Genomic DNA, 56,423 nt, shown 5'->3' with positions numbered 1-56,423 from the left:
TGGGCTGCCAGCAGCTCCAGCACGCCGAGCGTCCGCTCGAGCAATCCGCTGGGGCCCGCTTCCTGCTCGGCGGCGGCTGGATCGTCGGTTTCGAGTCGCTTTGCCATGGGCTTATCCGGAGGTGAGGGCCACACGCCGGCCCGTCCGCGCTGCCTCGCTCACCGCAAGTGTCGCCCGTAACGTCCTCGTCGCGTCGGCCGCATCGATCAGAGGCGTGGTTTCGCCCCGCGCAACCTCGCACAGGTGACGCAACTGTTCGACGTATGGGCTGCCGCGCGTGACCGCAAGCGCATCCTGGGAGAGCGCGGCGAACCAGCTCTTCTCCCCCCGATAACGCCAGAGTTCGAGGCGCGGCAAAGTCAGCGACCCCAGCGTGCCGCTGATGAAATGCGAGTTCACCGGCGCCGGCTGCGGCGGGTAAGGCGGCAGTTCGCCCGAGCTGAGATCCCAGCTCCAGGGTGTGACCGCCGTATCCGACAGGCTGATCGTCACCAGCGCGCCATTGGTGAGTTGCAGGAGGACGGCCGCGGTATCCTCGACAGGAAAGCCGCGCACCGCGTTCGAGGTCACCGCCTGCACGGTTTCGATCTCGCCGCAGATGAAGCGGATCAGGTCGATCTCATGGATGAGGTTGATCAGGATTGGCCCGCCGCCAGGCTCGCGCCGCCAGGCCATCTCGAAATAAGGCTCCGGCTTGAAGAAGGTGTAGAGCACCGAGACATTGGTCAGCCGCCCGAGTTCGCCTGCCCCCACGAGTTCGCGGGCGCGGGCGATGATGGGGTTATGGCGCCGGTGGTGGCCGACAAGCACCGGCACGCCGGCCTTCGCGGAGGCCGCGGCAAGCGCTTCCCCTTCCTCGACCGTGCTCGCGACCGGCTTCTCGACCAGAACCGGCACCCCGGCGGCGATCGCATCGAGCGAGATCGGCAGATGGGTGTTGTTCGGCGTCGCGACGATCAGCGCATCGGGGCGTGCCTGCACCAGGAGCTGGCGGTGATCCGGGAACCAGGCAAGCCCCCTTTCCTCGCAGAAGCGCCGGCCAGCTTCCGTCGGGTCGGCGACCCCGGTCAGGCGGCAGAAATCCGTCTTGAGGATCACCTCGGCATGCATGCGCCCGATCGCGCCCGCACCGACGAGGCCAATTGAGAATTGCGGCATCGGTCTCTCCACTCCGCCGCATATGTCCTCCGCACCGGCTCCAGCGTCAAGCATTTTCAGAACTGGATTCCAGTTTTGAAAATAACACTGGAACTGGATTCCAATTATGTTACACGGACGGAGTTCGGTCCGCCTCGATGCGCGACTGGAGCCAATCAGAAAAACCGGATGCTGTGGGAGGACGATGTGAAGGACGATCAAACAAAGGGGCCGGTCATCGGTCGGCGCGGCCTGATCATGGGCGCGTCGTCCCTGGGCGCGACGGGCCTGGTCTCAGGCAAACTCGGCATGCCCTATATCGGCAACGCCGCCGCCGCCGAGCCGATCAAGATCGGCATGATCTGGGCCAAGACCGGCACGATCGTCGATCAGTCCGAATATCTCGCACAAGGCAGCCTGCTCGCCCTGGAGCAGCGCAACAACATGCTGCTCGGCCGGCCAGCCGAGATCGTCTGGCTCGATGAGCCCAACCCGCAAGGCGCACAGCAGAATGCGGAGCGCCTCGTCGGCGAGCACAAGGTCGTCGGCATCGTCGGAGGTGCGCTGAGCTCCTTTGCGCTCGCTATCTCGGCTGTCGCGAAGAAGGCGAAGATCCCCTACATCGCGGCCAATGCGGCGACAGGCGATCTCACCGGCAAGTCCTGCAACAAATACACCTTCCGCCTGCAGCCGCCGGTCGATGTCCATGCCCGCGTGCTCGCGCCCTACTGCGCCGATATCGGCAAGAAATGGTATCTGCTCACTGCGGCCTACGCTTTCGGCCAGGATATCAAACGCGCCTTCTCCGAATACGCCGCAGCCAATGGCTGCACGCTTGTCGGCGCCGATGAGGTGCCCGTCGGCACGCCGGACTACAGCTCCTTCATCCTCAAGATTCGCGCCGCCAAGCCGGATGTGGTGATCGGCGGCATTGCCGCAAGCGACCTGACCACGTTCCTGAAGCAGTGGAACGAGCTCGGCATGCGCGGCCGCATTCCCTTCGCCGAGATTTCTGTCGGCAATACCGATCTCTGGGGCGTCGGCCCCGAGGCCGCCGACGGGCTCTATACCCTGACCTGGTACTACAAGAACCCGAACAACCCGCCCGAAGAGCAGGCGATGGCGGCCGATTACGAGAAGAAATACAAGCGCCCGGCCGCCGACAAGACCTGGATGGGCTGGATGGGCATGAAGAACCTGCTCGACGCCATCGAACGCGCCAACTCGACCGAGCCCGCCAAGATCGTCGAGGCCCTGGAGGCATGGAGCGTCAAGCGCGGCGACATCGATTTCGGCTATCGCGCCTTCGACCACCAGATGGTCAGCCGCCTCCTGGTGGCCAGCATCAAGCCGAAGATCACCGACAAATGGGACTATTTCGACGTAAAGGCCGAGTTGCCGGCAACGCCGTCCGGTGTCGCGCGGGCCTTCGGCAACCAGGCCGAGAGCATCTGCAAGATGGATTCGCTCTGATCTGAGGAACCGATCGGTTCTACAAACGCGGCCCGGGCCTCGCCCGGGCCGGTCCCTGACGCGCGGCCTGGAGCGTTTTCGAGCGAAGTGGCCGCCGGTTCGCGTGAAGAAAACACAAAGAGCTAGAGCAATTTAACGATCCAATTGGATCGTTAAATTGCTCTAGCGCCGCTCTCCGCAGGATCCGTGCGCCATGCTCGATATGATCTTATCCCAGGCCGTCAATGGCCTGGTGCTGGGTTTCCTCTATGTGCTGATCGCGGTTGGGCTCTCGATCATCTTCGGGCTGCTCGGCATCGTGAATTTCGCCCATGGCGCCTTCTTCGCGATCGGCGCCTATCTCGCCCTCGTGCTCAACCGCGAATTCGGCTGGTGGGCGGCCCTTCTCGCCCCGCTGCTCACCGGAGCGCTCGGGGTGCTGGTCGAGATCGTGCTGATCCGGCGCCTCTACGGCAAGGAGCCCTTGCTCGGGCTGATCCTGACCTTCGCGCTGGCGCTGTTGTTCGAGTCGGTGCTGCGCATGATCTTCGGCGGCGCTCCGCTGCCCTTCGCCGCGCCGCGCTTCCTCTCGGGCTTCGTCGAATATGGCCCGATCCTGATCACCAAATACCGCATGTTCGTACTGGCCGTGACGGTGGCCGCGCTGATCGGGTTCTGGGCCTTCCTGACCTACACGCCATTCGGCCGGATCATCCGCGCCGGCTCGCGCGATGCCGAGATGGTCGGCCTTCTCGGCATCAACCTGCCCGTGGTGTTCAGCTTCGTCTTCGGCATCGGCTGCCTGCTGGCAGGTCTTGCGGGCATGCTGGCTGCGCCCCTCTGGACGGTGAACCCGACCATGGCGGCAGGCGCCATCATGCCGGCTTTCGTCATCGTGACGATCGGCGGCCTGGGCTCCTATGCGGGTGCGATCATCGCCGGTCTCCTCGTCGGCCTGACCACGGCCATGACCATCCAGTTCCAGCCTGAATGGTCGGGAGCGGCCATGTATGTCCTGATGGCGGCCATCCTGCTCGTGCGCCCTCGCGGCCTGTTCGGCGAAAAATGGGAGCGCTTCGAGTGAAGACCCAACAGCTTCTCCGCCACCCTGCTCTCTGGGCGGCGCTCGTCCTCTCCGGTCTCACCGTGCTCTGGCTCATGCTGGGGGCGCCCGTCGGCCTGATCACCCAGATCGCGATCTACACGCTCTACGGAATGGGCGTGAACCTGCTCGTCGGCTATACCGGCCTCGTGCCGTTCGGCGCCTCGGTCTTCTTCGGCTGCGCCAGCTATGCGCTCGCCTTCTTCGTGCTTGGCCGCGTCGCGACCGATGTCGTGGCGCTTGTCCTTGCGGTGCTGTTCTCGCTGGCGCTGGCGCTCGTCCTCGGCGCGCTGATCTTGCGTCGCAAGGGGCTTTATTTCTCGCTGTTGACGCTGGCCTGTTCGCAGATCGCCTTCGAGGTCGCGTTCAAATGGACAGCCGTCACCGGTGGCGAGAACGGCTTGCAGGGCGTCGAACGCCCGAGCTTCGTCTCGGATCTCGGCTTCCATTTCTTCGCCGTCGCGAGCGTCGTCGTCGCCATCGCGCTGTTGTGGCAGATCGCGCATTCGCCCTTCGGCCGCGCGCTGCAGGCCGTGCGCGACAATGAGCAGCGCGCCCGCAGCCTTGGCTACAATGTCTATCTGCTGCGGCTCGGCTCCTTCCTCCTGATGGCCGGCTTCGTCGGCTATGCCGGAGCTCTCCTCACGCTGCTGCTGCAGGGCGTCTACGCCAATAATCTGAGCTGGCAGCATGCCGGCGACGCCCTGCTGATGACCGTACTTGGCGGAGTGCACCATTTCCTCGGCCCGCTCTGGGGTGCGATCACCTTCATCATCATGGAGAACCGGCTTTCGGCCATCACCGAGAACTGGTGGCTGATCTTCGCGCCGATCCTGATCCTGTTCGCGCTGCTGTCGCCTGAGGGCATCCAGGGGCTGGTGCAACGGGCGCTGCGTCGCGAGCGCTGGACGCTGACGCGCAACACGATCCCGCCCCGCCCCGCCGTGATCGCGCCCTATGCAAGCGCAGCCCAGGCGATCGATCCGGACCGGCCGATCCTGGAGACGAAGAAGCTGAACAAGCGCTTCGGCAGCCTCGTCACCGCCCACGATATCGATTTCGAAGTGCGGCCCTTCGTGCTGCATTCGATCATCGGTCCCAACGGAGCCGGCAAGACGACCTTCTACAACATGCTGACCGGCGTGCTGCCGCCGAGCGGCGGCAAGGTCTTCTTCGAAGGCCGGGACATCACCAGGCTATCGATACATGCCCGCGCCCGGCTCGGCATCAGCCGCTCCTTCCAGATCCTGTCGGTTTTTCCCAATCTCAGCGTGTTCGAGAATGTCCGCATCGCCGTGCAGGCCCAGAAGATCGGCGCGCGCGGATTGCTGAACGACGCCCATGGCATCGACGCGATCAATGCGCGCAGCTGGTCGCTGCTGGATGCGGTCGGGCTCGCCGACAAGGCCGCCGCCCCTTGCGCGGACCTTCCCCATGGCGCCAAACGCCTGCTCGAGATCGCGGTGACGCTGGCGATCGAGTCCAAGTTGCTGCTGCTCGACGAGCCGCTGGCTGGCCTCGCCGAAGCCGACCGCATCATCGTTGCCGATCTCATCCGCCGGCTCGCAAAGAACCATGCGGTGCTGCTGATCGAGCACGACATCGACCGCGTGCTGGCGATCTCGGACCGCATCTCCGTGCTGCATCAGGGCCGGATCATCGCGGACGGCAAGCCGACCGAGGTGGCCAACAACCCGGAGGTCATCTCCGCCTATCTCGGCGCGGCCAGAAGCGCAGACCAGGCGGCGCCGGCCATCGAGCGCCGGGTCGGCGCGGCGACCGAAGCGCTGCTCGCGGCGCGCGATATCGCGGTCGGCTATGGCGGCAGCACCGTCCTCTCCGGCGTTAGCCTGGAGGTTCGCAAGGGCGAGGCCGTCGCGCTGCTCGGCCGCAACGGCGTCGGCAAGACAACGGCGTTGCGCGCGCTCACCGGCAGCCTGCCGCTCGATGCAGGGACGATCTCCTTCGCGGGAACGCAATTGGCGAAGCTGCGCCCCTTCGAGATCAACCGGCTCGGCATCTCGCTCGTACCGGAAGGGCGACGCCTCTTCCCCAACCTCACCGTCGTTGAGAACCTGCAGCTCGCAACGCGGCCAGGCGGAATGAATCTGGAGGAGATCTTCCAGCTCTTCCCCCGATTGCGCACGCGCCAGGGGGCCAAGGCCGAGAACCTGTCTGGCGGCGAACGGCAGATGGTCGCGATCGCCCGCGCCCTGATGGTGCCGAGCAAGCTCATCCTGCTCGACGAACCTTTTGAGGGACTGGCGCCGGCCGTCGTCAATGAAGTGATGGATGCGCTGGTGAAGCTGCGCGGACGGGTCGCGATGGTGATCGTCGAGCACCACGCCGAAACCGTGCTGCCGATCGTCGACCGCGCCTATGTCCTGGTCAACGGCCAGGTTGCCTTCGCCGGCGATGCCACCACGCTTGAAAAGGACCACGCCCTCCAGGCCCGCCTGCTCGGCGTCGTCCATGGCGAGAATCAGAATCCGCCAGCCCATGCGGCTGTCGTCTGAACACGGAGATCATGACCGCGATGGATTTCAACATCACCGGCGCAACGCGCCTCAATCTCATCATCGGCGATCCGATCGCCCAGGTGAAATCCCCGGCCGGCATGACGACGGCCTTCGCCGCGCGCGATCATGACGCCGTGGTGGCGCCCGTGCGGGTCTCGCCCGAGGACCTGAAGGATTTCCTGACGGTTGCGACCCGGCTGAAGAACCTCGACGGCATCATCGTGACCGTGCCGCATAAATTCGCCTGCCACGCGCATTGCAGCAGCGCGTCCGAGCGCGGCGATTTCCTCGGCGCGGTCAACATCATGCGCCGCCGCGAGGATGGTGGCTGGCATGGCGAGATGGTCGATGGGCTCGGTTTCGTCGGCGCGGTGAAGACTGCGGGCTACGATCCGTCCGGCAAGCGCGCACTCTTGATCGGCGCCGGTGGCGCGGGCTCCGCGATCGCGCTCGCCCTCGTCGATGCCGGTGTCCGCGAACTCGCCATCCATGACGCCGACACCACACGTCGCGACCGGTTGATCGAGCGGCTCAACGCCAGGAACAAGGCGAAGATCATCGCCGGCTCGCCTGACCCGACAGGCTTCGACCTCGTCGCCAATGCGACGCCCGCCGGGATGAAGCCGGGCGACGCTTTGCCGGTCGATGTCGCCAAGCTCTCGCCTTCCACCTTCGTCGGCTGCGTCGTCACCGTGCCGGCCGTGTCGCCGCTGATCGAGGCCGCCCGGAAGCTCGGTTGTCGGACCTCGACGGGAACCGAGATGTATCAGGCGCTGCAGACCGCGATGGTCGAATTCCTGCTCGCCGGCGAGAGGCTCGGCTGAGGAGGCCATCCATGTTTACGAGCATCGACGCCATTCCCGACAATGCCAGCTACGACATCATCGTCGTTGGCGCCGGCGGCGGCGGGCTGGCTGCTGCCGTCTTCGCGGCTATCGCCGGCAAATCCGTCCTCGTCGTCGAGCGGACGGAGTATGTCGGCGGCACCACCGCGCTTTCGGCGGCGACGACCTGGATCCCGAATTCGCTGCATGCGAGCAAGGTTGCGACCGATGACAGCTTCGAGAAGGCGGCCACCTTCCTGACCGGCGTCGTCGGCAACCGTTCCTCCGCAAGCCTGCGCGAAGCCTTTCTGAAGAGCGGCCCGGACGCGGTCGCGGCGCTGGAGGCGAAAACCGATGTCAGGTTCCGCCCCTACGCCACTCATCCGGACTATGAACAGCAGGTCGAGGGCGCGACGATGCGCGGACGGGCGCTCGAGCCCCTGCCCTTCGACGGCCGCGAGCTTGGCGACGACCTCGCCCGCATCCGCCCGCCGATCCCTGAATTCACCCTCTTCGGCGGCATGATGGTTGACCGCACGGATATCGGCCATCTGCTCGGTCTCAAGACATCCTGGAAATCCTTTCGGCACGCCGCCGCGATCCTGGGACGCTATGGCCTGGACCGGCTGAAGAGCCCGCGCGGCACACGACTCGTCATGGGCAATGCGCTGATCGGGCGGCTGCTGCTCTCCTTGAAGAAGCGTGGCGGCACGGTCCTGCTTGGAACCTCGGTCTCGCAATTCCTCTCCGGCCCGGATGGCGTTGCAGGCGTTGTGCTCGCGCAAGCCGGACAAACGCGAACGGTCGAGGCGCGCCATGGCGTGGTGCTCGCGGCAGGCGGCTTCAACCGGCACAAAACGCGCCGCGCGGAGCTGCTGGCTTCGCCCGCTCCCGATTTCAGCCCCGCCGCGCCCGGCCACACCGGCGAGATGCAGGACCTGGCGCTCGAGCTCGGCGCACGCCTCGGCGAAGGCAATCTCGACAATGCCTATTGGGCGCCGGTCTCGCTGCGGATGCGTCCCGACGGTTCGACAGCCGTCTTCCCGCATTTCGTGCTCGATCGCAGCAAGCCAGGCACCGTCTGCGTCGATCAGCACGGGCGCCGCTTCGTCAATGAATCGACCTCCTACCACCTCTTCGTCCGAGCAATGTTCGAGGCCAATCGCAATGCGCCGACGATCCCCTGCTTCATCATCACCGACGCCGTCGGCCTGAAGAGCTACGGGCTGGGCCAGGTCCGGATGGGCGCGAAGAGCCTCAAGCCCTATCTCGATGACGGCTATCTCATCGAAGGCGAGACGGTGGCCGCCCTCGCCGAAAAACTCAGCATGGAGCCGGCTATCCTCGAAACGACCATCGCCAACATGAACGGCTACGCCAGGACCGGGATCGACCCCGAATTCGGCCGCGGCGCCACCGCCTATCACCGCGCCAATGGCGATGCCTCGAAGGGCCCCAATCCGACGCTTGGGCCGATCGCGACAGCGCCCTTCTATGCGGTGAAGCTCGTGCCCGGCGATATCGGCGCGGCGACCGGCCTCGTCATCGACGAATGGGCTCGCGTGCTCGATGGCGAGAACCGGCCGATCGGCGGGCTTTATGCCTGCGGCAATGAAGCGAATTCGATCATGGGCGGTACCTATCCAGGTCCCGGCATCACGATCGGCCCCGCGCTCACCTTCGCCTACCGTGCGATCCAGCATGCGTTGGGCCAGCGCGACGCCGCAAAGGAACCGGCCTCGCATCGAGCCGAAGTCGCCTGATGAGCGGGCCCGACGAACTCTCCTGCGACCTCCTCGTCATTGGTTCGGGAGCCGGCGGATTGTCGGCGGCAGTCACGGCCGCCTGGCTCGGGCTCGACGTGATCGTCATCGAGAAGGAGGCCCAGTTCGGCGGCACCACCGCCTGGTCCGGCGGCTGGATGTGGATTCCGCGCAATCCGCACGCCCGGGCCGCCGGCATCGATGAGGATATCGAGGTGCCGCGCCGCTATCTGCGCAGCGAACTCGGCGACGGCTATGACGAAGACTTCGTCGCCATGCTGCTGGAGCAAGGACCGCGCATGGTCACTTTCTTCGAGCGCGAGACCAGCCTCGCCTTCATCGATGGCAACCGGATTCCGGATTTTCATGATCGCTCGGACGGTTCGGCGACGGGCGGCCGCTCGCTTTGCGCAGCGCCGATCGATGGGCGGATGCTGGGCCCTCGGATCAAGGATCTGCGTCCGCCGCTGGCCGAGGTCGCCCCCTTCGGCATGAGCATCGCCTCCGGAGCCGATTTGCAGCATTTCCTCAAGGCGACCCGCTCCCTGCCCTCCTTCCTCCATGTCCTGCGACGGCTCGGGCGGCAGGCCCTCGACCTGCTGCGCTATGGCCGCGGCATGCATCTGGTCAATGGCAACGCGCTCGTCGCCCGCCTGCTGAAATCAGCCGATGAGCTCGGCGTGCGCTTGATGGCCGGGACCCCGGCGGGCAACTTGATCCGCGAGGGAGACAAGGTCGTCGGCGTGGTCGCAACCACGGCTGGGCGGCCTCTCGCGATCCGCGCGAGGCGCGGCGTGGTGCTGGCGGCCGGCGGCTTCCCGCATGACACGGCGCGCAAGGCGGCGCTGTTTCCTCATGCGCCCACGGGACAGGAGCATTGGTCGGCCGCCCCGCTCGCCAATAGCGGCGACGGCATCCGGCTCGGCGAAGCGGCCGGTGGCCATGTTCAGGCCGGCCTCTCCGATGCCGGAGCCTGGGCGCCGGTCTCGCTCGTCCCGAAGGCCGATGGCGATGTCGGGCGCTTTCCCCATCTGATCGAGCGGGCCAAGCCCGGCCTCATCATGGTCCGCCGCGACGGGCGACGCTTCGTCAACGAAGCGGATTCCTATCACGACGTGATGAAGGCACTCTTTTCCGCGACGCCTCCTGGCGAGGCGGCCGAGGCCTGGTTGATCTGCGACCACGCCTTCCTGCGGCGCTACGGGCTTGGGCGCGTGCGACCGCGCCCCTTTCCGACCGGGCCCTGGCTCCGGAACGGCTATCTGCGCAAGGGACGTAGCCTTGACGCGCTCGCCCGCGCCTGCGGCATCGATCCGGCCGGGCTTGAGGCGACATTGGCCTCCTACAATCACGACGCCGAGCAGGGTCGCGACCCGCAATTCGGGCGCGGCGAAAGCCCCTATAACCGCATCCAGGGCGAGGCCTCGCATCAGCCCAATCCGTGCGTTGCGCCGATCGCGTCTGCGCCGTTCTACGCGGTGAGGATCGTGCCCGGGAGTCTGGGCACCTTCGCCGGCTTGAAGACGGATGCCCGCGCACATGTGCTCGACGCTACGGACCGACCGATTCCGGGCCTCTATGCCGTGGGCAACGACATGTCGAGCATGATGGCCGGGCGCTATCCCGCCGGCGGCATCACGCTCGGCCCGGCCATGACCTTCGGCTTCGTCGCAGCCCATGATGCTGCCGGCGTCCCGCTCGCCAACAACCGTTCCTGACTCCAGCGAAAGAGGCTTCCCATGCGCTACGAGATCGCAACCCTCACCGTAAAGCTCGGCAAGGCGGCCAGCGTCGTCGCCGGCATCGACGCCTATGTGAAGGCGCCCGAAGCCAAGGGAACGCTGCTCGGCTGCTGGACGAGCGAGATCGGCGCGCTCAACGAGATTTTCGTGCTGCGCGGCTTTGCGGACGACGCCGAACTCCAAGCCGAGCGCCTGCGCGCGCTCGACACGACGAACCCGTTCAGTGCCGGCGACGACATCGCCAGGCTGCAATTCGACAGCTACGCGCCCTTCCCCTTCCTGCCGCCGGTCCAGCCGGCCAAGCTCGGCAAGGTCTATGAGATCAGGACCTATAAGCTGAAGCATGGCGGCGTGCCGGCGACCATCGCCGCCTGGGAAGCCGCTGTGCCCGAGCGCGTAAAGCTTTCGCCGCTGGTCATCGCCATGCACGCGCTCGACGGGCCGCCGCGCTTTACCCATATCTGGCCATTCGCAAGTCTGGATGCGCGCGCCTCCGTTCGCGCCGATTCCGTCGCGAAGGGCATCTGGCCGCCGAAGGGCGGGCCGGAGTGGCTGACCGGCGAGATGCACTCGACGATCGCGCTACCCACAGCCATCTCCCCCCTGTCCTGACCGGCAACCTTGCAAGGACGGAAGCGCTATGATGCCGACACTTTCGCTCGCCTATCTCACGAGCATCCCGCTTGCTCCGCCGGACACCGTCTCGCTTGCCGCCGAACTCGGCTATGACGCAGTCGGCTTGCGCGCCTTGCCGGCAGCTCCCGGCGGCGATTTCAGCCGCCTCATCGAGGAGCCGGCGCTCCTGGCGGAAACGAAGCGGCGCATCGCGGATACCGGCGTTTCCGTCTTCGATGTCGAGATCGTCCGGCTCGCGGCCGACTTCAAGGTCGCGGCTTTCCGGCCCTTCCTGGATCTCTGCGGTGAACTCGGAGCCCGCGCGATCCTCGTCGCCGGAGACGATCCAGATGAGGCGAGGCTGACGGCCTCCTTCGCCAGCTTTTGCGCGGCGGCAGCACCCTATGGCCTGACCGGCGACCTGGAATTCATGCCCTGGACCAAGGTGCCCGATGCCCGCACCGCATTGCGGATCGTCACCAAGGCGGGCGAGGCCAATGGCCGCGTGCTGGTCGATGCTTTGCACGCCGGCCGCTCGCAGACGACGCTCGCCGATATCGCGGCGATCCCGGCCGAGCGCTTGAGCTATGCCCAGATCTGTGACGCGCCCGGCGCAATTCCGAAAACGGATGAAGGCCTGATCCACACCGCCCGCTGCGCGCGATTGCTGCCGGGTGAAGGCGGCATCGACCTCGTCGGCATCTTCTCCCAGCTGCCGCAGGAACTGCCGGTCAGCGTCGAGGTGCCGCATCTCGAACGCATGGCCGCGCTCGGCCATCGCGAATGGGCCCGCCAGGCGCTCGAGGCGACGAAAGCGATACTCGCTCAGCGCGATCAAGCCGTGGCGCGCGGTGCGAGCCTGCGCGAGGGAGCCAGCACATGAACGCAATCGACCTGCGCGGCAAGACAGCGCTCCTGACCGGCGGCTGCGGCGGCATCGGCCTTGCCGTGAACGAACGCATGCGCGCCTCGGGCGCGACGGTCGTAACCTGGGACCTGGCGGAGGCCGCCGACGACCGGGTCGACGTCACCGACGAGGAGGCTGTCGATGCCGCAATGGAGCGGTTTCTTGCCCGTCACGGCCATCTCGACATCCTGGTGAATTGTGCCGGCATCACCGGCCCGAACCAGCCCATCGAGCGCTACAGCCTGACGGATTGGCGCCGCACGCTCGACGTGAACCTGACCAGCACCTTCCTGTGCTGCCGCGCCGCCGTGTCGGCGATGCGGCAGCGGAATGCCGGGCGGATCGTCAACCTCGCCTCCATCGCAGGGAAGGAAGGCAATGCGATGATGACGGCCTATTCGGCGGCGAAGGGCGCGGTCATCGCACTCACCAAGGCGCTGGCCAAGGAACTGGCCGATACGGAGGTGCGCGTGAACTGTATCGCTCCAGCCGTGATCGCGACGGATCTGATCAAACAGATGTCGGCGGAGACCTATGCGACGGTCGTCGCCAAGATCCCGCTCGGCCGCCCGGGCCGTCCCGACGAGGTCGCAGCCCTGATCGCATGGCTGGCATCGGACGAATGCTCGTTCTCGACAGGAGCCTGTTTCGATCTCTCAGGCGGTCGAGCCACCTACTAAAGGTTTCCAGTGGTTGTCCGGCGGCGGACCCCAATCGTTCAGGACGCAGCTGTAGACGGCGCCCTCGTCGAAGGGATAGCGCGCCTCCATCTCGGGCGTCAGCGTCAGGCCGAGGCCCGGCGCGGTGGGGCGCAGCAGGCGGCCGTTTTCGATCCGCCCCTGATCGCCGATCATCTCGCGGCCGAGCGGGAAATCGAGCATGGGGAATTCCACCAGCCCGCCGCCCCCAGCAAAGGCGGCATGGTAGTTCGCCATGATCGCGGCTGCTCCGCCCCAGGCGTGCACGACGACGTCGATCTTGAGCGCGTCGGCGACCGCAAAGATCTCCATCACCGTGCTGACGCCGCCGATCACGGAGGCGTCGGGCTGGACGAAGGCATAGGCGCCGGCGCGCATGCGCTCGATCATCTCTTTCGGCGTCGTGATGATCTCGCCGCCGCAGACAGGCACGTCGATGCGCCGGCGCAGCTCGCGGAACGCCTCGGGATTGTCGGGGCCGACTGCCTCTTCGAGGAACAGCATGCGCTGGTCCGTCCTGGCGTGCACGGCCTCGACGAAGGCGACGGCATCGTCCACGGGCTGTGGTGGATCAGCCAGGTTCTGGCACATGTCGACGGCCACGCGAATGCCGCGCCTGGCCGATTCCTCCAGTGCCCAGACGGTGCGCCAGATGTCGCGCTTGAGCGAGCGGATCTTGTAGATGCCGATGCCCATCGCGCTCAGAAGGTCGAGCTCGCGGATGAACTGGTGCTTGGCATCGCAGCAGCCGCCGCTGCCATAGATCTGGATCGAGTCGCGTTTCGCGCCGCCGAGCAACTCATAGACGGGCACGCCGAGGCTCTTGCCCCTGGCGTCCTGCAAGGCGGCCTCGAACGCGCTGATGACATGGCGCGCCGCGCCCTGGAGCGACCAGTAATCGCACAGCGAGCGCAGATCCTTGACCCGCCGGGGAATGTCGAAGCCGTCCTTGCCCAGCATCAATGGCGTGCAGAGATCGACGATCGATTTGAAGACCAGCGGCGCGAACACGGCGAGATAACCTTCGCCGATGCCGGTCACGCCATTGTCCAGCGTCACCTCGACCATGCCGATCGTACGCTTCGGCCCGTTCGGGAAACAGGCCTTGATCTCGCGCTCATCCGCATCGGCATAGGGCGAACTCAAGAGGACGCAGCGAACTCTGGTGATCTCAGGCATCGGGCTCCCTCGTTTCGACCACGGCCACGGCAACACATGGCCGGGCTCAGCGCGCGTCCATGATCTCCGGCATCATGCGCCGGGCGATCGGCCTCAGCCGCTCGGCCTCGGCGGGGTCGATCCAGCGATATGGCCGGCGCAAGCGCGGACCAACGGGCGCCCAATTGCCGGTGGCGGCGAGCAGCTTGTCGAGGGCAGCGTTGGAATAGCCATGGTCGCGCCGGAACGGCAGGACATGCACGTCCATGAATTCGCAGATGCGCCGCTCGATCTCGCATGCCCCCGCGATGTCCGTCCGCATCATCTCGGTCCATAGCTGCGCGCCGCGCGGGCTGAGGCAAGCGACATTGGAGAAGGCCCCGGCCGCGACGCCGGCCTGAACCCCGGTCGCGAGATGGTGGCCCGGCACATACAGCGCCCAATCCCGCAGATGCTTGTCGGCCTGCGCGTACCAGTCGGCATCGCCGTCAGCGAGCTTGACGCCGACGACCGCGGGCACCTGCTTCAGCACGCCGGCCAGCGTGGCCGGTGACAGCACGCGCTTCGCATGCGGCGGATTGTAGAGCACGAGCGGGATGTCTCCCGCCGCCTCGGCCGCCATTTGCAGGAAGTCCACGGCCTCGGGATCGCTGACCGGCCACCAATCCGGCAGGATCACCTGGATTCCGTCGGGCGCATACGCAACCGCCCGGCGCAGCCGGTCGAGCGCCAGGCTCGGATCGGGCTGGCAGGCGCCGATGACAAAGGGTGTCCTCGACCGGCTGCAGTGCTCGGCCAGGATGCGCTGGATTGCGTCGAATTCGGCCTCGGTCTGGTTGCAGCACTCGCCGGCAGTGCCGTTCGAATAGATGCCGTCGACTTTGGCGGCGATCAGAGCGTCGATTTCATCCGCCAATCCGGACAGATCGATGGCGCCGTCGGGTTCGATCGGCAGCAGCAGCGTCGCCCAGTTGCCGCGCAATTTGCCCCACCTGCCCGCTCGTTCGAGCTTCCCGGCCATCGTCGTGTCCCGTCCCGTCGTCTTGTTGACTTAAGGGATATCCTACAAGTAAACATCAATCAACCAATGGACGGTGCCCGCCAGTGCTCGGAGAGGGCAACCCGCGCGCCACTAATGACGAGGTCGAAGGCCCGTGAACCGGACGATCAAGCCTCTGGTGAAACCGCAATCGCTGCACGCTTCGGTGCTCGAAAGCGTCAAGGCCTATATCGACGAGAGCGGCCTGCCTCCGGGCAGCCCGCTTCCGCCGGAAAACGACCTCGCCCAGCAGCTCGGCGTCAGTCGCAATTCGGTGCGCGAGGCGGTCAAGGCGCTGGAATCCGTCGGCATCGTCGAGACCAGGCGCGGTATCGGTATCTTCGTCAGCGACTTCTCCTTCGCCCCGCTGCTCGACAACCTCGCCTTCGGTCTGCGCGGCCGGCTCGATGATTTCGAGGAGCTCCTGACCATTCGCCGCGCGCTGGAAGGCGCGCTGATCGGCAGGACAGTGGAGGTGATCGGCGCCGACGACATCGCCGAACTGCGCGCCATCACAGCCCAGATGAAAGCCAGGGTCGATGCGGGCAAAAGCTTCCTGGAGGAGGACCGGCGCTTCCACCGCACCTTGTTCCGCTGCCAGAACAACCAGCTCCTGCTGAAGCTGCTCGACATTTTCTGGCAGGCCTTCGTCAAGGCTTCGGACTTCTTCAATCTCGAAAACCGCGATCCCGTCGCCACCTGGCGCGATCACCACGAGATCGTCGAAGCCGTCGCGGCACGCGACGCCGAGACGGCGCGCGAGCGCCTCGACCACCACTATCACGGCATCTCAAAAATAATAGCGGCCAGCAAGGCGAGCTAATGGGAGGTTACCATGACCATGAGGACCTATCGTAAGGCGCTGCTCGGCGCTGTGTTGCTGGCCGGCACGATGATGACGCCGGCTTTCGCCCAGATGAAGACGATCACCGGCGGCTTCGACGTCGGCCCCGGCGGCCTGCAGGGCAATTTCAACCCGATGACGGCGCCCGCCGGCTACACATGGCTGAGCACCTATTTCGAACCGTTGGTCACTTACGACGCCGGCCTGACCAAGCTCGTGCCGGCACTGGCTGCGAGCTGGGAGATCAGCCAGGATAAGCTGAGCTATACTTTCAAGCTGGCGGACGAGAGCTGGCATGACGGCCAGAAGTTCACTGCGGCCGATGTGAAGTTCACCATCGAGCTCAACAAGAATCCGAAGACCGCGAGCCTGCTGTCAGCGCGGCTGTCCGCGGTCGACAGTGTCGAGGCCAAGGACCCGCGCACCGTCGTCGTCAAGCTGTCGCGGCCCGACAACGCCCTGATTGTCAGCTTGACCAAGATGATGATCCTGCCGGCGCATGCGCTCGCCGCGATCGCGCCGGAGGACATGGCGAAGAATGCGATGTGGTCGACCAAGCCGATCGGCACCGGCCCGTTCAAATTCGTGCGCTACGAGACCGACCGCTTCGTCGAGCTCGCCGCCAACGAAACCTATCGCGGCGGCAAGCCCAAGGTCGACCGGCTGATCAATCGCTACTTCGCCAATGCGGCCGCCGCGATCTCGGCGCTGCGGGCCGGCGAGATCCAGTTCACCTATATCGAGTCCGACGACGTCCCGACCTTCAAGGGCAACAAGGACTACACCATTATCGAAGGCGCCTCCTACGTCGCCAACTATATCGGCTTCAACAACCAGATACCGCTCTGGAACGACATCCGCGTCCGCCAGGCGGTGATGCATGCGATCGACCGCAACACGATCATCGACAGCCTCTACAAGGGCGCGGCCAAGAAGGCCGATTGCGGCTATGTCGAGGGCAGCCTGATCCCGAAGGGTCTCGACGAATATGCCTATGACCCGGCCAAGGCGGCGAAGCTTCTCATGGAGGCCGGCTGGGACAAGATCAACGGCACCAAGCCGATCTCCTGGATCACCTATTACAACAACCCGCTCACTGCCAACGTCATGGCCGCGGTCCAGTCCATGCTCGCCCAGGTCGGCATCAACGTCGTGCCGCGCGCCTTGGATTCCGCGGGCTATAACGGCATCGTCATGTCCAGGACGCCGAACCCGGCCGATTTCCCGCTGGTCTATGCCGGCCTGCAGAATGGCCCCGATCCCGGAACGCTCAATCTCGGGCTGAACGAGAGCCAGATCCCGCCCGTCGGCCAGAACTTCCTGCAGATCAAGATCCCAGAGCTCAATGCCGCGCTGAACGCCGCCGTCGCCGAGACCGACCAGGCCAAGGCGACGACGAAATATCAGGACGTCTGCGCCGTCATGAACAAGACGCTGCCCTGGGGCACGATGTGGGTCGCCAACCGCTACGGCGTCGCCTCGGTCAAGCTCAAGGACTTCGTCTGGACGCCCGCGCCGGGCGGCGGGCCGTTCGCGGCCACGCCGGAGAAATGGTCGATCGCGCCCTGAGCTCCCCTCGACGACGGCGTAAACCATGCTTGGCTTCTATCTGAAACGGCTCACCGCCGGCTTGATGATGCTGATTGCGCTCAGCATCATGGTCTTCGTGCTGCTGCGCCTGGCGCCGGGCGACCCGATCGACGCCTATCTTAATCCGCTGGCCCCGCTGAGCCAGGTCGAGATGGATGCGCTGCGCCAACGGCTCGGGCTCGACCAGCCCTGGCCAGTGCAGTATCTCGCCTGGCTGCGCTCGGCGCTCAGTGGCGACCTCGGTTATTCGATCGACCGGGCTGGCGTGCGCGTGCTGCCGCTCCTGATCGAGCGCACCGGTCCGACGCTGCTGCTGATGCTGACCGGCCTGGCCATGGCGATCGTGCTGGGTATTGCGGCAGGCGTCGTCGGCGCGGTCAAGCGCAACTCCGCCATTGATGTCGGCCTCGGTGTGCTCGCCTTCCTCGTCATCTCGACCCCGGCCTTCCTCAAGGCCCTGCTCGGCCTCTATGTTTTTGCGGTGGTGCTGCGCTGGGCTCCCTCGGGCGGAATGCTGACGCCGGGCGCGCCCTTCTCGCTCACCGATCTGCTGGCTCACCTCACCCTGCCCGCTTCGCTGCTGGCGCTCGTCTATTCCGCGCTGTTCATGCGCTACATGCGCTCCTCGATGATCGAGGTGTTGAACCAGGATTATCTGCGCACGGCCCGAGCCAAGGGCGTCGGCGAATTCGCGGTGATCGTCAGGCATGCGCTGCGCAACGCCATCCTCCCCGTCATCACCCTGATCGGTTCGACCATCGGCATTGCCATCGGTGGCGCAATCTTCATCGAAAGCGTCTTCGACTGGCCCGGCATGGGGCTCCTGATGGTCAAGGCGGTCGAAACCCGCGACTACCCCGTGATCATGGGCGCGACGCTCTTGGTCGGCATCGGCGTCATCCTGGTCAATCTTCTGACCGACCTTGCCTATGCGGTGGTCGATCCGCGCATTCAGGTGAGCTGATGAGCGTGGACACACCCATGGCCGCAAGCGCGATTGCATCACAAAGCCGGAGCCGCAGCCCGCTGCAGCGCGCGCTCATGCGCTTCTTTCGCAATGGCGCGGCGATCGCAGGACTGCTCATCCTGGTGCCCGTGCTGCTCGCCGTGCTGACCTATCCGTTCTGGTGGCGCTATGCCCCCAACAGCATCGATCTGCGGGCGCTGAACTCCGGGCCCACAATGGCCCATTGGCTCGGCACCGATGGCGTCGGCCGCGACACCTTGGCCCGCCTGCTACAGGGCGGACGGATCTCGCTGCTGATCGCATCGGTCTCGGTGGCGATCTCGCTCCTCATCGGCTTTCTGGTCGGCGCGATCGCAGCCTTCGGCGGGCGCGTTCTCGACGGAACGATCATGCGTTTCGTCGATCTCGCCATGACGCTGCCACCGGTCATCCTGCTGCTGGTGCTCGCCTCGATCACCGGCACCGGCATCCTGCCGACGATCTTCGTGATCTCGCTCCTGTCCTGGCCGGTGCTGTCGCGCATGGTGCGGGCGCGCCTGCTGGAGCTTCGCGAACGCGATTTCGTCGTCGCCTCCCGCGGCTTCGGCGCCGGTCTCGGGCACCTGCTCTTTCGCCATGCCTTGCCGAACTCGCTCGACATCCTCGTGGTCTACGCCACCGTGCAGTTCGCCAATGCGATCCTCCTCGAAGCCGGCCTGTCCTTTCTCGGCATGGGCATCGTTCCGCCCGAAGCGAGCTGGGGCAATATGCTCAGGGCAGCGCGCTCGACCGTGGTGCTGGAGCTGCACCCCTCGCAATGGATGCCGGCGGGTGCCGCGCTCGTGGCCACCGTGCTCGCCATCAACTTCATCGGCGACGGCCTCCGCGACGCCTTCGATCCGCGCACAGGGCTTGAGTAATCCAAGCCTTGAGTAATCCAAGCAGAGAAAGCCTCAGTCCATGACACGTTTTCACGGTGTGGTTCCCCCGGTCGTCACCCCCCTGACCCTGGATTTCAAGGTCGACTACCCATCCTTCACCCGCGTGATCGAGCATCTGCTCGAGGGCGGCGTCGACGGCCTGTTCGTGCTGGGATCGACCAGCGAAGTCGTCTTCCACGGTGATGACGAGCGCGCGAAGATCATCGAACACGCCGTCAGGATCAACAATGGCCGCGTGCCGATCTTCGCCGGCGTGATCGACCCAACGACCGACCGCGTCATCCAGCATGCGAAGGTCGCGCAATCCGCCGGCGCCGACGCGCTGGTCGTGACCGCCCCGTTCTACACCCGCACCAGCCAGGCCGAGACCATCGACCATTTCCGCTATGTGCGTGAGGCGGTCGACCGCCCGGTGATCGCCTATGACATCCCCGTCTGCGTCCACATCAAGCTTGAGCGCAAGACAACCGTCACGCTTGCCCGTGAAGGCACCGTGGCAGGCCTGAAGGATTCCAGCGGGGACGACGGCAATTTTCGCTTCGTCAAACAGGACCTGGCGGACATCACCGATTTCTTCGCGATGACGGGGTCCGAGATCGTGGTCGACAATGCGGCGCTGATGGGCGCCCACGGTGTGGTACCGGGCCTCGCCAACGTCGACCCCAAGGGCTACGTCAAGCTTTGGCGGCTGACCCAGGCGGGCAAATGGGACGAGGCCCGCCTGGAGCAGGAACGGCTCTGCCGCCTGTTCGAGATGGTCTGGATCTCGCTCGGCCGCACCAGCGCCGGCTCGGCCGGCGTCGGCGCATTCAAGACGGCGATGCAACTTCTCGGCGTCATCGACACCAACACGATGGCCCGGCCGCAACGCTCCCTCAACGCCGAGGAAGCCGCGGCCATCAAAGCGATTCTCAAGCAGACCGGGCTTCTCGGCTAGAGCAGGATGCGAAAAAGTGGGAACCGGTTTTTCGCATTGATACTGCTCTCACTTTTGGTGAGAGACGGATTCAGATTTCAGATGGGATCACTTTGTGACCCCATCTGAAATCATCCGGCTCTCGCATCGGCCCGAAAAGTGGGAACCGGTTTTCGGGACAAGCCGATGCAAGATCAAAACCCGACAGACCTCGAAACAACGCCGTCGCTCTGAAGCAGTGGCTCGAAAGCAATCAGGCGGATCAGCCCTGATGCAGGCCGTACCGCAGCGGGCGATTCTCTCGAAGACCTGCTGCGGCCCAACTTGGTGCGACGCGCCTCATCCCTTTTGACGACTCGACAAGCGCACCGGCCACATCAACGCCGAAATTGCTCAAGGATTAGGCAGACGCCGACGCAGACCTGACCATGCGCCCCCTTCCCGAACGATCGTGAATAGGCATAGGCTGCCTGAAATGGGGAAAACACCTACGATGGTCGCGTTCGATGAAATGACCGGCTCCGGCTCCGATTTGCGGCCGGCCTATGCTGAGCTCGACCGCTGGCTGAAAGAAGCGCCGCCGGAAACGTTGGCGCTGCGGCGCAGCCAGGCCGAACTGTTCTTCCGCCGCATCGGCATCACCTTCGCCGTTTATGGCGACGAAGAGTCGACCGAGCGACTGATCCCCTTCGACATCATCCCCCGGGTCTTGACCAAGCCGGAATGGACCAAGCTGGAAGCGGGCCTGCGCCAGCGCGTGACCGCGCTGAACATGTTCCTGGCCGATGTCTACGGGCCGAAGGAATGCCTCAAGGCCGGGATCATCCCGCCCGACCTGGTCTATGGCAATGCCTGCTACCAGCTCGAAATGGTCGATTTCCAGGTGCCGCACGGCATCTACTGCCACATCGCCGGCATCGACGTGGTCCGGGTCGATGCCGACACCTTCTATGTGCTGGAGGACAATGCGCGCACGCCCTCAGGCGTCTCCTACATGATGGAGAACCGCGAGGTGATGCTCAGGCTCTTCCCGGAGCTCTTCGCCACGCATCGCGTTGCACCCGTCGACAACTATCCCGACCAGTTGCTGGCGACCCTGCGCTCGGTCGCGCCGCGCAGCGCGCCAAGCGACCCGTCGATCTGCCTGCTGACGCCCGGCCAGTTCAATTCGGCCTTCTACGAACACTCCTTCCTGGCCGACAAGCTCGGCGTTGAGCTGGTCGAGGGCTCGGACCTGCTGGTCAAGGACGACGTCGTCTATATGCGCACCACGCAGGGGCCCAAGCGGGTCGATGTGATCTACCGGCGCATCGACGACGACTTCATCGACCCGCTCGTCTTCCGCAGTGATTCCGTGCTCGGCGTGCCCGGGCTGATCGGCGCCTATAAGGCCGGCAATGTCACGCTGGCCAACGCGGTCGGCACCGGCGTCGCCGACGACAAGGCGGTCTACAGCTACATGCCCGAGATCGTGAAGTTCTTCACCGGCGAGGAGCCGATCCTGAAGAACGTGCCGACCTGGCGCTGCCGCGAGCCCGAGGCCAACGCCTATGTGCTCGACAATCTCGAGAAGCTCGTCGTCAAGGAGGTCAACGGCTCCGGCGGCTACGGCATGCTTGTCGGCCCCCACGCCAACAAGGCGCAGATCGAGACCTTCCGCAAGAAGCTGAAGGCGAGCCCTGAGGGCTTCATCGCCCAGCCCACGCTGGCCCTCTCGACCTGCCCGACCTTCGTGGCCTCGGGCGTGGCCCCACGCCATGTCGATTTGCGCCCCTATGTGCTCTCAGGCGCCAACGGCATCTCCTGCGTGCCCGGCGGCCTCACCCGCGTCGCGCTGAAGGAAGGCTCACTCGTCGTCAATTCCAGCCAGGGCGGCGGAACCAAAGACACCTGGGTGCTCGATGCATAACATCAATGGCGGCATTCATCCCGGACGGAACGCCGACGCACCGCGCCCCGCCACGAAAAGGCCCGAACTGACCATGCTCTCGCGTACAGCTGACAGCCTTTACTGGGTCTCCCGCTATGTCGAGCGGGCCGAGTATCTCGCCCGCATCCTCGATGCGACGACACGATTGACCAACCTGCCCCACGCCTATGGCGGCGCCGGCACGGAATGGCAGAGCGCGGTCTCGACCGCCGGCTGCGAGGAGGCCTTCGCCAAGGCCTATGGCGAGGCCAATGAGCGCAATGTCTGCGACTTCCTGACCTTCAACCCCGACAATCATTCCTCGATCCGCAACTGCCTGGCGCTCGCCCGCTCCAATGCGCGCGCGGTGCGCACCGCGCTGACCTCGGAGATGTGGGACGCGCTGAACGGCGCCTGGCTCGAACTGCAGCGCTTCGAGAAGAAGCGCATGGACCGCGAGGAGTTCGCCCGCTTCCTTGAATGGGTCAAGAACGTCTCGCTGGTCTTCGACGGCTCGGCCTACCGCACCATGCTGCGCGACGACGGCTATTGGTTCTCCAGGCTCGGCGTCTATGTCGAGCGCGCCGACAACACGGCGCGCATCCTCGACGTAAAATACCATGTCCTGCTGCCGGCCAATGAGCAGGTCGGCGGCTCGCTCGACTATTTCCAGTGGACCACCGTGCTGCGCGAGGTCTCGGCGCTGACCGCCTATCACTGGGTCTATCGCGAGGCGGTGAAGCCGCTGCTGATCGCAGACCTCCTGATCCTGAACCGACGCATGCCGCGCTCGCTGGCGAGCTGCTACGAGAACATCTCGCGCTTCCTCGACGCGCTCGGCGACGCCTATGGCCGTCAGGGCCCGGCCCAGCGCCAGGCGCGCAAGACTCTCGCCAACCTCAACAACACCCGCATCGACGACATCTTCCAGCACGGGCTGCACGAGTTCATCTCGGACTTCATCACCGAGAATAATCGCCTTGGAGGCACCATCATCGAGCAGTATCTGCAATGAAATTGGGCCTTGGGCTCGCTTCCAGCCGCTTGGCCCGCTAAAGAGAGGCCGTCCACGCCCCACCGCCCGAGACCCAGCGACGCCATGCGGATCCGGATTTCCCACTCGATCGCTTATGCTTATGCCGAGCCTGCCCGGCACATCACGCAGATCCTGCGGCTGACTCCGCGCGACCATGATGGCCAGCATGTCATGTCCTGGCGCATCGAGCCCACGGTCGATGGCCGCTTGCGCGCCGGACAGGACCCCCACGGTAACCTGATCCACACCTTCTCGGCCGATGGCCCGATCGCGACGCTGGCGATCCAGGTCAGTGGCCTGATCGAGACCACAGACCTCGCCGGCGTCGTGCGCGGCGGCATCGAGCGCGTTCCGCCCGAGGTCTTTCGCCGTGACACGCTGCTGAGCGCGCCAGATGAGGCGCTCCGCAGCTTCGCGCTGGAGACGACGCGCGAAGCAGGAACACCGCTTGCCAGGATGCACGCCCTGATGGACGCGCTGCACGAGGAGATGACCTGCCAGGAGCCTGCCGACCGCATCGGGATCGGCGCCGCAGCCGCCTTCGCGGCGCGCGAGGGCATCGCGCAGGATCTCGCCCATGTCTTCATGGCCTGCGCCCGCCATCTCGGCATGCCCGCGCGCTACGTCTCCGGCTATGTCGCCGAGAGCCAGTCCTTGCCCCATGCCAGCGGCGCCCATGCCTGGGCCGAGGTCCATCTCGACGATTATGGCTGGATCGGCTTCGATTGCGCCAACGGCCTGTGCCCGATCGACACCCATGTGCGCATCGCCTCGGGCCTCGACTATTCCGATGCCGCTCCGGTGCGCGGGGCGCGCAAGGGCGGCGACGGTGAGCGCCTCTCCGTGGTCGTCAGCGCGCGCCAGGCCGCCGGCTTCCAGGCCAACCAATGACGGAGCGGCCGGGCACATCCCGGCCAATCCCGCGACAAGGACCCGCCTCGTGACCTATTGCGCCGGAATCCTCGTGCAGGACGGGCTGGTGATGATCGCCGACACCCGTACCAATGCCGGGCTCGACGATGTCTCGACCTTCCGCAAGCTGCATGTCTTTTCCACGCCGAGCGAGCGCACCTTCGGCTTGATGACGGCGGGCAATCTCTCCGTGACCCAATCGGTGGTCAGCCTGCTGCATGAGGGGCTGGCCAATCCCGAAACCGGCGAGATGGACACCCTGCTCAACGCGACGACGATGTTCCGCGCCGCCCAGCTCGTCGGCCGCGCCATTCGCGCCGTCAGGGAGATGGATGGCGACGCCATGAAGGAAGCGGGCGTAAAGTTCGACGTCTCGATGCTGTTTGGCGGCCAGATCAAGGGCCAGCCGATGCGGCTCTTCATGGTCTATGGCGCCGGCAACTTCATCGAATGCGGGATGGACGCGCCCTTCCTCCAGATCGGCGAGCACAAATACGGCAAGCCGATCCTCGACCGCGCCGTGACCTACAAGACGCATCTCTACGACGCGCTCAAGGTCGGTCTGATCTCGATGGATTCGACGATGCGCTCCAATCTCGGCGTCGGCCTGCCGATCGACCTGATCGTGCTGCGTCGCGACGCCGCCGAGCCAGAGCTCAACCGCCGGATCGAAGCCGGCGAGCCCTATTTCCACGACCTGCGCGAACGCTGGTCGGCGGCGTTGCGCGCAGCCCACACCGCGATACCGCGCCCGCCCTATGGACCACCCTCCGGTTGAAAACCCCCAAGAATCCACGCGGGCGGCAACGGGATGTCAACGATCCCTTGGCATTCTGCATGTCCTGATGCCCTTTTCGGATAGCTGATGCGCGCGCCTGCCGTCGCGAAGATGACCAACGCGGACTCGTCGGCGCGGATGCTCAAGAGCACCGTGGCGACGCTCGGCTGTGCATTCCTGCTGGTCGTGTCCGCCCTGGCCGCCGTCGTGCTCGCGATCACCAGCGACGCCAATAAGCTCGAGGCGATACGCCAGCGCGACCGCATCGAGGCGGCGATCGACAGCCAGCTCAAGCTGCGCCGTTTGCGGCTCGACAGCCTCGCGGCGAGCGGGGAATTGCAGACCGCCCTCTCCGCGAGCGATGATCCGCTCTCGGCGCTCCAATCCGCTTTCACGCGCCTCAGCACGCGCTTCCTCGAATTCGACGGCGCTTATATCGTGACCGGCTCTGGCCGGGTTCTCGCCGGTGTCGAATCCGGCGTGCAGGCCGGCCAGACCGGCTATAACGGGTTGAAGCATTTCAGCCAGCGCATTCCCGGAGGCTCAGCCGCCTCGACGGCGCCCGCGACGACCATGGCCGAGCCGACGGTCAGCTTCATCATTCATGACGGCCAAGAGGCCATCGCCGTCCTGGTCGCCGATCTCGCGGCCGCGGCCACGCCGGCGGTCCCCCGCTGGCCCGGCAGTCTGAAGCTCGTCGGCTATCGGCGATTGACCAGCGCGGTGCTGCACGACATCAGCGATCGCTACCGTGTCGCCGATGTCCGCCTGACCGGGCGGATGCCTGAGGATTCGGTGTCGCGCCGCCAGATTCTGGCGCCCGACGGCGCCGTCAAGGCCTGGCTGACCTGGACGCCCGAACGCCCGGGCGACGCCATGCTGCGCCAGTTTTTCTGGGGCTTCGTCGCGGTTGGCCTGCTCTTCGCGGCGATCTTCGCCTATGTCATCCAGAGGTTGCGCGGCGCCGCGAGCCAGGTCGCGCTCAGGGAACGCCAGATCCAGCGCCTCGCGGGACAGGACGAGCTCTCGCTGCTGCCGAACCGGCGGACCTTCGACCTCAGGCTCGATCAGGAACTGGCGCAGCTCAGCCGCTCGGGCGCCAGCCTGGCGGTCATGCTGCTCGACCTCGACCGCTTCAAGGCCGTCAACGACACCTATGGCCACACCGCCGGCGACGAGCTGATCCGCCAGGTCGCCGACAGGCTCCTGGGCATCATGCGGCTGGGCGACACTGTGGCACGGCTTGGCGGCGACGAATTCGGCATCATCCAGACCAATATCCATGATCCGGCCGGCTGCGCCGCCCTTGGCGAACGCATCCTTGAGGCCCTGACCAAGCCTTTCACCATCTTCGGAGTGGAAACCTCGATCGGCTGCTCGATCGGCATCGCGCTCGCCCCGCAGGACGGCAGCGACCGAGGCTTGCTGCTCCGGCTCGCCGACACCGCGCTCTACCAATCCAAGAACGAAGGCCGGAACCGCTATTCCTTCTTCGAAGAGCACATGAACCGCTCACTGCAGCTCAAGCGCATGGTCGAGGAGGATCTGCGCAAGGCGATCATCGACGACCAGCTTGTGCTGCACTACCAGCCGCAGGTCTCGATCGACGGCTTGTCGATCATCGGTGTCGAGGCCCTGGTGCGCTGGCCGCATCCGGAGCACGGCCTGGTGCCGCCCTCCGAATTCGTCGGTATCGCCGAGGAGCGCGGCCTGATCGTGCCCCTGAGCGACTGGGTGCTGCGGCGCGCCTGCACGGAAGCCCTGCGCTGGGAGGGCGTCAAGCTCGCGGTCAACGTCTCGCCGATCCAGTTCCGCCACAAGGACTTCGTCGCCAACGTCATCGCCATCCTTGAGGAGACCGGCTTCGACCCGGCGCGTCTCGAACTGGAATTGACCGAGGGCGTCGTCGTCGAGGATGCCGATGCGGCGGAGGCCGCGATGATGGATCTGCGCAGCCACGGCGTCGGCCTCGCGCTGGACGATTTCGGCACCGGTTATTCGAGCCTGATCTATCTGCGCCGCTTCGCCTTCGACAAGATCAAGATCGATCGCTCCTTCCTGGAATACATGGAGACGACAGGAGAATCGGCGATCCTGGTCCACTCGATTGCTCATCTGGGTCGCGCGCTCGGCCTGCGCGTCTGCGCCGAGGGTGTCGAGACGGTTGAGCAGCACCGCTTCCTGCAGGCGATCGGCTGCCACGAATTGCAGGGTTTCCTGTTCTCGAAAGCCGTCTCGGCGGATGAGATCGATCGGCTCCTGGCGCAGGACGCGCCTTTTGCCGCCCGCCTTGCAGCGGCTTGATCCTTTAGAGCGCTTTCGAGCGAAGTGGACACCGGTTCGCGTGAAGAAAACGCTCAAACCAAAAAGCTGGAGCAATTGAACGATCCGGCTGGATCGGAGAATGCTCTAAAACAGCCCGGAAAGACCGCTGACGATCGCATAGGCGAAGCCGGCGCTGAGGATCAACCCGCCCGCGCCGATGACGGCGCCAGCGATGATGAACAACCCGTCGCGCTCGACGAGACCCAGGCCGACCAGGCAGACGGCGAGCCCAAGCGGGATCTGCCCGATGAAGGGCGCCGCAACGACGAGACCCAGCGCCAGCACGAGGATGATCAGCCCGAGCACCGGGGTCGCCAAGGCGCTGCCCAGGACGGTCAGGCGGGGCCGCGAAAAGCGCTCGAGCCGCGTCAATACCGGCACGGCGCGGGCCACGGCGCGGCTGAGTTCAGGCTTGCCGACGCTCTTGCCGAGCACCGCCTGCGGCAACCACGGCATGGCGCGGCCGGTCAGCATCTGCACCGCGACGAAGGCGAGCACCAGGCCGCAGACCAGCGGGATCGGCGGCGGCATTGGCAGGCAATTAGGCAGGCCGAGCAGGACCACGAGCAGCGCGTAGGTCCGATCCTTGAGCGCAGACATGATCGTGGCGACCCCGATGCGCTCTCCAGGCAGGGCGGCGAGCGCCGTCAGTAGTCCGGAAGTGCGCAATGGATATGACAATAGGACAAGGCCGGGCCGGGTCGGGAGCAGCGGCCTAGCATGCGCAAGCCCCGCGCAACAAGCGCGGCGACGCCGAGGGCAGGATGCAAAAAAAGGGGTTGTGGTGTTTTGCGCTCTGCCCGGGCGCGCGGGCCAGAGCAGGATGCGAAAAAGTGGAAACCGGCTTTTCGTGTCGATCCTGCTCTACTCTTGGATGAAATCCTCCGGCTCTCGGGCCTTCAATGCAGCGTCAGCACGCCGTTGACGTTGATGATTTCGGCCGGACGGATCAGGCGCGAATGCGCGACTGTGACCGAATGAAGCGGGCCTTCCAGCTCGCGCTTCCAGAAATCCAGAAAGTCGTGCAGCTGCGGGAAGCGCGGGGCGAGATCATATTGCTGCCAGATATAGGTCTGCAGCAATTTCGGGTGATCGGGCATGCGGTAGAGGATCGTCGCCGTCGTCAATCCGTATCCCGCCAACTGCCGGATGAAGTCCGCTGAAGCCATTGCCATCTCCCTTCGCCACGTCACGATGAAAGTTGAGCCGGTTAGATATAGGGTGCGCCCCTGTGGTTAACAAAAGCTTGCAAGCCTCCTGCCAAGCTTCTGCAGTCAGGGCATGCATCCGGCCATGCGCCGGGAGTGGCTGCGGTGACACCCTTTCTAAGATGCGAGCGCAGATCTGATATCGGTCTTGACGAAATCATCGCCGACGAAGAGCAGCGGGCAATCGTGCTGTCTGGCGACGGCATAGGCGAAACAGTCGCCGAAATTCAGCCCGGCCGGGTGGACGCCCCTGCCCCATATCTCATGCGCCGCAGCCGCGCGTCGTGCTTCCGCCAGCGTCACATCGACGACGGTAAAGCCGAAGCGATCGACCAAATAGGCCATCGCATCACCAAGCCCTCGCTTGCTCGCGACGATCAGCGCTTCGGTCAATGTTCCAGCCGAGATCACGACCTCGCCCGCGTGCTCCAAGGCCGCCATGCAGTCGCCCGCTCGAGGTTCGTCGAGAAGGATCGCCATCAGCGTGGAGGTGTCGACCGCGATCACTTCGGCAAGCCGTCCTCGTCATAGAGGAAGTCCTGGCTTCGGGCGGCGTCCGGCCCAGGCAATATCTTGCCGCGCGCCATCTCCTGGGCCGTCTCGATGACCCGCCGTCGCGCCGCGCTGTCAACAACTGGCTTCACAGGAACCAACCGAACCGCCGCCTGACCATGGCGGGTCAGAACCACCTCCTCGCCGGCCTCCGCGCGGCGGACGAGGTCGGTCAGTTGCCCTTTGGCCTCGCTGACGGAGATATTCATCGGCAAGCCTCTTCCTGCAACGCAGCTTCAATAATTTGGACCAATACATAGTCCAAATCAAGCCATCTCCCTATCCAACCAACGCCCGCAGCGCCTCCGGCGTATCGACATCCAGCGCGATCGCCGGATCGTCCAGCGGCACCTCGGCAACGGCCTCGCCGGCCTCGTCGAGCAGGCGCCTGGCGCCCTGATCGCCGTTCAAGCGCGCCACCGCCGGGAACAGCGCCCGGGCGAGTAGCACTGGATTGCCGCGCTGGCCGAGCAGTGTTGGCACCACCGCGAGCGCATCCGGCCTGTCGGCGAAGACTTCGGCCAACCTGTCGATCACTTGCGCGGTCACATTGGGCATGTCGCCGAGCGAAACCACAACGCCCGGCGCCGAGGCCGGCAATGCGGCAAGCCCAGCCTTCACCGAGCTGGCAAGGCCACTGGCGAAATCGGGATTATGGACGAGGCGAATATCGAGGCCGGCCAGCGCCGCGGCGACCTCCTTCTGCTGATGCCCCGTCACCACCAGGACAGGCCCGGCCCGCGACGCCAGTTGCGCCTCGACGGCGTGGCGCACCAGTGGCTTGCCGCGCACAGCCTGCAGCAGCTTGTTGGCCTCGCCCATCCGAGTCGAGCGACCGGCAGCGAGCACCATGCCGGCAACCGGTGCAGCCTCCGCATGGCCCGGAGCACGTGGCTGTGGCCGCGAGACGATCTCCATCAGGAGGCCGCCGACGCCCATCGCCTGAATATCGGCCTTGCGGACGGGAATGCCGGCAAGACTGCGCTGCAGCACCCAGTCGAAGCCGTTCTCCTTGGGCGAGCGGGCACAGCCGGGTGCGCCGATCACCGGCTTGCCGCCAAGCTCGCCGATCAGCAGCAGATTCCCAGGGTCGACCGGCATGCCGAGATGCTCGATCCGCCCACCGGCCGCGAGCAGCGCCTGCGGGATCACATCGCGCCGGTCGGTGATGGCCGAGGCCCCGAAGACGACGACGATGTCGGCCGGCCCCGCCGCCATCTTCGCAAGCGCCTGCGCCAATGGCGTAACCTCATGTGGCACGCGCCTGTCGGCGGACAGGCTTGCGCCGGCCGGCGTGAGCCGGTCAGCCATGATCCGCAGGGTCTTCTCGATGACCGAGGGCTTGAGGCCAGGCAGGAGCGTCGAGATCACCGCGACGGAGACCGGCCGATAGGCTGCGACCGAGATCGGCGCGCCAAAGATGGCCGCCAGCGCCTCGTCGACCAGGCTCCCGGCAAGGCCATAGGGGATGATCTTGACCGTGCCGACCATCTCGCCCGCGACGACAGGCTTCATCGCCGGCAAGGTCGCGGCAGTGATCGCCTCGTCGACCCGATTGAAGCGGTCGATCGCCGCGACATCGATCGTCAGCACGCCTGCTGTGGTCGCGAAGAGATTGACGCGGCCGGTGAAGGGGGTCTCGGTGACGATGCCTTGCCCCGCCAATGCAGCGGCCAGCTTCGCCGCCGCTGCATTCTCATCGATGTCGCCTGGCTCCAACCTGACGGCGACGAGCTCCGTCAGGCCGGCGGCGGCGAGCCTGCCTGCGTCCTCCGCGCTGATCGTCGCGCCCTTCCTTAAGATGACGTCGCCAGCGCGGACGGTGTGCGCGGCGATGCAGCCTGCAGCCTCGGTGATGGCGACGGGTCCGAATTTCATCTGGTTTGTGGCTCAGGCCGGTTTGCGGCGCGGACCGCGCAAGCTGCTGACGATTTCGGCCAGGATCGCGAGCGCAATCTCGGCCGGCGACACCGCGCCGATGTCGAGCCCGATCGGCGCATGGATGCGCCCGGTCGCGGTCTCATCGAAGCCCGCAGCCGCCAGCCGCTCGATGCGCCGGGCGTGCGTCTTCCGGCTGCCGAGCGCACCGACATAGAAGCAATCGGAGCGCAGGGCGGCCTCCAGCCCGGGATCGTCGACCTTGGGATCATGCGTCAGCGCGACGAAGGCCGTGTAGCCGTCGAGCCCGATCGTCGCGATCGCCTCGTCCGGCCATTCCGTTAGCAGGCGCACCCCGGGAAAGCGCTCAGGCGTGGCGAAGGCGGTACGCGGATCGATGATGACGAGGTCGAGGTCGAGCAGCTTCGCCATCGGCGCCATCGCCTGCGAGACATGGACGGCGCCGGTGATGACGATGCGCGGATGCGGCGCCTGCACGGTCAGGAAATACTGGGCCCCCTCAACCTCGACCATGGCGCTCTTGGCCATGCGCAACTGCTTGTCGAGCAGCTCTGCCAGAGGATCGGCGGCAATCTCGGCTGCCTTGACCAGCCGCTGCGCACCGCTTGCGATCGTGGTAACGAGCACGCTCGCCCGCCGCGCAGTGCGCTCGGCATTGAGCGCAGACAGGATCGAAAGTTCCATCGGCTCAGCCCTTATCGGTCGCGAGCTTCAGCCCGAGCCCGATCATCATCGAGCCACCGAGCCAGCGCCCGAAGGCGAAGCCGGCCTTCGTCTGCTTCATCGTCTTGATCACGGCGGACGCCCCCAGGACCGTGACGAAATCGGCTGAGGAAAAGGCGAAATTGACGATCGTGCCGAGGATCAGGAACTGCGCCCAGACCGGCAGGGAGCCGGCCGGATCGACGAATTGCGGCAGGAGCGCAATGAAGAACAGCGCAACCTTGGGGTTCAGCACCTCGACGATGAAGCTGTCGATCAAGGCGCGCTTGACCGTCTTGGCTGGCGTCACGAGAGCGTCGCCCTGGGCCAGCTTGGCGCGGATCATGCCGATGCCGAGCCAGACGAGATAGAACGCGCCCGCAAGCTTCACCGCGACATACAGCTCGGGCACATGCTTGAACACCGCCGACAGGCCGAAGGCGGCGGCAAAGACATGCAGATAGCAGCCGAGATGGATGCCGAGCATCGCCATGAAGCCGGCGCGGCGGCCATGCGAAATCGTCTGCGCCGCCGTATAGAGCAGCGCCGGCCCCGGGAAATAGGCGACCAGGATGGTCAGCGTCGCGAAGGCGACAAGGGTTTCCCAGGAGGCCATCAGTTCACTTTCTCAGCCACAATCCGCTCGACCAGAATCCGCTCGACATACACCCGAATCCGCCCGCCGCAGGAGAGCCCGACCTTCCAGGCAGTTTCGTCGGCAACGCCGAATTCGAGCGTACGGGCTTTCCCATCGCCGATGACCTCGGCCGCCTCCTCCACGACCGCACCCTCGACGCAACCGCCCGAGACCGAGCCCTGGAAATTGCCCTCGTCATCGATGACGAGATGCGAGCCGACCGGGCGCGGCGCCGAGCCCCAGGTCTCGATCACGGTGGCGAGCGCGACGCCGCGGCCCGACCTGGCCCAGGCTTCGGCGAGGCTGAGGATGTCCGTGTCGGTGCTGATCATGGCATGACCTTCGATCTCGCTATGACTTCAGACGCTTCCCGCCCTTGCGAGCGTAGAGGCTGGAAGACCTGCACCGATATCATGCCTCACCCGGCCTTCTTCAACCACTGGCGTGGATCGCTCTTCCGGTCTGCATCCGGCGACAGCGCTGCACAGAGATCGGCCATCGCGGCGAGATTGTGGATCGGTCGGAAGCTGTCGACATGGGGCAGCATCGCGCGGATGCCGCTGGCTCGCGCCTCGAAGGCCTCGAAGCGCAGCAGCGGGTTGAGCCAGACGAGCTGGCGGCAGGAGCGGTGCAGGCGGTCCATCTCGAAGGAGAGCTCCCCGTCGAGATGCCGCTCCAACCCGTCGGTGAACAGCAGAACAACCGCTCCGCCCGCCAGAACCCGGCGCGACCAGATCCGGTTGAACGTATGCAGCGCCGTCGAGATGCGCGTGCCGCCTTCCCAGTCGGGCGCTGCGCGCCCCGCCAGGGCCAGCGCATCATCGGGGTCGCGGGCGCGCAAGCTGCGCGTGACATTGGTCAGCCTTGTACCGAAAACGAAGGAATGCACCCGGTGGCGCTTCTCGGTGAGCGCATGCAGGAAATGCAGGAAGATGCGCGAATACTCCGCCATCGAGCCCGAGATATCGACCAGCGCGACGACCGGCGGATGCACCTCGGCGCGCTCGCGGAACGCCAGATCGATCGATCCGCCGCCGCCCCGCAGCGAGCGGCGAAAGGTCCGGCGCGGGTCGATGCGCGCACCCTGATGCGCCGCTTGGAAGCGCCGTGTCGGCACCCTGTCGTCGGGCAGGCTCAAGCCCGCGATCAGCTGTTTCGCCCGCGCGATCTCGGCCGCGCTCATCTGGGCGAAATCGCGCGATTTCAGTGTCTCGCGATCGGAAACTGTCATCTGCGCGCTGAGTTCGGTCAGCTCCCGCGGCGGCTCGTCATCCTCTCGCTTGGGCGGCGCGAAGGCCTCCGCTACCCGTAGCGCGCCGGCCTCTTCCTTCTGCGGCGTGCTGTCGCCGCCAGGCGAAACGGGCGACATCTGCGCCATCAATTTCTCGATCAGCGCCCGCCTGCGCCAGAACAGCCGGAAAGCCTGATCGTAGACGACGCTGTCCTCATGCTTCTTCACGAAGATCGCATGCAGAGCCCAATAGACGTCGTCGCGCGCGCCCAGCGCCCCTTCGGCCAGCGCCTCGACCGCCTCGACCACCGCACCGGGTCCGACGGGCACGCCGGCGATGCGCAGGGCTCGGGCGAAATAGGCGACGTTTTCGGGGAGCTTGCCAGTCATGGGTGAACCGCGACCGTCATGAAAGCCGCAACGCGCCCTTCCTTCTCCCGGATGGGAGAAGGTGGCGCGGAGCGCCGGATGAGGGCCTGCCATCGCTCAATCAGGCACCGTCCGGCCCTCACCCCTGCCCCTCTCCCACACGGGAGAAGGGTTCCCCGCGCCCTTTGACGCAATCGCGCGTGCCTCACTCCCCCACCTCGGTCATGAACACCTTCTGCACGACCTGCCATTTGCTATCGACCTTCAGGAAGGACAGCAAATCGGTGAAATAGCGCGGCGGCATCTGGCATTTGACCTTGACCAGCGCCAGCGTCGGCCCAACTAGATCGATGGTCAGGATATGGTCGCCGCGCGCCAGGCCGGCGGCTTTCGGAGATGGCCGGCTGCGCACCCACTCCAACCACTGGTCGCGCGGCAGGATCTTGATCGCGCCGTCCTCCTGCGCCGAGGTCAGCGCGCTGGTCGGATGGAAGACATGGGAGAGCTTGTCGACATCGCCCTCATAGAGCCCGTTGAGATAGGTCCAGGTCGCCGCCTCGATCGCCTTGAGATCATTGTACATGGTGTCCTCCTCCTCCGTCATGGTCTTGCATGTCCCGACCATCCACGTCTTGCGACGTGTCGGCCGGTTGAACGAAGGCGTAGATGGTCGACACAAGGTCGACCATGACGGTGAGCCCAACCTAGCCCCGCGCTTCCGCCTTCACCTGATCCAGCAGTTCCTTCACCTTCGAGCCCTGCATCGCCTGGATATCGTCCTGGTATTTCAGCAGCGCGCCCAGCGTGTCCGAGACCAGCGCGGGATCGAGCGCGACCGCGTCGAGCTCCACCAAAGCACTCGCCCAGTCGAGCGTCTCGGCGACACCGGGCGCCTTGAACAATTCCTCCTTGCGGATCGCCTGCACGAAGGAGACGACCTGCTTCGCCAGCTTGGCGGGAGCGCCTGGCGCGCGCGCCTTGAGGATGGCGAGCTCGCGGACGGCATCAGGGTAGCCGACCCAGTGATAGAGGCAGCGCCGCTTCAGCGCGTCATGGATCTCGCGGGTGCGGTTCGAGGTCAGGATCACGATCGGCGGCTCGGCCGCCTTGATCGTACCGAGCTCCGGAATCGTCACCTGCGAATCCGCCAGAACTTCGAGCAGGAAGGCCTCGAAAGCCTCGTCGGTACGGTCGAGCTCATCGATCAGCAGGATCGGCGCGCCACCCTCCTGCGGCTCCAGCGCCTGCAAGAGCGGACGCTTGACCAGATATTTCTCCGAGAAGATGTCGGCCTCAAGCCGGTCGCGATCGCCCGTCGCACCGCCCGCCTCGGCGAGCCTTATCGCCATCATCTGGCCGGCATAGTTCCATTCATAGACGGCCGAGGCGAGGTCGAGCCCCTCATAGCATTGCAGCCGGATCAACTTGCGCCCCAGCGCAGCCGAGAGCACTTTCGCGATCTCGGTCTTGCCGGTGCCGGCCTCGCCTTCCAGCAGCAGCGGCCGCTTCATCCTGAGCGCCAGGAACAGCACGGTCGCAAGCGAGCGGTCGGCGACATAGCCCTGCGATTGCAGGAGAGCCTGCGTCGCATCAATGGAATCCGGCAAGGCAGTCATCGCAAACTCTCATCATTCCCGGTTCAGGTGCGCCGGCCTGCCCGGAGCCCCCTGACGACAATCGTCCAGGTGTCCCGAGACCGGCGCGACCCCGACGGAATCGACGGAGGAGCGAACCCAGTAGCATCCCGACACCGCCGTCACCGCTGGCGAAGCGGCAACGACAATGGGAGACATCACATCATTTCGCGTAGATCAACACCTTGAACGTATTCGGATAAAACGTGTTGGCGTAATAGGGCGAAACGGTCGTCGTCACCTTCTTGGCATAGTCGGCCGAGCCCTCGGCCGTTACCGCGAAGATTTTCTTGCTCTTGGCGTCCAGCGCCAGCGAACGCACCCCGGCATGGGTGCCCAGAGCCTCGATCTGCCTGTAGGTATTGGCATCGACCTGTTCGAACACGTTCATGACGGCGTTGACGCCATTGGTCAGGAAGATCCGCTTCAGCTCCGCATCATAGGCGACGCCGTCGTTGCCGCCGCCCATCTCCTGCGAGAAGATCACCTTGCCGGTTTCGGAATCCATCACCGCGAAGGCAGGTTTGGCCTTGTCGCTGCCGCGGCAGCCCAGGAAGATGCGCTTGTTGACGGCATCCATCGCCAGGCTGTTGGCCTGGCCGCATCCGGAAGCGGGCCACTCCGCGGTGACCTTCATCTCCTTCATGTCGATGCGGTAGACCAGCTCCAGGTCGCGCGAGGCCATGAACAGGTTGCCCTTGCCGTCGCTGTCGGCATGCTCGGGCTTCTTGCTGGCGATCTTGATGACGCCGACCTTCTCGAGCGAGGGAGCCTGCAGGACGACAAGCTCCGTCCCATCCTTGCCAGCGGCCATGTTGACCAGGATCCGCTTCGAGACCGGATCGTAGTGGCTGGTGTCGAGTTCCTCGCCGAGCTTGATCGGCGCGCGCGCCTCCATCGTCGACATCTTGAACGGCGTGATCGATCCGTCCTCGTTATTGGAGAAGCCAAGATCGAATTCGGGCATCAGCGTCGCGCCGTTCGAGCTTTGCGTCGCGGTATTGTCGAGGGTCTTCAGCAACTTCCTGCCCGCGGTATCGAAGACCTGCAGGCCTTCCTTGCGATGGCCGATATAGAGCCGGCCAGACGCACCATCCAGGCTGATATAGTCCCAGGCCGCACCCTTGCCTTCGATCGTGGCAGAACTCTCGAGATGCCAGCCGTCGAAGGCGGAGGCCGGCAGAGCGAAGAACGTCACGAGGGCGGCCGCCCCCACGAAAGTGGCATATCTCATCGGCGCATCCCCTGGATTGGATCGATCGTTGCGATCCGTTTTTCGTCTCAGGGCGACGCCGAACGACATCGCCCTCGACAAAGCTCGATTATACTCGCCCTACTTGCCCGTCGCGCGCGCCACGGCTTCCTTCGCCATCACGCCGATCAGATGGGCGCGATATTCGGCATCGGCATGCATGTCGGCATTGATGCCCTTGGCCGAGGCTTTGAGGCCATCGAGCGATTTCGCGGTGAAGCGCGTCTTCAGAGCATCCTCGGCCTCGGGCCAGCGGAAGACGCCGCCCTCGCCCGCGCCCGTGACCGCGACGCGGACATCGGAGCCGCGCTTGGCGACGAAGACGCCGACCAGCGCATAGCGCGAGGCCGGATTGCGGAATTTCGCATAGGCCGCCTTGGAAGCCAGCGGGAAGGCGATCTTGGTGATGATCTCGCCCTCTTCCAGCGCCGTCTCGTAAAGGCCGGTGAAGAACTCGTCCGCCCCGATCTTGCGCTTGTTGGTGACGATCGTCGCCCCCAGCGCGAGGCAGGCTGCGGGATAGTCCGCCGCAGGGTCGTTATTGGCGACCGAACCGCCGATCGTGCCGCGATTGCGCACATGCGGATCGCCGATATGCGAGGCGAGATAGGCCAGGCCCGGAATGGCCTCCTGCACGAGTGGCGAGGCCGCGACCTCGGCATGGGTCGTCATCGCGCCGATCACGACATTGCGGCCCTTGCGTTCGATGCCCTTGAGATCGGCGCAGCCGCCGAGATCGACGAGTGCTCCCGGCGAAGCGAGACGCTGCTTCATCGTCGGCAGCAGCGTGTGCCCACCGGCGAGCAATTTGGCGTCCTCCTTCTTGGCGAGGAGACCGGCGGCCTGGCGCGCCGTGGCCGGGCGATGGAAGGTGAAGGCGTACATGGGCATGATCCCTTTCGAAACGTCGCAGGCGCTGGATAAGCGGATGGCAGCCACATGCCGCCATCCGCCTTCTCGATGCTTACTCGGCAGCCATTCTCTTGAGGCTCTTCTGCGCCGCGCGCCAGACCGCCTGGGGCGTCGCCGGCATGGCGATGTCCTCATGGCCGAGCGCGTCGGTGATGGCGTTGATCACGGCAGGTGGGGCAGCGATGGCGCCGGCCTCGCCGCACCCCTTGATGCCGAGCGGGTTGGACGGGCATGGCGTCACTGTCATGCCGACATCGAAGGATGGCAGATCGCCAGCGCGCGGCATGCAGTAATCCATGAAACTCGCGGTCACGAGCTGCCCATCACTATTGTACTTCGCCCCTTCCAGCAGCGCCTGCCCGACCCCCTGGGCGATGCCGCCATGGACCTGCCCCTCGACGATCATCGGGTTGATGACATTGCCGAAATCATCCACCGCCGCCCAGCGCTCGATACGGGTCGTGCCGGTGGCGGGGTCGATCTCGAGCTCACAGATATGGACGCCGGCCGGGAAGGTGAAGTTGGTCGGGTCGTAGAACGCCCCCTCCTTCAGCCCGGGCTCGAGATCCTGCCCGTTGAACTTGTGCGCGACATAGGCCTGCAGCGCGCAGGAGCCGAAATCGAGCGTCTTGTCCGTGCCCTTCACCTTGAAGTGCCCATCCGCGAAGTCGATATCGGCCTCGTCGGCCTCCAGCACATAGGCCGCGACCTTCTTGCCCTTGGCGATGACCTTGTCGACCGCCCTGAAGATCGCAGACATGCCGACCGCGCCGGAGCGCGAGCCATAGGTGCCCATGCCCATCTGCACCTTGTCGGTGTCGCCATGGACGATCGAAACGTTCTCGATCGGGATGCCCAGCTTGTCGGAGACGAGCTGGGCGAAGGTCGTCTCATGGCCCTGGCCATGGCTGTGAGAGCCGGTCAAAACCTCGACGGTGCCGATCGGATTGACCCTGACCTCCGCCGATTCCCACAGGCCGACACCTGCACCCAGCGACCCCACCGCGGCCGACGGCGCAATGCCGCAAGCCTCGATATAGGAGGAGAAGCCGATGCCACGCAGCTTGCCGTTGCGGGCTGAGTCGCGCTTGCGCTTGCCGACGCCCTTGTAGTCGATGATCTCCAGCGCTTTCTTCATCGCCGCGCCGTAATTACCGGCGTCGTACATCATGATCACCGGCGTCTGGTGCGGGAATTTCTTGATGTAGTTCTGCATCCGGAATTTTGCCGGATCCTTGCCGAGCTCGCGCGCCGCGACCTCGACCAGGCGCTCGACCACGAAGGTCGCCTCCGGCCGCCCCGCTCCGCGATAGGCGTCGACGGGGGCCGTGTTGGTGTAGACCGCATCGACCTCGGCATAGATCGCCGGGATATCGTAGGAGCCCGAGAGTAACGGCGCATAGAGATAGGTCGGCACCGACGAGGAGAAAGTCGAAAGATAGGCGCCGAGATTGGCGGTGGTCTTGACCCTGAGGCCCGTGATCTTGCCATCCGCATCGGTCGCGAGTTCGGCATGGGTGACATGGTCGCGGCCATGCGCGTCGGAGAGGAAGGCCTCGGAACGGTCCGACGTCCATTTCACCGGCCGGCCGACCTTTTTCGCCACCCAGACGCAGACCGTCTCCTCGGCATAGATGAAGATTTTCGAGCCGAAACCGCCCCCGACATCGGGCGCGATCACGCGCAGTTTGTTCTCGGGCGCGATGCCGATGAAGGCCGAGAGGACGAGGCGTGCAACATGCGGGTTCTGGCTCGTGGTGTAGAGCGTGAATGCCCCCTCACCCTGATCGTAATCGCCGACGGCCGCGCGCGGCTCCATAGGGTTGGGCACCAGCCGGTTGTTGACGATGTCGAGCTTCGTCACATGCTTGGCCGCCTTGAAGGCCTTCTCTGTCTCGTCCTTGTTGCCGAGATGCCAGTTGAACACCGTGTTGTCGGGCGCCTCCACATGGACCACCGTCTTGGCTTTGGCGGCGCTTGCGGTGTCGACCACGGCCGGCAGCACGCCGTAGTCGACGACGATCGCCTCGGACGCGTCGCGCGCCTGCGCCAGCGTCTCGGCGACGATCACGCAGACATGATCGCCGACATAGCGGACCTTGCCCTGGGCTAGGGCCGGATGGGCACCGGCGCGCATCGGCGAGCCATCCTTGTTGTGAATCATCCAGCCGCAGATCAGCCCGCCGACCTTATCGGCCGTGAGATCGTCGCCTGTGAAGATTCCAAGCACGCCGGGCATCTTGGCGGCGGCCTTGGTGTCGATCTTGTTGATGGTGGCGTGGGCGTGGGGCGAGCGCAGGAAATAGGCGTGGGCCTGGCCGGGGCGGTTGATGTCGTCGGTGTAGCGGCCCTGGCCGGTGATGAAGCGGTGGTCTTCCTTGCGGCGGACTGAGGCGCCGATTCCGGTGGCGGAGCTTGATTGAGAAGACATTGGTGTTCCCTCCTCGCAGCGCGCCTCTGGCGGGCACGTCATGGCATGAGAAAAAGCCCGCGCGGGATGGCGCGGGCGAAACGCCTTACTCTGCGGCCTGGCGGGCCGGCTTGGCTTTGCCGCCCATGGCCTCGGCCCCGGCTGCGATCGCCTTGACGATGTTGTGGTAGCCGGTGCAGCGGCAGATATTGCCGTCGAGATCCTCGCGGATCGTCTGCTCGTCGAGCGCATGACCGCGCCGATTCACGATATCGACGGCCGCCATGATCATGCCAGGCGTGCAATAGCCGCACTGAAGCCCGTGATGCTCGCGGAAAGCCTCCTGCATCGGATGCAGCGTACCGTTGACCGCCAGCCCCTCGATCGTCGTCACGGAAGCCCCCTCGAGCGACAGCGCCAGCGTCGTGCAGGACTTGATCGCCTTGCCGTCGACATGGACGACGCAGGCTCCGCACTGGCTGGTGTCGCAGCCGACATGCGTGCCCGTCAGGCGCAGGTTCTCGCGCAGGAACTGGACGAGCAAGGTGCGGGAATCGATTGTGCCGGTGACGGCTTTGCCGTTCACCGTCATCGAAACGGTGGCCATGGGGCATTCCTCCTGTGACCCGGGTCTGGCGCCCGGCTAAGACATCTCGAAGCCGTAGCGTAATCTCCCCTCGCGCGACCGCAATCGACGAAGAGCAGCTCTTCCTTGGAATAGCTCGAAATTGAATGTGGACCCGCATTTTTGCGCGGTCAAGCCGGGCACATCCAGACAAGGCAGGCTGTTTTGTACCGTTTCGCGGCGATTCATCGCGTTCGAGCGGTGCTCACCCAGAATTTGCGAAACCGCGTGCGTATGTCGCATTGCCGGAATTTTAACCGGGGCCACTCACCGTGCGTCAGCTCGTTGGAGCGCTTTTGCCGGCGGCGCGAGGGCCAATCTTGACATCGATTTCCGAACAGGTCGCACGCCGCCTGCACTCGACGGGCTATGGTGAGCAAAAGCGCACCGCGCTGCGGGGCTATCGCAAGCATGTCGATCTCGTCATCGAAGACATCGTCGCGAAGGCCTTCACCTACGGTCGCCAGATCCATCCCGGGCTGAAAGACAACATCACGCCGCTAAATGAGAACCTCTATGAGATCACGGGGCAGCACTTCAGGCTGATCTTTGAAGGTGATTTCGACGAGCGCTACTACAAATCTATGGAGCGCATGTGCATCCTGGAGCGCGCCGTCAAGGTCGGCACCCGTTCCCGCGTGTCGATCGCGGGGGCACTTTTCAGAGCGATCGCGACGAAGCCGCGCCTAGCCTCTCTGCTGTCTCCCAGACGTTTCGCGAGGGACATGGAGATCATCGAGAACGTCTTGGTCATGGACATCAATACCGCGATCACTCTGGATCATGCCCTTGAGGCTGCGGAGGCCAGGCATCGCCGCGACGCGCTCGACACCGCCGCGCATATGCTGAAATCACGGATCGGCACGCTCGATTCGACGATCAGCGGCGCAGTCGAGCAGTTCGTCGGCGCCACAGACGAGACCACGAGCGCGACAGCGTTCATCCGGACACAGGTCCTCGATGTCACGCGCGCCGCCGAAATGATGAGAGACCGCGCCCGCCAGACGGCAGCTGCGACCGAAGAGATGTCGGCCAATATCGGTGAAATCGGCCATCGCGCCCGTCAAAGCGTCGCCATCGCGACCCGCGCCGTCGGCGACGCGGAGGCGATGAACCACGCGATCACGCAATTGCGTGAATCGACCGCTAGCATCGGCTCGGTTCTCGGCCTGATCGCAGACATCGCCGCGCAGACCAATCTGCTTGCTCTCAATGCCACGATCGAGGCCGCCCGAGCGGGAGAAGCTGGACGCGGTTTCGCCGTCGTTGCCTCGGAGGTAAAGTCGCTGGCGACGCAGACAGCCAATGCGACGCGGGAGATCTCTCGCCAGATCACCGAATTCTCGGCGAACGCCGCAGCGTGCGGCCAGCATGCCGCCTCGATCAGCTCGACGATCGGCGAAATCCGGGGCGATTCCGAGGCGATATCCGACTCGGTCGCCCAGCAGAGCCTCGTCACCTCGGGCATAGCGCGCGACGCCTCGGATGTGGCCGGGTGTTCGGATGACACGATCGCCAGCGCCCAAGCCGTCGGCGACAGCCTGGAGACGACGACAAGGGCGATCGAACGCGCCACCCTCGTCGCTTCCCAGATCGCACTTCAAGTCGGCGCCGCGGAGGCCACCGTCAGCGAGGCGCTGACGGCGCTGAGACAGGTGTCCTGACGCGATCAGCCTTCGCTGACCGCTATGGGATGGAAGAACGCGCTCAGCCTTCGCTGACCGCTATGGGATGGAAGGACGCGCTCAGCCTTCGCTGACCGCTTTGGCGAAATTGGCGAAAAACTCGTCGGCGAGCTTCTTTGAGACCGAATCGATCAACCTTGCGCCGAGCTGCATCAGCTTGCCGCCGACCTGCGCCTCGACATCGTAGCGCAGCAGCGTCTGCCCGCCCTCGGCCACGCTGAGCGCGACCTTGGCGCCGCCCTTGGCGAAGCCGGCGATGCCGCCCTCGCCCTCGCCCTGGATACGATAGCCATTGGGCGGGTCGAGGTCGACGAGCTCGACCTTGCCTCGGAAGGTCGCCTTCACCGGCCCGAGCTTGACCTTCACGATCGCCGAGAAGTGGGTGTCGTCGTCCTTGGTCAGCTGATCGCAGCCGGGGATGCAGGCTTTGAGCACCTCCGCGTCATTCAGCTTGGCCCAGACCACATCCTTGGCAGCCGGCAAGGTGACCTCGCCATTCATCGTCATCGCCATGCCGCTACTCCCTCATTCCAAGATCAAGCCGACCCCGCCGCTGTTGCAGCCGGCCATGCCTCGGGTCTATCCAAGGCTCGGATCGGCTATCCATGAGCGGAAAGCCCCTCGCTGCACAAGGGGACAAAAGTGAACAGCGCCCAAGCTATGCCCGCCGCACCCCGGTCCGTGGACAGATGAGCGGCCCTCTCGGCCTGTACGGCGAGTTGTTCGCCGATGCGCAGATGGCAGCGCTGCTCGACGACTGCGCGGCGCTGCAAGGCATGCTGGATTTCGAGGCGGCGCTTGCCCGCGCGGAAGCCACCGCCGGCGTCATCCCCACAGAAGCCGCAGAAGCGATCGGCGCGCAATGCAAGGCGGAGTTCTACGACATCGCCGCCATCGGCAAGGCGGCGACACTGGCCGGCAATCCCGCGATCCCGCTGGTCAAGGCGTTGACGGCCCGCGTCGCTGCGATCGATCCTGAGGCCGCGAAATGGGCCCATTACGGCGCCACCAGCCAGGATGTGATCGATTCCGGCCATGCGCAGCAATATGGTGCTGCGTGGCGGCTGCTTCTGGAACGGGCCGCCCGTCTTGCGGACGCCCTCGCTGAGCTGACAAGGCGCCATCGCCACACGCCGATGATCGGCCGCACGTTCCTGCAGCACGCCGTGCCGATCTCCTTCGGCATCAAGGCGGCGAACTGGCTCGGCCCCGTCATCTCCTTCCATGACGACTTCATGATCTGTGGCCAGTCCGCGCATCAGCTCGGCGGAGCGGCAGGCACGCTGGCCTCGCTCGGCGAGCACGCCGAAGCCGTCCTTCAAGCCTTCGGCAGGACGATGCCTTCCATCGGCGCTGTCAACACGCCCTGGCACACGGAACGCCGGCGCCCGGCGCGAATCGCCGCCGGTCTCGGCATCTTCATGGGCCATCTCGGCAAGATGGCGCAGGACATCGCGCTGATGGCGCAAACCGAGATCGGTGAATTGGCCGAACCGGAAGCCCCCGGCAAGGGCGGCTCCTCCGCCATGCCGCATAAACGCAACCCGGTGCTGTGCACGCTGATCCTCGCCGCGGCCAAGCGCGCACCCGGCCTCGTCTCGACCATGCTCGCCACCATGCCGCAGGAGCACGAGCGCGCCATGGGCGGCTGGCACGCCGAATGGCGCACGATGGGGGAACTCTTCACCATTGCCGGCTCCGCCCTGAACCAGATGGTGACGCTGATCGAAGGGCTTCAGGTCTTCCCCGAGCGGATGCGGCAGAATCTCGAGCTCACCAATGGCCTGGTCATGGCTGAGCGCGTATCGCTCGCGCTTGCCGCCACCGTCGGCAGGGGCGAGGCGCATCATCTGCTTGAGGAGGCCAGTCGCATCTGCATCGCCAGCGGCCGTCATCTCAGAGACGTGCTCGCCCAGACCCCTGCCCTCGCCGGCAAGCTGGCGCCCGGCGAAATCGACAAGCTCTTCGACCCGACGACCTATCGCGGTGCGACCGATGCTATCATCGACCGCATCCTCGCTCTCTACGACGAGGAGCGGGAGCATATGGATTCCGATGGTTGAGCTCTCCGCCGAGGAACGCAGCATCGCCTCAGGCGCGCAAGGCGAAGGCGCTGCCATGGCGCTGCGCATCGTCACGGAGGCCGCCCGGCTGATGGGGGCGCCGAGGCTGATCCCGGTCGCCTCCGCCCATATCGACGGCGCGCTCTATCATGGCGATTCCGGCACGCTCTTCGCCGAAAGGCTGGTCGCGGGCGACGCCAGGGTCGCGGTGCGCGCCACCTTGAATGTCGGCGCCCTCGCGCCTGCCGGCTGCGCCGCGATCCGCCTGCCCGCGCATGAGCGCGACATGGCAGGGCGGATGATGCGTGCCTATGAGGCCATGGGCTGCGAGCCCTCCTGGACCTGCGCGCCCTATCAGGCGGGGCATCGCCCGGCCGTGGGCACGGATGTCGCCTGGGGCGAGTCCAACGCCGTCATCTTCTGCAATTCGGTGCTCGGCGCGCGCACCAACCGCTATGGCGATTTCCTCGACATCGCCTGCGCCATTGCCGGCTGCGCACCCGATTACGGCCTGCATCAGCCGGAGAACCGCATCGCCTCCCTGCTGATCGATGTCAGCGGCCTGTCACGGGCCCTACGCAGCTCGGATGTGTTTTATCCGGTGCTGGGTACCTATCTCGGCCGCGCCGCCGGCAATGCCGTCGCGGTCATCGAGGGCCTGCAAGGCTGCACCAATGAGGATCGACTGAAGGCGCTGGGCGCTGCCGCAGCCTCGGCCGGTGGCGTCGGGCTGTTCCATGTCGCGGGCGTGACGCCGGAAGCGCCCGATGCCGCAACCGCGCTCGGGCATGTCGCGCCGCGCGAGCATCTCGTTTTGACCCCACAGGAGTTGCAGGCGGCGCTGGCGCGGCTCTCGACTGCCGGTGCGACGCAGCGAATCGATGCTGTCGCGATCGGCTCGCCGCATCTCTCCCTGGCCGAGATCGCGGAAGTCGAGCGCCTGCTTGCCGGCCGCAAGCTCGCCGCGCCGCTCTATGCCAATACCGGCCGCCATGTGGTGGGACCGCTCGCCGCCAATGGCCGCCGCGCCGCGCTGGAAGCGGCGGGCGTGGTCTTCGTCGTCGATACCTGCGTCGTGGTCACGCCGATCCTGCCCGAAATCGATGGCGCGGTGCTGATGACCAATTCCGGCAAATTCGCGCATTATGCGCCGGGCAATACCGGCTATGCCGTGACCTATGGCTCGCTCTGCGAATGCGTCGAGAGCGCCGTCGCGGGCCACCTCGTCAGGGAGGCCCTGATATGGAGCTGACGGCTGAGATCCTGATCCCGGGCGAGGCGGTCTCTGCGCCATGCCTCGCGCTCACCGCCCCCATCAGCTTCTGGGGCGGCGTCGATCCCAGAACTGGCCTGATCATCGATGCGCGCCATCCGCAGCGCGGCGCGAGCATCGCCGGCACGGTGCTGGCATTGCCGGGCACGATCGGCTCCTCCTCGGCCTCGGCCGTGCTGCTGGAACTCGTCCATGCCGGCAAGGCCCCGGCCGCGATCCTGATGGACGCGCCCGACGCCATCCTCCTGCTCGGCATCATCGTCGCGCGCGAAATGGGCTGGCAAGCGCCGCCGGCGCTCCGGCTTCCAGCCGAGCAGCAGCAGGCTTTGGCCGGCCGGCGGCTCACGCTGTCTGCCAGCGGCGCGATCATCATCAACTGACAACGCGAGAGAAACGCCATGCCGATCGAGACCATCAGGGGCGAGCCCTTCAACATCAGGATTGACGGGCCAGCCGACGCGCCCGTGCTGCTGCTCTCGAACTCGCTCGGCACCAATCTCTCGATGTGGGATCCGCAGATCCCTGAATGGTCGAAGGCCTTCCGCGTCGTACGCTATGATTCACGCGGTCACGGCCAATCGACCGCAGCCGACAAACCCTATTCGATCACCATGCTCGGCGAGGACGCGCTGGCGATCCTCGATCATCTCGGCATCGCCAAGGCACATTGGTGCGGCCTCTCCAAGGGCGGCATGGTCGGCCAATGGCTCGCGACCCATGCCGGCAAGCGCCTCGACCGGGTGGTGCTGGCCAATACCGGCGCCCGCACGGGCTCGCCCGATCTCTGGAACACCCGCATCAAGTCCGTGCGCGCCAACGGAATGGCAGGACTGATCCAGCCGATCTTGGAGCGCTGGTTCAGCCAGGAATTTCGCCAGCGCGACAGCGAGACCGTGGCCAAGGTCAGCGAAATGCTCAGCACCACTCCGCCGCTCGGCTACGCCAATTGCTGCGCTGCGATCCGCGACATGGACCAGCGCGAGCCGATCCGCGCAATCACGAATCCAGTGCTCGTCATCATCGGCAAGGTCGACCCAGCAACGCCGCCTGCCGCCGGGCAGCTGATCGCCGGTTCCATCCATGGCGCGCAGACGGTCGAGCTCGACGCCGCCCATCTTTCCAATCTCGAGCAGCCCGCCGCCTTCACCAAGGCCGTGCTCGACTTCCTAACCGCCTGAGGTCGACTGCCATGGACGAGAAAACCCGTTACGACAACGGCATGAAGACCCGCCGGGCCGTACTGAGCGACGCCTATGTCGACAAGGCCAGCGCCGGCGTCACCGCCTTCAACGGCGAGTGGCAGGAGTTCATCACCCGCACCGCCTGGAACGACATCTGGAACCGGCCAGGCCTGGTGCGCCGGGAGCGCTCGATCATCGTGCTCTCGATCGCCTGTGCGCTCGGCGCCTGGGGCGAGTTCCGCATCCATGTCCGTGGTGCGCTCAATAACGGCATGACGAGGGACGAGATCAAGGAGGTGCTGATGCAGGCGGCGATCTATGCCGGCGTGCCTGCCGCCAACCACGCCTTCAAGGAAGCCGCCAGCGTCTTCGCCGAGATCGAGGCTGAGGCCAACAAGCCCTGAAGCGTAAGAGCGTTTTCGAGCGAAGTGGAAATCGGTTCGCGCGAAGAAAGCGCGTCAAAACAAAGACCTAGACGGACTCGAAGCGCCGGTTGCGATAGATCAGGCCGGCGCCCTGCCCCGCGCCGCCCAGCGCCAAGACCTCGCCGATGACGATGCGATGCGTCGCGATCTTCTGGATCGCGACAAGCCGGCAATCGAAGGCAGCGAGCGCCTGCTCCAGCACGGGCGCGCCACTCGCCAGCCTGCCCCAGCGCGCCGAGGCGAAACGCGCCTCGCCCTCGATGCCGCGACGCCCGGCAAACGTCTCGGCCAGGTCGGTGGAACCGCCCGGCAATGTATTGATGCAGAAGACGCCATTGGCCGCTATCGCCGCCAGAGTCCGGCTATTGGCCTCGATGCAGACCAGCACGGTCGGCGGCGCGTCCGAGACCGAGGCGACGGCGGTCGCGGTCAATCCGGCGCGGCCGTTCTGCCCCGCCGTCGTGACGATATGGGTCGGGCTCGCCAGCCGCGCCATGGCGTCGCGGAAGGCCTGCCCGTCGGCCGCTGGCGTCAGGCGCGGCGCCGCCTCAACGATCTTGGTCATTCGCCCAGCCTGCTCGCGTGAACTCTGGAGGTTGTTAGGGACTATGGGGACGATTTGATGAAGTCAAAACGCCGGAGATGGGAGGAGCTTTGCGCAGGCGATACCATCGGTATCGGCAAGCGATGCGACGCTGCCGCTCCGCCGCTTTCACCTCACCCGCAGGGCGCGGCGCCAAATCATCCCCATAGTCCCTAACAACCTCCAGCCCGTTGATGTAGGCGCACGCCCCCGCGAAAGCCAGTTCACGGAGCGACACACCGGCTCGTTCAAGCATGAGCCATCTTGATGAAGACAACGTGTTCGAGACCCCCGAAATGGCGATCACAGATGAGGCCCTCGCCGCTCCTGTCGAGCGCCGCGGCATAGGCAACCGCATGAGCCATGGGAGCGGACGGGTTCGACGCGGCCTCCGCAATCAAACTAGATATATCAGACGCACCCAAACTATGCCCGCATCGCTCCGCCCGAATGCTTTCAATCCCGCCCGAGCGCGCCGAGCAGGCCACGGCGAAAATGCAGCATCAGGGCGTCGCTCGCGATCATCGCGGCAGCAGGATCGGCCGTCGCGATCGCCTGCGCGAAGGCGACATGCAGATGCGCGGAGGGCACGAGGTCGTCCTGCCGCTCGAAATGATACCAGGCGCGTCGCATCAACGCCTGCAGCGGCTCGACCGCGCGCGTCGCATAGGGGCTGCGCGCAGCTGCCGCCACCATGCCGTTGAGCTCCGTGTCGATGCGCATGAAGGCGTTGACATCGCCAATTTCAGCCGCCGCGCGCATCGCCTTGGCCTGCTCGATAATCAGGATACGTTCGCGCGGGCTCGCCCGTTTGGCGGCATCGCCCGCGATCAATCGCTCTAGAACCTCGCGCGCATCGAGCGCCGCCATCACGTCGATGGCGTTGATGTCGGCTACGGCGACGCCCTTGCGCGGCAAGATCTCGACCAGCCCTTGCTGCGCCAGCCGGATCAGCGCCTCGCGCACTGGCGTGCGCCCGACGCCGACGAGGTCGATCAGCTGCGCCTCCGTCAGCACCGCGCCGGGACGCAGCGACAGGGTCACGATCGCTTCCTCGAGCCGGCGATAAGCCGTTTCCGACAGGCTGGGCGCCGCCGGCGGCGGAAGCGGGGCAAGCGCCTCCTCATCGGTGCGGGCATCGGGAGACGAGCGCAGGCTCATGCGCGCTCCGCCAGCCGACAAGACTGGATTGACGTGCGACCGAACATTGATATATCACCTATGTCGCTGAGAGCCGAAGCTCGCCTGTTTGCAATCTGCAAGCGAAACGGGCCGGCACGCAAGGAGCTTTGTGCCATGAGCCATTGGACCGGCGTTCTACCTGCGGTTACGACGAAATTCACCAGCGAGGACCGGCTCGACATCGCCGAGATGGAGCGATGCTTTTCTCTCCAGATCGAGGCTAGCGTGCACGGCCTGATCGTCTGCGGCTCGCTCGGCGAGGCCTCGACGCTGGACCCCGACGAGAAGATCGAGGTCCTGAAGACCGCCTTGCGCGTCGCCGGTGGCAAGGTGCCGGTGCTGCTGACGGTCTCGCAGGGCTCGACCAGGGCTTCCTGCAACCTCGCGGAAGCCGGCGCCAAGGCCGGTGCGGCCGGCTTCATGGTCTTGCCCGGCATCCCCTATAAATCCGAGCCGCACGAGACCGCAGCGCATTACCGGACCGTCGCCAGGGCCGGCGGCCTGCCGGTGATGATCTACAACAATCCGCCCGCCTATGGCGTCGATATCCCGCCCGCCATGCTGGCGGAGCTGGCCGACGAGCCGCTCTTCACAGCCATCAAGGAATCCTCCGACGACATCCGCCGCATCAGCGAGATCAAGTCGCTCTGCGGCGATCGTTTCAAGCTGCTGACCGGCGTCGACAACCTCGCCTTGGAAAGCCTGGCGATGGGCGCCGATGGCTGGGTCGCGGGGCTGGTCGTGGCCTATCCGCGCGAGACCGTCGCGATCTACGAACTTGCCAAGGCCGGGCGCATGAACGAGGCGATCGCGATCTATCGCTGGTTCCGCCCGCTGCTCGACCTCGACGTCTCGGCGAGACTCGTCCAGAACATCAAGCTGGTCGAGGCGCTGGTGATTGGCTCCAATGACCGCTGCCGCGCTCCGCGTCAGGCGCTGCAGGGCTCCGAACGTGCCCGCCTCACGGCGATCGTCAAGGCAGCCGAAACCACACGTCCGACGCTGCCGAGTTTCTAAAAGACCGGATACGCCATGGCCTTCGCCTGCACCCTCCCCGCCATCCCGACGCTCCAGCAGGATGACGAGACGATCCGGATCACACGCTGGGATTTCGAGCCCGGCGCCGTGACCGGCTGGCATACGCATGGCTGGCCCTATTTCGTGGTGATGCTGGTCGCGGGCACGCTGCGTATCCATGACGGCAAGACGGAAACCGATGTGCCACTGGCGCAGGGCCAGGCCTATATGCGCCCGGCCGGCGTCCAGCACGACGTCATGAACGGCTCCGCCCACCCGATCGCCTTCGTCGAGATCGAGGTGAAGCAGCCCGGCGCGCTGAAGGAATTGTCGCTGCCATGAAGGCCCTGTCGTGAAGATCGCCGTTATCGGCGCCGGCATCGTCGGCTGCGCCATCGCGCATGCCTTGCTCGACGAGGGCCACGAGGTCCTGATCCTCGACAAGGAAGGCCCCGCCTTCGGCCCCTCGCGCGGCAATGCCGGCTGGATGGCCCATACCGACATCCTGCCGATCGCCAGCCCCAAGAATCTGCGGCAGGTGCCGAAATTCCTGCTCGACCCGCTCGGGCCGCTCTCGATCCGCCCGGCCTATTTTCCCAAGCTCCTGCCCTGGCTCGTCCGCTTCGTGCTGGCGGCGCGGCCCGATGCCTATGAGCGTTCGATCCAGGGGCTCGCCGCCCTGCAGCAACTCGCCTTGCCGGCCTGGCTGGCGCGGGCCGAGAGCCTGAGCCTCAGCCGCCACATCCATCGCCAGGGCGGGCTCTATGTCTTCACCGACAAGGCGGCCTTCGACGAGGCCGGCCATGTCGCCAGGCGTCAGGCGGAGTTCGGCATCAAGGTCGAGATGATCGGCCCCGAGGAACTCAGCCAGTTCGAGCCGGCGCTGAAGCGGCGCTTCGCCGGCGCGGCCTTCCATCCCGACACCGCCCATATCAGCGATCCCTTGCAGTTGACGCTGGCCCTGTTCGAGGCGGCGCTGGCGCGCGGCGCGGTCTTCGAGAAGGCCGAAGTCAGCAACATCTCGATGGGCGAGCGCCCGTCCCTGATCGGCCCCGATGGCTGGCAGCGCGTCGTCGATCGCGCGGTGATCGCAGCGGGTGCCTGGTCGAAGCCGCTGGCGGCAGCGCTCGGCGATGCCGTCCCGCTCGACACCGAGCGCGGCTACAATGTCAGCTTTCCCGGCGTCACCGGCCTGACCTCGCGCCCGGTCGGTTTCGAGGGCCATGGCTTCGTCATGACGCCGTTGGAAAGCGGCTTGCGCATCGGCGGCGCCGTCGAGTTCGGCGGACTGAAGGCGGCGCCCAACCACGCCCGGACGCGCAGCCTCTACGACAAGGCGGCGAGCCTGGTCGACGGCCTGCCGCCCTTCGAGAGTGGCACGCTCTGGATGGGCTTCCGGCCTTCGCTGCCGGATTCATTGCCCGTGATCGGCGAAGCGAGCCGCAACCGCCACGTCGTCTACGCCTTCGGCCACGGCCATTACGGCATGACGCAGTCGACCGCGACGGCGGGCCTCGTCGCCGCGTCGATCGCCGGCCGCAAGCCCGCGATCGATCTCGCGCCCTTCAGTCCGCGCCGGTTCTGAAGGCGATGACGGCGGGCCCGATCTTCGGCATCGAGATGATGGCAGGCGCGAAAATCGCCTTCGCTCTCACAATCGAGCGCAACTGCCCGGCACCTGAATCAAGCTCTGAGCCGACGAGGCCAAGGCGATGATTCGAATCCTGTTTCTCGCCGGCTTCGCCTGCCTTGGCGGCTGCGCCAGCCTCCCGCCGCTTGCTTGTTCGCCGGGCCAGCAAGCGATGCTCGTCGCCGAACTGCTATTCGGCCGCAATATCGGCGACAGGCTCGGCGTCAGCGAGAAAGCCTTCGGGCGCTTCATCGACGAGGAGGTGACGCCGCGCTTCCCCGACGGGCTGACGATCCTTGCCGGGCAAGGGCAGTATCGCGATACCACGCGTGGCGTCCTTGTACGCGAGCAGGCAAAACTCCTCGTCATCGCCCTGAAGGACGAGCCCGAGGGGCGCGCCAAGCTCGCGGCCATCGCCGAAGCCTATAAGCAGCGTTTCAACCAGCAATCGGTCGGCACGATCCTGCGGCCGGCCTGCATATCCTTCTGAGTGGATGCCATGACGACCCACACCTTCTTCTGCGTCGACGGCCATACCTGCGGCAATCCGGTACGCCTCGTCGCCGGCGGCGGTCCTGCCCTGAAGGGCAGCACCATGGTCGAGAAGCGCGCGCATTTCCTGGCGGAATTCGACTGGATTCGCACCGGGCTGATGTTCGAGCCGCGCGGCCACGACATGATGTCGGGCGCAATCCTCTACCCGCCGACGCGCGAGGACGCCGACATCGCCTTCCTCTTCATCGAGACCTCGGGCTGCCTGCCGATGTGTGGCCATGGCACGATCGGCACCGTGACCATGGCGCTGGAGCGCGGACTGGTGACGCCGCGCCAGGAGGGCGTGCTGAAGATCGACACGCCCGCCGGCCTCGTCACCGCGACCTATGTCCGCAACGGCCCCTATGTCGACAGCGTCCGCATCACCAACATCGCCTCCTATCTGCATGCGACCGGCCTCTCCGCCGAGGTCGAGGGGCTGGGCGAGGTCAAGGTCGATGTCGCCTATGGCGGCAATTTCTACGCGATCGTCGATCCGCAAGCGGCGATCCGCGACATCGCGGATGTGAACCCCTCCGATCTGCTGCGCTGGAGCCCGAAGCTGCGCGCTGCCCTCAACGCGAAATACCAGTTCGTCCACCCCGAGAACCCGGCGATCAACGGCCTCTCCCACATCCTCTGGACCGGCGCACCGACGAAGCCCGAGGCGCATGCCCGCAACGCCGTGTTCTATGGCGACAAGGCGCTCGACCGCTCGCCCTGCGGCACCGGCACCTCCTCGCGCATGGCGCAATGGGCCGCGCAGGGAAAGCTCAAGGTCGGCGACGACTTCGTCCATGAGAGCATCATCGGCACGCTCTTCCGCGGCCGGGTCGAGGCGGCGGCGAAGGTCGGGCCCCATGACGCGATCATCCCGTCGATCGAGGGCTGGGCCCGGATGACCGGCTACAACACCATCTTCATCGACGACCGCGACCCGCTGGCGCATGGTTTCCAGCTCGCCGATCGCGCCTGAGGCGACAAAACCGCCCAATAGCATTGCGCAAAAAGCGGGTGCCGTTTTTTTTGCAAGAGCAATGCTCTCAACTCCAGGAATCGATCACGTTCTTCGTATTCGGACGGAACCGTCCGAACACGACGTGACCTTGCGTCAGGCGGCACGACCACGCTCCGTTGGACCCTGATTGGGTGCATAAAGATCATCCTAGACGGTTTTTCGCGCCCATTTCCGCCGCCTGTCGGGCCCAAATGCTCCCCGCGAAAATGCCCACCTCACAATCATCTTGCGCGAAATCGCCGCCGCGCCGCAGAGATGCTTGCACAAACAGCAGGCAAAACGTGCCAGATTGCTTTTGACAGAATTGTGGCCCGGCGCGATTGTCGAAGCCGCAAGCCGTTGGTAGCTCTGCGTAGCAATCGTATCCCGCATGCGTCGGCGTCATGCCGCCGAAAAGAACGGGAGCGGATGAGAGGGGTTAGGCGTCGTCAATGGAAGTGTTTCTCCAGCAGCTCATCAATGGGCTGACCCTGGGGTCGATCTACGGCCTCATCGCCATCGGCTACACGATGGTCTTCGGCATCATCGGCATGGTGAACTTCGCCCATGGCGACATCTTCATGCTGTCGGCCTTCATCGCGCTGATCTTCTTCATGCTGATCGCGTCCTGGTTCGGCGCCGGGCTGATCGTGGTGGCGCTCATCGTCGTGCTCGCACTGGCGATGTTCTTCACCTCGCTGTGGAACTGGGCGATCGAACGCGTCGCCTACCGGCCACTGCGCGGCTCCTTCCGCCTCGCGCCGCTGATCTCGGCGATCGGCATGTCGATCTTCCTGTCGAACTTCGTCCAGGTCGTGCAGGGCCCGCGCAACAAATCGACCGCGCCGATGCTGAACGACTCGATCACGCTCATCAACAGCGCGACCTACACAGTTCAGATTTCCTACAAGCAGATCGTCATCATCGTGACGACGGCGGTGCTGCTGGCGGCGTTCTGGTACATCGTCCAGAAGACGCCGCTCGGCCGGGCCCAGCGCGCCTGCGAGCAGGACCGCAAGATGGCCGCGCTCCTTGGCATCGACGTCGACCGCACGATCTCGATCACCTTCGTGATGGGCGCGGCGCTCGCAGCGGTCGCCGGCGTGATGTACCTCGTCCTCTACGGCGTGGTCTCATTCAATGACGGCTTCATCCCCGGCGTGAAGGCCTTCACCGCTGCCGTTCTCGGCGGTATCGGCTCTCTGCCCGGCGCCGTCATCGGCGGGCTGCTGATCGGGCTGATCGAGGTGATGTGGTCGGCCTATTTCACCATCGACTACAAGGACGTCGCGGCCTTCTGCATCCTCGCGATCGTGCTCGTCTTCATGCCCTCGGGCATCCTTGGCCGCCCCGAAGTCGAGAAAGTCTGACAGCCATGGCGACGACCATTTCGACGCCCGCAGTGCCTCCTCGCGACTTCAAGGCGGCGCTCAAGGAGGCCGGCTTTGCCGCCCTCGTCACCTTCGGCCTGTGCATCCCGATCATCGCCTGGGGCACCCGCCAGAACATGGAAAACGTGCTGGTGCTCGATCAGCGCTGGGAGGCCGTTGCCTGGGCAGTCGCCATCGTCTTCGTCGGGCGCTTCCTGGTGGTGCTGCGCCAACAGGGCAAGGCCGACCGGAAATCGCTGGTGCGTTTCCTGCCGCACGGCACCTTTGCTTTCTTCCAGCGCAACTCGCGTACCTTCTCGCTGTTCGGGCTCGGGTTCCTCATCACCTTCCCGATGATCGCGATCGGTCTGACCGGCTGGGGCGGCGCGCTGAAATGGATCGACAATTTCGGCGTCCAGATCCTGATCTACGTCATGCTCGGCTGGGGGCTAAACATCGTCGTAGGCCTCGCCGGACTGCTCGACCTCGGCTATGTCGCCTTCTATGCGGTCGGCGCCTATTCCTACGCGCTGCTGGCCAAGAATTTCGGCCTGTCATTCTGGCTCCTGCTGCCGCTCTCGGGGATCCTCGCCGCCTTCTGGGGCATGCTGCTCGGCTTTCCCGTGCTGCGCCTGCGCGGCGACTATCTCGCCATCGTCACGCTCGCCTTCGGCGAGATCATCCGTCTCGTCCTGATCAACTGGGTCGACTTTTCCAACGGCTATGCCGGCATTTCCGGCATTCCACGGCCGAGCTTCTTCGGCATCCCCTTCAATGCCAGCGACGAGGGCTTCGCGGCCGTGTTCGGGCTGGAATTCTCGCCGCTCTACCGAACGATCTTCCTGTATTACTTGATCCTGGCGCTCGCGCTCCTCACCGCCTTCGTCTCGCTACGGCTCAGACGATTACCGGTGGGTCGCGCCTGGGAAGCCCTGCGCGAGGACGAGATCGCCTGCCGCTCGCTCGGCATCAACACCACCAACACCAAGCTTACCGCCTTCTCGATCGGCGCCATGTTCGGCGGCTTCGCCGGCGCGTTCTTCTCGGCGCGGCAGGGCTTCATCTCGCCGGAATCCTTCGTCTTCATGGAATCGGCGATGGTGCTGGCAATCGTCGTGCTCGGCGGCATGGGCTCGCTCTGGGGCTGCGCCATCGCCGCGACCGCGATGATCGGCGGCACCGAACTGCTGCGCGAGCTCGACTGGCTGAAGGCGATCTTCGGCAATGATTTCGACCCGACCAAATACCGCATGCTGATCTTCGGCCTGGCCATGGTGGTGATCATGATCTGGAAGCCGCGCGGACTGATCTCGACGCGCGAGCCGACGGCCTTCCTCAAGGAAAAGAAGGCGATCTCGTCCGACATGGTCCAGGAGGGCCACGGCTGATGACTACTGCCCCGCTTCTCCAGGTCGAGCATGTCACCATGCGCTTCGGCGGCCTCACCGCCGTCAACGACCTCTCCTTCGAGGCCCGCAAGGGCGACATCACCGCGCTGATCGGCCCCAACGGGGCCGGCAAGACCACGGTCTTCAATTGCATCACCGGCTTTTATAAGCCTACCGAAGGTATGATGGCGCTGACGCATGACAGCGGCGCGAGCTATCTGCTCGAGCGGATGCCGGACTTCCGCATCTCCTGGAAGGCCAGGGTCGCCCGCACCTTCCAGAACATCCGCCTCTTCGGCGGCATGACCGTGCTGGAGAACCTTCTCGTCGCCCAGCACAACCCGCTGATGATCGCGTCGGGCTTCACCTTCCTCGGCGTGCTCGGCATCGGCGGCTACAAGGCGCGCGAGAAGGAAGCGATCGAGAAGGCCAAGTTCTGGCTGGACAAGATCAGGCTGACCGATCGCGCCGACGATCCCGCTGCCGATCTGCCCTATGGCGACCAGCGCCG

Annotated in this window: 55 protein-coding genes (2 of these 55 cut by a window edge); 33 read left to right on the top strand and 22 right to left on the bottom strand. The window is 65.4% G+C overall.

Annotated elements, in window-relative coordinates:
- Window positions 1–107, bottom strand: the beginning of a protein-coding gene (locus BMZ97_RS20260; RefSeq protein WP_092173775.1) for an IclR family transcriptional regulator. 769 nt of this gene lie to the left of the window's left edge; only the first 107 of its 876 coding nucleotides appear in the window; the start codon lies at window positions 105–107; the stop codon falls past the left edge of the window.
- A 4-nt stretch (window positions 108–111) separates the two neighbouring features.
- Window positions 112–1,158 carry a Gfo/Idh/MocA family protein gene (locus BMZ97_RS20255; protein ID WP_092173773.1) on the bottom strand — a complete coding sequence of 349 codons (1,047 nt, stop codon included), beginning with the start codon at window positions 1,156–1,158 and terminating at the stop codon, window positions 112–114.
- 186 nt (window positions 1,159–1,344) lie between these two features.
- Here BMZ97_RS20255 and BMZ97_RS20250 point away from each other — a divergent pair, with 186 nt between their 5' ends.
- From BMZ97_RS20250 to BMZ97_RS20210, 9 genes are all read left to right on the top strand, one after another.
- Entirely contained in the window at window positions 1,345–2,610 is a 1,266-nt protein-coding gene (locus tag BMZ97_RS20250; RefSeq protein ID WP_244546516.1) for an ABC transporter substrate-binding protein, read from the top strand.
- Between the two features lie 193 nt (window positions 2,611–2,803).
- Window positions 2,804–3,673: a branched-chain amino acid ABC transporter permease gene (locus tag BMZ97_RS20245; RefSeq protein WP_092173767.1), complete on the top strand. Its 870-nt coding sequence runs from the start codon at window positions 2,804–2,806 to the stop codon at window positions 3,671–3,673.
- Window positions 3,670–6,207: a branched-chain amino acid ABC transporter ATP-binding protein/permease gene (locus tag BMZ97_RS20240; RefSeq protein ID WP_348272118.1), complete on the top strand. Its 2,538-nt coding sequence runs from the start codon at window positions 3,670–3,672 to the stop codon at window positions 6,205–6,207. The genes BMZ97_RS20245 and BMZ97_RS20240 overlap by 4 nt, the downstream gene beginning before the upstream one ends.
- 20 nt (window positions 6,208–6,227) lie before the next feature.
- The gene (locus tag BMZ97_RS20235; RefSeq protein WP_092174096.1) at window positions 6,228–7,034 is read left to right on the top strand and encodes a shikimate dehydrogenase family protein; all 807 of its coding nucleotides are present in this window, start codon (window positions 6,228–6,230) and stop codon (window positions 7,032–7,034) included.
- Window positions 7,035–7,045: 11 nt separating this feature from the next.
- Window positions 7,046–8,797 carry an FAD-dependent oxidoreductase gene (locus tag BMZ97_RS20230; RefSeq protein ID WP_092173761.1) on the top strand — a complete coding sequence of 584 codons (1,752 nt, stop codon included), beginning with the start codon at window positions 7,046–7,048 and terminating at the stop codon, window positions 8,795–8,797.
- Entirely contained in the window at window positions 8,797–10,515 is a 1,719-nt protein-coding gene (locus BMZ97_RS20225; protein ID WP_092173758.1) for an FAD-dependent oxidoreductase, read from the top strand. Before BMZ97_RS20230 ends, BMZ97_RS20225 begins: the two co-directional genes overlap by 1 nt.
- Before the next feature lie 21 nt (window positions 10,516–10,536).
- Window positions 10,537–11,151, top strand: coding sequence for an NIPSNAP family protein (locus BMZ97_RS20220; RefSeq protein ID WP_092173756.1), 615 nt, complete (start codon window positions 10,537–10,539; stop codon window positions 11,149–11,151).
- Window positions 11,152–11,182: 31 nt separating this feature from the next.
- Window positions 11,183–12,037 (top strand): sugar phosphate isomerase/epimerase family protein, encoded by an 855-nt coding sequence (locus BMZ97_RS20215; protein WP_244546514.1) that lies wholly within the window; start codon window positions 11,183–11,185, stop codon window positions 12,035–12,037.
- On the top strand, window positions 12,034–12,741 hold the full coding sequence (locus tag BMZ97_RS20210) for an SDR family oxidoreductase (protein WP_092173750.1): 708 nt from the start codon (window positions 12,034–12,036) through the stop codon (window positions 12,739–12,741). Before BMZ97_RS20215 ends, BMZ97_RS20210 begins: the two co-directional genes overlap by 4 nt.
- Here the strand turns inward: BMZ97_RS20210 and BMZ97_RS20205 are convergent.
- On the bottom strand, window positions 12,718–13,938 hold the full coding sequence (locus BMZ97_RS20205) for a mandelate racemase/muconate lactonizing enzyme family protein (protein WP_092173747.1): 1,221 nt from the start codon (window positions 13,936–13,938) through the stop codon (window positions 12,718–12,720). The two genes, BMZ97_RS20210 and BMZ97_RS20205, sit on opposite strands and share 24 nt — an antisense overlap.
- A gap of 46 nt (window positions 13,939–13,984) precedes the next feature.
- Complete coding sequence (locus BMZ97_RS20200; protein ID WP_092173744.1) at window positions 13,985–14,938, bottom strand: dihydrodipicolinate synthase family protein; 954 nt, start codon at window positions 14,936–14,938, stop codon at window positions 13,985–13,987.
- 133 nt (window positions 14,939–15,071) lie between these two features.
- On the opposite strand from BMZ97_RS20200, the gene BMZ97_RS20195 reads away from it, so the two are divergent.
- The 10 genes from BMZ97_RS20195 to BMZ97_RS20150 all read left to right on the top strand — a co-directional run bounded on the left by BMZ97_RS20195 (window position 15,072) and on the right by BMZ97_RS20150 (window position 27,132).
- Window positions 15,072–15,779: a FadR/GntR family transcriptional regulator gene (locus BMZ97_RS20195; RefSeq protein WP_244546513.1), complete on the top strand. Its 708-nt coding sequence runs from the start codon at window positions 15,072–15,074 to the stop codon at window positions 15,777–15,779.
- 69 nt (window positions 15,780–15,848) lie between these two features.
- Window positions 15,849–17,369: an ABC transporter substrate-binding protein gene (locus tag BMZ97_RS20190; RefSeq protein WP_244546527.1), complete on the top strand. Its 1,521-nt coding sequence runs from the start codon at window positions 15,849–15,851 to the stop codon at window positions 17,367–17,369.
- 25 nt (window positions 17,370–17,394) lie between these two features.
- The gene (locus tag BMZ97_RS20185; protein ID WP_092173739.1) at window positions 17,395–18,354 is read left to right on the top strand and encodes an ABC transporter permease; all 960 of its coding nucleotides are present in this window, start codon (window positions 17,395–17,397) and stop codon (window positions 18,352–18,354) included.
- A gap of 17 nt (window positions 18,355–18,371) precedes the next feature.
- Entirely contained in the window at window positions 18,372–19,256 is an 885-nt protein-coding gene (locus tag BMZ97_RS20180) for an ABC transporter permease (RefSeq protein ID WP_092173735.1), read from the top strand.
- A 40-nt stretch (window positions 19,257–19,296) separates the two neighbouring features.
- A complete protein-coding gene (locus BMZ97_RS20175) occupies window positions 19,297–20,214 on the top strand; it encodes a dihydrodipicolinate synthase family protein (protein WP_092173733.1) in 918 nt (305 codons plus the stop codon).
- 472 nt (window positions 20,215–20,686) lie between these two features.
- The gene (locus tag BMZ97_RS20170; RefSeq protein ID WP_210188292.1) at window positions 20,687–22,102 is read left to right on the top strand and encodes a circularly permuted type 2 ATP-grasp protein; all 1,416 of its coding nucleotides are present in this window, start codon (window positions 20,687–20,689) and stop codon (window positions 22,100–22,102) included.
- A gap of 73 nt (window positions 22,103–22,175) precedes the next feature.
- On the top strand, window positions 22,176–23,117 hold the full coding sequence (locus tag BMZ97_RS20165) for an alpha-E domain-containing protein (protein WP_092174090.1): 942 nt from the start codon (window positions 22,176–22,178) through the stop codon (window positions 23,115–23,117).
- Between the two features lie 84 nt (window positions 23,118–23,201).
- On the top strand, window positions 23,202–24,029 hold the full coding sequence (locus BMZ97_RS20160) for a transglutaminase family protein (RefSeq protein ID WP_092173728.1): 828 nt from the start codon (window positions 23,202–23,204) through the stop codon (window positions 24,027–24,029).
- Between the two features lie 49 nt (window positions 24,030–24,078).
- Entirely contained in the window at window positions 24,079–24,828 is a 750-nt protein-coding gene (locus tag BMZ97_RS20155) for a proteasome-type protease (RefSeq protein ID WP_092173725.1), read from the top strand.
- Between the two features lie 87 nt (window positions 24,829–24,915).
- A complete protein-coding gene (locus BMZ97_RS20150; RefSeq protein WP_092173722.1) occupies window positions 24,916–27,132 on the top strand; it encodes a putative bifunctional diguanylate cyclase/phosphodiesterase in 2,217 nt (738 codons plus the stop codon).
- A 105-nt stretch (window positions 27,133–27,237) separates the two neighbouring features.
- On the opposite strand, the gene BMZ97_RS20145 is transcribed toward BMZ97_RS20150, so the two are convergent.
- The 15 genes from BMZ97_RS20145 to BMZ97_RS20075 all read right to left on the bottom strand — a co-directional run bounded on the left by BMZ97_RS20145 (window position 27,238) and on the right by BMZ97_RS20075 (window position 40,566).
- Window positions 27,238–27,822, bottom strand: coding sequence for an exopolysaccharide biosynthesis protein (locus BMZ97_RS20145; RefSeq protein WP_280141765.1), 585 nt, complete (start codon window positions 27,820–27,822; stop codon window positions 27,238–27,240).
- Window positions 27,823–28,052: 230 nt separating this feature from the next.
- Entirely contained in the window at window positions 28,053–28,322 is a 270-nt protein-coding gene (locus BMZ97_RS20140; RefSeq protein ID WP_069692269.1) for an usg protein, read from the bottom strand.
- A gap of 156 nt (window positions 28,323–28,478) precedes the next feature.
- Entirely contained in the window at window positions 28,479–28,868 is a 390-nt protein-coding gene (locus tag BMZ97_RS20135) for a type II toxin-antitoxin system VapC family toxin (RefSeq protein WP_092173719.1), read from the bottom strand.
- Entirely contained in the window at window positions 28,865–29,122 is a 258-nt protein-coding gene (locus BMZ97_RS20130; protein ID WP_092173717.1) for a type II toxin-antitoxin system Phd/YefM family antitoxin, read from the bottom strand. The genes BMZ97_RS20135 and BMZ97_RS20130 overlap by 4 nt, the downstream gene beginning before the upstream one ends.
- Window positions 29,123–29,192: 70 nt before the next feature.
- Entirely contained in the window at window positions 29,193–30,791 is a 1,599-nt protein-coding gene (locus BMZ97_RS20125; protein ID WP_092173714.1) for an NTP transferase domain-containing protein, read from the bottom strand.
- A gap of 12 nt (window positions 30,792–30,803) precedes the next feature.
- Entirely contained in the window at window positions 30,804–31,496 is a 693-nt protein-coding gene (locus tag BMZ97_RS20120; RefSeq protein ID WP_092173712.1) for an XdhC family protein, read from the bottom strand.
- A 4-nt stretch (window positions 31,497–31,500) separates the two neighbouring features.
- Window positions 31,501–32,130 (bottom strand): LysE family translocator, encoded by a 630-nt coding sequence (locus BMZ97_RS20115; RefSeq protein ID WP_092173709.1) that lies wholly within the window; start codon window positions 32,128–32,130, stop codon window positions 31,501–31,503.
- Complete coding sequence (locus BMZ97_RS20110) at window positions 32,130–32,483, bottom strand: XdhC family protein (protein ID WP_092173706.1); 354 nt, start codon at window positions 32,481–32,483, stop codon at window positions 32,130–32,132. Before BMZ97_RS20110 ends, BMZ97_RS20115 begins: the two co-directional genes overlap by 1 nt.
- Window positions 32,484–32,569: 86 nt before the next feature.
- Window positions 32,570–33,772, bottom strand: a complete 1,203-nt coding sequence (locus BMZ97_RS20105; RefSeq protein WP_092173704.1) for a vWA domain-containing protein — start codon at window positions 33,770–33,772, stop codon at window positions 32,570–32,572.
- A gap of 184 nt (window positions 33,773–33,956) precedes the next feature.
- A complete protein-coding gene (locus BMZ97_RS20100; protein ID WP_175525640.1) occupies window positions 33,957–34,355 on the bottom strand; it encodes a nuclear transport factor 2 family protein in 399 nt (132 codons plus the stop codon).
- Between the two features lie 100 nt (window positions 34,356–34,455).
- Window positions 34,456–35,367 carry an AAA family ATPase gene (locus tag BMZ97_RS20095; protein ID WP_092173698.1) on the bottom strand — a complete coding sequence of 304 codons (912 nt, stop codon included), beginning with the start codon at window positions 35,365–35,367 and terminating at the stop codon, window positions 34,456–34,458.
- A gap of 181 nt (window positions 35,368–35,548) precedes the next feature.
- Window positions 35,549–36,619 carry a YncE family protein gene (locus BMZ97_RS20090; RefSeq protein WP_139221272.1) on the bottom strand — a complete coding sequence of 357 codons (1,071 nt, stop codon included), beginning with the start codon at window positions 36,617–36,619 and terminating at the stop codon, window positions 35,549–35,551.
- 99 nt (window positions 36,620–36,718) lie between these two features.
- The gene (locus tag BMZ97_RS20085) at window positions 36,719–37,522 is read right to left on the bottom strand and encodes an FAD binding domain-containing protein (RefSeq protein WP_092173693.1); all 804 of its coding nucleotides are present in this window, start codon (window positions 37,520–37,522) and stop codon (window positions 36,719–36,721) included.
- A gap of 79 nt (window positions 37,523–37,601) precedes the next feature.
- Entirely contained in the window at window positions 37,602–39,980 is a 2,379-nt protein-coding gene (locus BMZ97_RS20080; RefSeq protein WP_092173690.1) for a xanthine dehydrogenase family protein molybdopterin-binding subunit, read from the bottom strand.
- A gap of 85 nt (window positions 39,981–40,065) precedes the next feature.
- The gene (locus BMZ97_RS20075) at window positions 40,066–40,566 is read right to left on the bottom strand and encodes a (2Fe-2S)-binding protein (RefSeq protein ID WP_092173688.1); all 501 of its coding nucleotides are present in this window, start codon (window positions 40,564–40,566) and stop codon (window positions 40,066–40,068) included.
- A 338-nt stretch (window positions 40,567–40,904) separates the two neighbouring features.
- Here BMZ97_RS20075 and BMZ97_RS20070 point away from each other — a divergent pair, with 338 nt between their 5' ends.
- The gene (locus BMZ97_RS20070) at window positions 40,905–42,248 is read left to right on the top strand and encodes a methyl-accepting chemotaxis protein (RefSeq protein ID WP_139221271.1); all 1,344 of its coding nucleotides are present in this window, start codon (window positions 40,905–40,907) and stop codon (window positions 42,246–42,248) included.
- 81 nt (window positions 42,249–42,329) lie between these two features.
- On the opposite strand, the gene BMZ97_RS20065 is transcribed toward BMZ97_RS20070, so the two are convergent.
- Complete coding sequence (locus BMZ97_RS20065; RefSeq protein WP_092173685.1) at window positions 42,330–42,782, bottom strand: CoxG family protein; 453 nt, start codon at window positions 42,780–42,782, stop codon at window positions 42,330–42,332.
- Window positions 42,783–42,958: 176 nt separating this feature from the next.
- Here BMZ97_RS20065 and pcaB point away from each other — a divergent pair, with 176 nt between their 5' ends.
- The 5 genes from pcaB to pcaC are packed head-to-tail and all read left to right on the top strand — an operon-like array spanning window position 42,959 to window position 47,190.
- On the top strand, window positions 42,959–44,332 hold the full coding sequence (gene pcaB, locus BMZ97_RS20060; protein WP_092173683.1) for a 3-carboxy-cis,cis-muconate cycloisomerase: 1,374 nt from the start codon (window positions 42,959–42,961) through the stop codon (window positions 44,330–44,332).
- Entirely contained in the window at window positions 44,325–45,584 is a 1,260-nt protein-coding gene (locus BMZ97_RS20055; protein WP_092173680.1) for an aconitase X, read from the top strand. Before pcaB ends, BMZ97_RS20055 begins: the two co-directional genes overlap by 8 nt.
- Window positions 45,575–45,985 carry an aconitase X swivel domain-containing protein gene (locus tag BMZ97_RS20050; protein WP_092173678.1) on the top strand — a complete coding sequence of 137 codons (411 nt, stop codon included), beginning with the start codon at window positions 45,575–45,577 and terminating at the stop codon, window positions 45,983–45,985. Before BMZ97_RS20055 ends, BMZ97_RS20050 begins: the two co-directional genes overlap by 10 nt.
- Window positions 45,986–46,003: 18 nt before the next feature.
- Window positions 46,004–46,783, top strand: a complete 780-nt coding sequence (pcaD, locus tag BMZ97_RS20045; RefSeq protein ID WP_092173675.1) for a 3-oxoadipate enol-lactonase — start codon at window positions 46,004–46,006, stop codon at window positions 46,781–46,783.
- Window positions 46,784–46,794: 11 nt separating this feature from the next.
- Entirely contained in the window at window positions 46,795–47,190 is a 396-nt protein-coding gene (gene pcaC, locus BMZ97_RS20040; RefSeq protein WP_092173673.1) for a 4-carboxymuconolactone decarboxylase, read from the top strand.
- Between the two features lie 67 nt (window positions 47,191–47,257).
- Here pcaC and BMZ97_RS20035 read toward each other — a convergent pair whose 3' ends face one another.
- Complete coding sequence (locus tag BMZ97_RS20035; protein WP_092173670.1) at window positions 47,258–47,776, bottom strand: flavin reductase; 519 nt, start codon at window positions 47,774–47,776, stop codon at window positions 47,258–47,260.
- A 474-nt stretch (window positions 47,777–48,250) separates the two neighbouring features.
- On the bottom strand, window positions 48,251–48,955 hold the full coding sequence (locus BMZ97_RS20030; protein ID WP_092173665.1) for a GntR family transcriptional regulator: 705 nt from the start codon (window positions 48,953–48,955) through the stop codon (window positions 48,251–48,253).
- A 135-nt stretch (window positions 48,956–49,090) separates the two neighbouring features.
- On the opposite strand from BMZ97_RS20030, the gene BMZ97_RS20025 reads away from it, so the two are divergent.
- From BMZ97_RS20025 to BMZ97_RS19990, 8 genes are all read left to right on the top strand, one after another.
- Window positions 49,091–49,993 carry a dihydrodipicolinate synthase family protein gene (locus BMZ97_RS20025; protein WP_092173662.1) on the top strand — a complete coding sequence of 301 codons (903 nt, stop codon included), beginning with the start codon at window positions 49,091–49,093 and terminating at the stop codon, window positions 49,991–49,993.
- Between the two features lie 15 nt (window positions 49,994–50,008).
- A complete protein-coding gene (locus BMZ97_RS20020) occupies window positions 50,009–50,335 on the top strand; it encodes a cupin domain-containing protein (protein WP_092173660.1) in 327 nt (108 codons plus the stop codon).
- Window positions 50,336–50,345: 10 nt separating this feature from the next.
- Window positions 50,346–51,578: an NAD(P)/FAD-dependent oxidoreductase gene (locus tag BMZ97_RS20015; protein ID WP_092173657.1), complete on the top strand. Its 1,233-nt coding sequence runs from the start codon at window positions 50,346–50,348 to the stop codon at window positions 51,576–51,578.
- Between the two features lie 127 nt (window positions 51,579–51,705).
- Window positions 51,706–52,113 carry a DUF3574 domain-containing protein gene (locus BMZ97_RS20010; protein WP_092173655.1) on the top strand — a complete coding sequence of 136 codons (408 nt, stop codon included), beginning with the start codon at window positions 51,706–51,708 and terminating at the stop codon, window positions 52,111–52,113.
- Window positions 52,114–52,122: 9 nt separating this feature from the next.
- Entirely contained in the window at window positions 52,123–53,133 is a 1,011-nt protein-coding gene (locus tag BMZ97_RS20005; RefSeq protein ID WP_092174084.1) for a 4-hydroxyproline epimerase, read from the top strand.
- Window positions 53,134–53,606: 473 nt separating this feature from the next.
- Window positions 53,607–54,524 (top strand): branched-chain amino acid ABC transporter permease, encoded by a 918-nt coding sequence (locus BMZ97_RS20000; RefSeq protein WP_092173652.1) that lies wholly within the window; start codon window positions 53,607–53,609, stop codon window positions 54,522–54,524.
- Between the two features lie 5 nt (window positions 54,525–54,529).
- Window positions 54,530–55,912 (top strand): high-affinity branched-chain amino acid ABC transporter permease LivM, encoded by a 1,383-nt coding sequence (gene livM, locus BMZ97_RS19995; protein WP_092173649.1) that lies wholly within the window; start codon window positions 54,530–54,532, stop codon window positions 55,910–55,912.
- Window positions 55,912–56,423: the 5' portion of an ABC transporter ATP-binding protein gene (locus tag BMZ97_RS19990; protein ID WP_092173646.1), read on the top strand. Its footprint extends 325 nt past the window's final position; only the first 512 of its 837 coding nucleotides appear in the window; its start codon is at window positions 55,912–55,914; the stop codon falls past the right edge of the window. The genes livM and BMZ97_RS19990 overlap by 1 nt, the downstream gene beginning before the upstream one ends.

The organism is Allobosea sp. OK403 (genome assembly GCF_900113835.1).
GTDB lineage: Bacteria > Pseudomonadota > Alphaproteobacteria > Rhizobiales > Beijerinckiaceae > Allobosea.
This window is presented reverse-complemented; position numbering and strand designations above follow the sequence as displayed.

Coding starts and splice junctions, on each gene's coding strand:
- BMZ97_RS20255 (WP_092173773.1), bottom strand. CDS start 1,158: ATGCCGCAATTCTCAATTGGCCTCGTCGGTGCGGGCGCGATCGGGCGC.
- BMZ97_RS20245 (WP_092173767.1), top strand. CDS start 2,804: ATGCTCGATATGATCTTATCCCAGGCCGTCAATGGCCTGGTGCTGGGT.
- BMZ97_RS20235 (WP_092174096.1), top strand. CDS start 6,228: ATGGATTTCAACATCACCGGCGCAACGCGCCTCAATCTCATCATCGGC.
- BMZ97_RS20230 (WP_092173761.1), top strand. CDS start 7,046: ATGTTTACGAGCATCGACGCCATTCCCGACAATGCCAGCTACGACATC.
- BMZ97_RS20225 (WP_092173758.1), top strand. CDS start 8,797: ATGAGCGGGCCCGACGAACTCTCCTGCGACCTCCTCGTCATTGGTTCG.
- BMZ97_RS20220 (WP_092173756.1), top strand. CDS start 10,537: ATGCGCTACGAGATCGCAACCCTCACCGTAAAGCTCGGCAAGGCGGCC.
- BMZ97_RS20215 (WP_244546514.1), top strand. CDS start 11,183: ATGCCGACACTTTCGCTCGCCTATCTCACGAGCATCCCGCTTGCTCCG.
- BMZ97_RS20210 (WP_092173750.1), top strand. CDS start 12,034: ATGAACGCAATCGACCTGCGCGGCAAGACAGCGCTCCTGACCGGCGGC.
- BMZ97_RS20205 (WP_092173747.1), bottom strand. CDS start 13,938: ATGCCTGAGATCACCAGAGTTCGCTGCGTCCTCTTGAGTTCGCCCTAT.
- BMZ97_RS20200 (WP_092173744.1), bottom strand. CDS start 14,938: ATGGCCGGGAAGCTCGAACGAGCGGGCAGGTGGGGCAAATTGCGCGGC.
- BMZ97_RS20190 (WP_244546527.1), top strand. CDS start 15,849: ATGATGACGCCGGCTTTCGCCCAGATGAAGACGATCACCGGCGGCTTC.
- BMZ97_RS20185 (WP_092173739.1), top strand. CDS start 17,395: ATGCTTGGCTTCTATCTGAAACGGCTCACCGCCGGCTTGATGATGCTG.
- BMZ97_RS20180 (WP_092173735.1), top strand. CDS start 18,372: ATGGCCGCAAGCGCGATTGCATCACAAAGCCGGAGCCGCAGCCCGCTG.
- BMZ97_RS20175 (WP_092173733.1), top strand. CDS start 19,297: ATGACACGTTTTCACGGTGTGGTTCCCCCGGTCGTCACCCCCCTGACC.
- BMZ97_RS20170 (WP_210188292.1), top strand. CDS start 20,687: ATGGTCGCGTTCGATGAAATGACCGGCTCCGGCTCCGATTTGCGGCCG.
- BMZ97_RS20165 (WP_092174090.1), top strand. CDS start 22,176: ATGCTCTCGCGTACAGCTGACAGCCTTTACTGGGTCTCCCGCTATGTC.
- BMZ97_RS20160 (WP_092173728.1), top strand. CDS start 23,202: ATGCGGATCCGGATTTCCCACTCGATCGCTTATGCTTATGCCGAGCCT.
- BMZ97_RS20150 (WP_092173722.1), top strand. CDS start 24,916: ATGCGCGCGCCTGCCGTCGCGAAGATGACCAACGCGGACTCGTCGGCG.
- BMZ97_RS20140 (WP_069692269.1), bottom strand. CDS start 28,322: ATGGCTTCAGCGGACTTCATCCGGCAGTTGGCGGGATACGGATTGACG.
- BMZ97_RS20130 (WP_092173717.1), bottom strand. CDS start 29,122: ATGAATATCTCCGTCAGCGAGGCCAAAGGGCAACTGACCGACCTCGTC.
- BMZ97_RS20125 (WP_092173714.1), bottom strand. CDS start 30,791: ATGAAATTCGGACCCGTCGCCATCACCGAGGCTGCAGGCTGCATCGCC.
- BMZ97_RS20120 (WP_092173712.1), bottom strand. CDS start 31,496: ATGGAACTTTCGATCCTGTCTGCGCTCAATGCCGAGCGCACTGCGCGG.
- BMZ97_RS20115 (WP_092173709.1), bottom strand. CDS start 32,130: ATGGCCTCCTGGGAAACCCTTGTCGCCTTCGCGACGCTGACCATCCTG.
- BMZ97_RS20110 (WP_092173706.1), bottom strand. CDS start 32,483: ATGATCAGCACCGACACGGACATCCTCAGCCTCGCCGAAGCCTGGGCC.
- BMZ97_RS20105 (WP_092173704.1), bottom strand. CDS start 33,772: ATGACTGGCAAGCTCCCCGAAAACGTCGCCTATTTCGCCCGAGCCCTG.
- BMZ97_RS20100 (WP_175525640.1), bottom strand. CDS start 34,355: ATGACGGAGGAGGAGGACACCATGTACAATGATCTCAAGGCGATCGAG.
- BMZ97_RS20095 (WP_092173698.1), bottom strand. CDS start 35,367: ATGACTGCCTTGCCGGATTCCATTGATGCGACGCAGGCTCTCCTGCAA.
- BMZ97_RS20090 (WP_139221272.1), bottom strand. CDS start 36,619: ATGAGATATGCCACTTTCGTGGGGGCGGCCGCCCTCGTGACGTTCTTC.
- BMZ97_RS20085 (WP_092173693.1), bottom strand. CDS start 37,522: ATGTACGCCTTCACCTTCCATCGCCCGGCCACGGCGCGCCAGGCCGCC.
- BMZ97_RS20080 (WP_092173690.1), bottom strand. CDS start 39,980: ATGTCTTCTCAATCAAGCTCCGCCACCGGAATCGGCGCCTCAGTCCGC.
- BMZ97_RS20075 (WP_092173688.1), bottom strand. CDS start 40,566: ATGGCCACCGTTTCGATGACGGTGAACGGCAAAGCCGTCACCGGCACA.
- BMZ97_RS20065 (WP_092173685.1), bottom strand. CDS start 42,782: ATGGCGATGACGATGAATGGCGAGGTCACCTTGCCGGCTGCCAAGGAT.
- pcaB (WP_092173683.1), top strand. CDS start 42,959: ATGAGCGGCCCTCTCGGCCTGTACGGCGAGTTGTTCGCCGATGCGCAG.
- BMZ97_RS20055 (WP_092173680.1), top strand. CDS start 44,325: ATGGTTGAGCTCTCCGCCGAGGAACGCAGCATCGCCTCAGGCGCGCAA.
- BMZ97_RS20050 (WP_092173678.1), top strand. CDS start 45,575: ATGGAGCTGACGGCTGAGATCCTGATCCCGGGCGAGGCGGTCTCTGCG.
- pcaD (WP_092173675.1), top strand. CDS start 46,004: ATGCCGATCGAGACCATCAGGGGCGAGCCCTTCAACATCAGGATTGAC.
- pcaC (WP_092173673.1), top strand. CDS start 46,795: ATGGACGAGAAAACCCGTTACGACAACGGCATGAAGACCCGCCGGGCC.
- BMZ97_RS20035 (WP_092173670.1), bottom strand. CDS start 47,776: ATGACCAAGATCGTTGAGGCGGCGCCGCGCCTGACGCCAGCGGCCGAC.
- BMZ97_RS20030 (WP_092173665.1), bottom strand. CDS start 48,955: ATGAGCCTGCGCTCGTCTCCCGATGCCCGCACCGATGAGGAGGCGCTT.
- BMZ97_RS20025 (WP_092173662.1), top strand. CDS start 49,091: ATGAGCCATTGGACCGGCGTTCTACCTGCGGTTACGACGAAATTCACC.
- BMZ97_RS20020 (WP_092173660.1), top strand. CDS start 50,009: ATGGCCTTCGCCTGCACCCTCCCCGCCATCCCGACGCTCCAGCAGGAT.
- BMZ97_RS20010 (WP_092173655.1), top strand. CDS start 51,706: ATGATTCGAATCCTGTTTCTCGCCGGCTTCGCCTGCCTTGGCGGCTGC.
- BMZ97_RS20005 (WP_092174084.1), top strand. CDS start 52,123: ATGACGACCCACACCTTCTTCTGCGTCGACGGCCATACCTGCGGCAAT.
- BMZ97_RS20000 (WP_092173652.1), top strand. CDS start 53,607: ATGGAAGTGTTTCTCCAGCAGCTCATCAATGGGCTGACCCTGGGGTCG.
- livM (WP_092173649.1), top strand. CDS start 54,530: ATGGCGACGACCATTTCGACGCCCGCAGTGCCTCCTCGCGACTTCAAG.